At 71.7% G+C, this 56,689-nt stretch carries 52 protein-coding genes and 1 tRNA gene (1 of these 53 only partly in view); 34 read left to right on the forward strand and 19 right to left on the reverse strand.

Annotated elements, in window-relative coordinates; genetic code table 11:
• Positions 1–225: 225 nt before the first annotated feature.
• Both ACFZAX_RS27050 and ACFZAX_RS27055 read right to left on the reverse strand, forming a co-directional pair.
• Positions 226–1,623, reverse strand: a complete 1,398-nt coding sequence (locus ACFZAX_RS27050) for a gluconate:H+ symporter (protein ID WP_390964880.1) — start codon at positions 1,621–1,623, stop codon at positions 226–228.
• A gap of 12 nt (positions 1,624–1,635) precedes the next feature.
• Complete coding sequence (locus ACFZAX_RS27055) at positions 1,636–2,145, reverse strand: gluconokinase, GntK/IdnK-type (RefSeq protein WP_390964881.1); 510 nt, start codon at positions 2,143–2,145, stop codon at positions 1,636–1,638.
• A gap of 271 nt (positions 2,146–2,416) precedes the next feature.
• On the opposite strand from ACFZAX_RS27055, the gene ACFZAX_RS27060 reads away from it, so the two are divergent.
• The 3 genes from ACFZAX_RS27060 (at position 2,417) to ACFZAX_RS27070 (ending at position 5,003) form a co-directional block, all read left to right on the forward strand.
• Complete coding sequence (locus ACFZAX_RS27060) at positions 2,417–3,118, forward strand: FCD domain-containing protein (protein ID WP_390964882.1); 702 nt, start codon at positions 2,417–2,419, stop codon at positions 3,116–3,118.
• A 170-nt stretch (positions 3,119–3,288) separates the two neighbouring features.
• A complete protein-coding gene (locus tag ACFZAX_RS27065; protein WP_390964883.1) occupies positions 3,289–4,374 on the forward strand; it encodes an S-(hydroxymethyl)mycothiol dehydrogenase in 1,086 nt (361 codons plus the stop codon).
• A complete protein-coding gene (locus ACFZAX_RS27070) occupies positions 4,374–5,003 on the forward strand; it encodes an MBL fold metallo-hydrolase (protein ID WP_390964884.1) in 630 nt (209 codons plus the stop codon). Before ACFZAX_RS27065 ends, ACFZAX_RS27070 begins: the two co-directional genes overlap by 1 nt.
• Positions 5,004–5,022: 19 nt before the next feature.
• Here ACFZAX_RS27070 and ACFZAX_RS27075 read toward each other — a convergent pair whose 3' ends face one another.
• Together ACFZAX_RS27075 and ACFZAX_RS27080 are read right to left on the reverse strand one after the other, a co-directional pair.
• Positions 5,023–5,961 carry a pseudouridine synthase gene (locus ACFZAX_RS27075; RefSeq protein ID WP_390964885.1) on the reverse strand — a complete coding sequence of 313 codons (939 nt, stop codon included), beginning with the start codon at positions 5,959–5,961 and terminating at the stop codon, positions 5,023–5,025.
• A gap of 644 nt (positions 5,962–6,605) precedes the next feature.
• Positions 6,606–6,693 (reverse strand) — tRNA-Leu (locus ACFZAX_RS27080).
• A gap of 256 nt (positions 6,694–6,949) precedes the next feature.
• Between ACFZAX_RS27080 and ACFZAX_RS27085 the strand changes: the two genes are divergently transcribed.
• The 3 genes from ACFZAX_RS27085 (at position 6,950) to ACFZAX_RS27095 (ending at position 9,606) form a co-directional block, all read left to right on the forward strand.
• Complete coding sequence (locus tag ACFZAX_RS27085; protein ID WP_390964886.1) at positions 6,950–8,293, forward strand: M20/M25/M40 family metallo-hydrolase; 1,344 nt, start codon at positions 6,950–6,952, stop codon at positions 8,291–8,293.
• Between the two features lie 166 nt (positions 8,294–8,459).
• A complete protein-coding gene (locus ACFZAX_RS27090; protein WP_358762009.1) occupies positions 8,460–8,693 on the forward strand; it encodes a chaplin in 234 nt (77 codons plus the stop codon).
• A gap of 139 nt (positions 8,694–8,832) precedes the next feature.
• Positions 8,833–9,606 carry a chaplin family protein gene (locus ACFZAX_RS27095; RefSeq protein ID WP_390964887.1) on the forward strand — a complete coding sequence of 258 codons (774 nt, stop codon included), beginning with the start codon at positions 8,833–8,835 and terminating at the stop codon, positions 9,604–9,606.
• Between the two features lie 155 nt (positions 9,607–9,761).
• On the opposite strand, the gene ACFZAX_RS27100 is transcribed toward ACFZAX_RS27095, so the two are convergent.
• Entirely contained in the window at positions 9,762–9,950 is a 189-nt protein-coding gene (locus ACFZAX_RS27100; protein ID WP_266702672.1) for a DUF5703 family protein, read from the reverse strand.
• 47 nt (positions 9,951–9,997) lie between these two features.
• Here ACFZAX_RS27100 and ACFZAX_RS27105 point away from each other — a divergent pair, with 47 nt between their 5' ends.
• Positions 9,998–10,666, forward strand: a complete 669-nt coding sequence (locus tag ACFZAX_RS27105; protein ID WP_390964888.1) for a hypothetical protein — start codon at positions 9,998–10,000, stop codon at positions 10,664–10,666.
• Between the two features lie 108 nt (positions 10,667–10,774).
• On the opposite strand, the gene ACFZAX_RS27110 is transcribed toward ACFZAX_RS27105, so the two are convergent.
• Positions 10,775–13,093 (reverse strand): helix-hairpin-helix domain-containing protein, encoded by a 2,319-nt coding sequence (locus ACFZAX_RS27110; RefSeq protein WP_390964889.1) that lies wholly within the window; start codon positions 13,091–13,093, stop codon positions 10,775–10,777.
• On the reverse strand, positions 13,090–14,073 hold the full coding sequence (locus ACFZAX_RS27115) for an aldo/keto reductase (protein ID WP_390964890.1): 984 nt from the start codon (positions 14,071–14,073) through the stop codon (positions 13,090–13,092). The genes ACFZAX_RS27110 and ACFZAX_RS27115 overlap by 4 nt, the downstream gene beginning before the upstream one ends.
• A 141-nt stretch (positions 14,074–14,214) precedes the next feature.
• Here ACFZAX_RS27115 and ACFZAX_RS27120 point away from each other — a divergent pair, with 141 nt between their 5' ends.
• Both ACFZAX_RS27120 and ACFZAX_RS27125 read left to right on the forward strand, forming a co-directional pair.
• Positions 14,215–15,267: an LLM class F420-dependent oxidoreductase gene (locus tag ACFZAX_RS27120; protein ID WP_327174869.1), complete on the forward strand. Its 1,053-nt coding sequence runs from the start codon at positions 14,215–14,217 to the stop codon at positions 15,265–15,267.
• Positions 15,268–15,394: 127 nt separating this feature from the next.
• Positions 15,395–16,183 carry a ferritin-like domain-containing protein gene (locus tag ACFZAX_RS27125; RefSeq protein WP_390964891.1) on the forward strand — a complete coding sequence of 263 codons (789 nt, stop codon included), beginning with the start codon at positions 15,395–15,397 and terminating at the stop codon, positions 16,181–16,183.
• Positions 16,184–16,225: 42 nt separating this feature from the next.
• On the opposite strand, the gene ACFZAX_RS27130 is transcribed toward ACFZAX_RS27125, so the two are convergent.
• Complete coding sequence (locus tag ACFZAX_RS27130; RefSeq protein WP_390964892.1) at positions 16,226–17,221, reverse strand: CorA family divalent cation transporter; 996 nt, start codon at positions 17,219–17,221, stop codon at positions 16,226–16,228.
• A 75-nt stretch (positions 17,222–17,296) separates the two neighbouring features.
• On the opposite strand from ACFZAX_RS27130, the gene ACFZAX_RS27135 reads away from it, so the two are divergent.
• The 4 genes from ACFZAX_RS27135 (at position 17,297) to mshC (ending at position 21,023) form a co-directional block, all read left to right on the forward strand.
• Positions 17,297–18,019, forward strand: coding sequence for an MSMEG_4193 family putative phosphomutase (locus ACFZAX_RS27135; protein ID WP_390964893.1), 723 nt, complete (start codon positions 17,297–17,299; stop codon positions 18,017–18,019).
• 122 nt (positions 18,020–18,141) lie between these two features.
• Positions 18,142–18,732, forward strand: a complete 591-nt coding sequence (locus tag ACFZAX_RS27140; RefSeq protein WP_390964894.1) for a DUF3090 family protein — start codon at positions 18,142–18,144, stop codon at positions 18,730–18,732.
• On the forward strand, positions 18,696–19,529 hold the full coding sequence (locus ACFZAX_RS27145; protein WP_390964895.1) for an SCO1664 family protein: 834 nt from the start codon (positions 18,696–18,698) through the stop codon (positions 19,527–19,529). The genes ACFZAX_RS27140 and ACFZAX_RS27145 overlap by 37 nt, the downstream gene beginning before the upstream one ends.
• Positions 19,530–19,793: 264 nt before the next feature.
• Positions 19,794–21,023 carry a cysteine--1-D-myo-inosityl 2-amino-2-deoxy-alpha-D-glucopyranoside ligase gene (gene mshC / locus ACFZAX_RS27150; protein ID WP_390964896.1) on the forward strand — a complete coding sequence of 410 codons (1,230 nt, stop codon included), beginning with the start codon at positions 19,794–19,796 and terminating at the stop codon, positions 21,021–21,023.
• A gap of 138 nt (positions 21,024–21,161) precedes the next feature.
• Here the strand turns inward: mshC and ACFZAX_RS27155 are convergent, their stop codons facing one another.
• Entirely contained in the window at positions 21,162–22,265 is a 1,104-nt protein-coding gene (locus ACFZAX_RS27155; RefSeq protein WP_390964897.1) for a PAC2 family protein, read from the reverse strand.
• 261 nt (positions 22,266–22,526) lie between these two features.
• On the opposite strand from ACFZAX_RS27155, the gene ACFZAX_RS27160 reads away from it, so the two are divergent.
• A complete protein-coding gene (locus tag ACFZAX_RS27160; protein ID WP_390964898.1) occupies positions 22,527–23,861 on the forward strand; it encodes an enolase C-terminal domain-like protein in 1,335 nt (444 codons plus the stop codon).
• Entirely contained in the window at positions 23,858–24,637 is a 780-nt protein-coding gene (locus ACFZAX_RS27165) for an SDR family oxidoreductase (RefSeq protein ID WP_390964899.1), read from the forward strand. The genes ACFZAX_RS27160 and ACFZAX_RS27165 overlap by 4 nt, the downstream gene beginning before the upstream one ends.
• A 55-nt stretch (positions 24,638–24,692) precedes the next feature.
• On the opposite strand, the gene ACFZAX_RS27170 is transcribed toward ACFZAX_RS27165, so the two are convergent.
• The 6 genes from ACFZAX_RS27170 to ACFZAX_RS27195 all read right to left on the reverse strand — a co-directional run bounded on the left by ACFZAX_RS27170 (position 24,693) and on the right by ACFZAX_RS27195 (position 31,845).
• On the reverse strand, positions 24,693–25,364 hold the full coding sequence (locus ACFZAX_RS27170; RefSeq protein ID WP_390964900.1) for an FCD domain-containing protein: 672 nt from the start codon (positions 25,362–25,364) through the stop codon (positions 24,693–24,695).
• Positions 25,365–25,459: 95 nt separating this feature from the next.
• Entirely contained in the window at positions 25,460–26,518 is a 1,059-nt protein-coding gene (locus tag ACFZAX_RS27175) for an LLM class flavin-dependent oxidoreductase (RefSeq protein ID WP_390964901.1), read from the reverse strand.
• Positions 26,519–26,605: 87 nt separating this feature from the next.
• Complete coding sequence (locus tag ACFZAX_RS27180; RefSeq protein ID WP_390964902.1) at positions 26,606–28,216, reverse strand: FAD-dependent oxidoreductase; 1,611 nt, start codon at positions 28,214–28,216, stop codon at positions 26,606–26,608.
• A gap of 5 nt (positions 28,217–28,221) precedes the next feature.
• Positions 28,222–29,751 carry a glycerol kinase GlpK gene (glpK, locus tag ACFZAX_RS27185; RefSeq protein ID WP_390964903.1) on the reverse strand — a complete coding sequence of 510 codons (1,530 nt, stop codon included), beginning with the start codon at positions 29,749–29,751 and terminating at the stop codon, positions 28,222–28,224.
• Positions 29,752–29,810: 59 nt separating this feature from the next.
• Positions 29,811–30,602, reverse strand: a complete 792-nt coding sequence (locus tag ACFZAX_RS27190) for an MIP family channel protein (RefSeq protein ID WP_390964904.1) — start codon at positions 30,600–30,602, stop codon at positions 29,811–29,813.
• Positions 30,603–31,080: 478 nt separating this feature from the next.
• The gene (locus ACFZAX_RS27195) at positions 31,081–31,845 is read right to left on the reverse strand and encodes an IclR family transcriptional regulator C-terminal domain-containing protein (RefSeq protein ID WP_390964905.1); all 765 of its coding nucleotides are present in this window, start codon (positions 31,843–31,845) and stop codon (positions 31,081–31,083) included.
• A 247-nt stretch (positions 31,846–32,092) separates the two neighbouring features.
• Between ACFZAX_RS27195 and metH the strand changes: the two genes are divergently transcribed.
• Positions 32,093–35,605, forward strand: coding sequence for a methionine synthase (gene metH / locus ACFZAX_RS27200; protein ID WP_390964906.1), 3,513 nt, complete (start codon positions 32,093–32,095; stop codon positions 35,603–35,605).
• 173 nt (positions 35,606–35,778) lie between these two features.
• Complete coding sequence (locus ACFZAX_RS27205; RefSeq protein ID WP_390964907.1) at positions 35,779–36,498, forward strand: HAD-IA family hydrolase; 720 nt, start codon at positions 35,779–35,781, stop codon at positions 36,496–36,498.
• Positions 36,499–36,788: 290 nt separating this feature from the next.
• On the opposite strand, the gene ACFZAX_RS27210 is transcribed toward ACFZAX_RS27205, so the two are convergent.
• Both ACFZAX_RS27210 and ACFZAX_RS27215 read right to left on the reverse strand, forming a co-directional pair.
• Entirely contained in the window at positions 36,789–37,460 is a 672-nt protein-coding gene (locus ACFZAX_RS27210; protein ID WP_390964908.1) for a response regulator, read from the reverse strand.
• 10 nt (positions 37,461–37,470) lie between these two features.
• Positions 37,471–38,382, reverse strand: coding sequence for a PD-(D/E)XK nuclease family protein (locus ACFZAX_RS27215; RefSeq protein WP_390964909.1), 912 nt, complete (start codon positions 38,380–38,382; stop codon positions 37,471–37,473).
• Positions 38,383–38,486: 104 nt separating this feature from the next.
• Between ACFZAX_RS27215 and ACFZAX_RS27220 the strand changes: the two genes are divergently transcribed.
• The 3 genes from ACFZAX_RS27220 (at position 38,487) to ACFZAX_RS27230 (ending at position 41,720) form a co-directional block, all read left to right on the forward strand.
• The gene (locus ACFZAX_RS27220; protein WP_390964910.1) at positions 38,487–39,731 is read left to right on the forward strand and encodes a site-2 protease family protein; all 1,245 of its coding nucleotides are present in this window, start codon (positions 38,487–38,489) and stop codon (positions 39,729–39,731) included.
• 70 nt (positions 39,732–39,801) lie between these two features.
• Positions 39,802–40,764: a tRNA (adenine-N1)-methyltransferase gene (locus ACFZAX_RS27225; protein ID WP_390964911.1), complete on the forward strand. Its 963-nt coding sequence runs from the start codon at positions 39,802–39,804 to the stop codon at positions 40,762–40,764.
• A gap of 374 nt (positions 40,765–41,138) precedes the next feature.
• Complete coding sequence (locus tag ACFZAX_RS27230; protein WP_390964912.1) at positions 41,139–41,720, forward strand: hypothetical protein; 582 nt, start codon at positions 41,139–41,141, stop codon at positions 41,718–41,720.
• Between the two features lie 28 nt (positions 41,721–41,748).
• Here ACFZAX_RS27230 and ACFZAX_RS27235 read toward each other — a convergent pair whose 3' ends face one another.
• A complete protein-coding gene (locus ACFZAX_RS27235; RefSeq protein WP_390964913.1) occupies positions 41,749–42,060 on the reverse strand; it encodes a ferredoxin in 312 nt (103 codons plus the stop codon).
• A gap of 241 nt (positions 42,061–42,301) precedes the next feature.
• On the opposite strand from ACFZAX_RS27235, the gene arc reads away from it, so the two are divergent.
• From arc to prcA, 5 genes are all read left to right on the forward strand, one after another.
• Positions 42,302–44,068, forward strand: a complete 1,767-nt coding sequence (arc, locus tag ACFZAX_RS27240; protein ID WP_390964914.1) for a proteasome ATPase — start codon at positions 42,302–42,304, stop codon at positions 44,066–44,068.
• Between the two features lie 247 nt (positions 44,069–44,315).
• Positions 44,316–45,827: a depupylase/deamidase Dop gene (gene dop / locus ACFZAX_RS27245; RefSeq protein WP_390964915.1), complete on the forward strand. Its 1,512-nt coding sequence runs from the start codon at positions 44,316–44,318 to the stop codon at positions 45,825–45,827.
• Positions 45,828–45,955: 128 nt separating this feature from the next.
• Entirely contained in the window at positions 45,956–46,174 is a 219-nt protein-coding gene (locus tag ACFZAX_RS27250; protein WP_266702617.1) for a ubiquitin-like protein Pup, read from the forward strand.
• A 314-nt stretch (positions 46,175–46,488) separates the two neighbouring features.
• Positions 46,489–47,337: a proteasome subunit beta gene (gene prcB, locus ACFZAX_RS27255; protein ID WP_390964916.1), complete on the forward strand. Its 849-nt coding sequence runs from the start codon at positions 46,489–46,491 to the stop codon at positions 47,335–47,337.
• Positions 47,338–47,401: 64 nt separating this feature from the next.
• Positions 47,402–48,181: a proteasome subunit alpha gene (prcA, locus tag ACFZAX_RS27260; protein ID WP_390964917.1), complete on the forward strand. Its 780-nt coding sequence runs from the start codon at positions 47,402–47,404 to the stop codon at positions 48,179–48,181.
• Between the two features lie 72 nt (positions 48,182–48,253).
• Here the strand turns inward: prcA and ACFZAX_RS27265 are convergent, their stop codons facing one another.
• Entirely contained in the window at positions 48,254–49,282 is a 1,029-nt protein-coding gene (locus ACFZAX_RS27265) for a substrate-binding domain-containing protein (RefSeq protein WP_390964918.1), read from the reverse strand.
• 164 nt (positions 49,283–49,446) lie between these two features.
• Here ACFZAX_RS27265 and ACFZAX_RS27270 point away from each other — a divergent pair, with 164 nt between their 5' ends.
• From ACFZAX_RS27270 to tatA, 9 genes are all read left to right on the forward strand, one after another.
• The gene (locus ACFZAX_RS27270; protein WP_390964919.1) at positions 49,447–50,709 is read left to right on the forward strand and encodes an MFS transporter; all 1,263 of its coding nucleotides are present in this window, start codon (positions 49,447–49,449) and stop codon (positions 50,707–50,709) included.
• Positions 50,710–50,718: 9 nt separating this feature from the next.
• A complete protein-coding gene (gene pafA, locus ACFZAX_RS27275; RefSeq protein WP_266702607.1) occupies positions 50,719–52,080 on the forward strand; it encodes a Pup--protein ligase in 1,362 nt (453 codons plus the stop codon).
• Between the two features lie 257 nt (positions 52,081–52,337).
• Complete coding sequence (locus tag ACFZAX_RS27280) at positions 52,338–53,273, forward strand: FKBP-type peptidyl-prolyl cis-trans isomerase (protein ID WP_390964920.1); 936 nt, start codon at positions 52,338–52,340, stop codon at positions 53,271–53,273.
• 45 nt (positions 53,274–53,318) lie between these two features.
• Positions 53,319–53,690 carry an FKBP-type peptidyl-prolyl cis-trans isomerase gene (locus ACFZAX_RS27285; RefSeq protein WP_390964921.1) on the forward strand — a complete coding sequence of 124 codons (372 nt, stop codon included), beginning with the start codon at positions 53,319–53,321 and terminating at the stop codon, positions 53,688–53,690.
• A 190-nt stretch (positions 53,691–53,880) separates the two neighbouring features.
• The gene (locus tag ACFZAX_RS27290) at positions 53,881–54,834 is read left to right on the forward strand and encodes a WYL domain-containing protein (protein WP_390964922.1); all 954 of its coding nucleotides are present in this window, start codon (positions 53,881–53,883) and stop codon (positions 54,832–54,834) included.
• 29 nt (positions 54,835–54,863) lie between these two features.
• The gene (locus tag ACFZAX_RS27295) at positions 54,864–55,820 is read left to right on the forward strand and encodes a WYL domain-containing protein (RefSeq protein ID WP_390964923.1); all 957 of its coding nucleotides are present in this window, start codon (positions 54,864–54,866) and stop codon (positions 55,818–55,820) included.
• 35 nt (positions 55,821–55,855) lie between these two features.
• On the forward strand, positions 55,856–56,119 hold the full coding sequence (locus tag ACFZAX_RS27300) for a hypothetical protein (RefSeq protein ID WP_390964980.1): 264 nt from the start codon (positions 55,856–55,858) through the stop codon (positions 56,117–56,119).
• Positions 56,120–56,154: 35 nt separating this feature from the next.
• On the forward strand, positions 56,155–56,349 hold the full coding sequence (locus tag ACFZAX_RS27305; RefSeq protein WP_390964924.1) for a hypothetical protein: 195 nt from the start codon (positions 56,155–56,157) through the stop codon (positions 56,347–56,349).
• Positions 56,350–56,568: 219 nt separating this feature from the next.
• A protein-coding gene (gene tatA / locus ACFZAX_RS27310) for a Sec-independent protein translocase subunit TatA (protein ID WP_327174832.1) crosses the window boundary here: on the forward strand, positions 56,569–56,689 show its 5' portion. The gene runs 173 nt beyond the window's last position; 121 of the gene's 294 nt are visible here — the first part of the coding sequence; the start codon lies at positions 56,569–56,571; its stop codon lies beyond the right edge, outside the window.

The raw sequence follows: 56,689 nt of genomic DNA on the forward strand, positions 1-56,689 counted from the left end.
GCGCCCGGCCCCGGCCGCCGGCGGCGCCGGCGGTGGGGGTGGGGGGGGGGCCCCCCGCGGCCGCCCCGCCCCCCGCCCCCCCCCCCGCCCCCGACCGGTCCGGGAAGCATGTATGGGCATGCGTTCCGGACCGGTCGGGCGCCTGTGGTCGCGCCGGGGGCGTCGGCTCCCGGCGCGACCCACCCGGTGAAGCGGGGCGGGGCCGTCAGGGACCCGCGTGGGGTCCTACAACACCAGGGAGAGAAGCAGGATGAAGACCAGCGAGCAGACGGAGATGATGCTCTCCATCACCGACCAGGTCTTGACCGTCTGACCGACGTCCATCCCGAAGTACTCCTTCACCAGCCAGAAACCCGCGTCGTTGACGTGGCTGAAGAAGAGCGAGCCCGCGCCGACCGCGAGGACCAGCAGGGCGGCGTGCGCGGTCGACATGTCGGCCGCCAGGGGGGCGACCAGACCGGCCGCCGAGATGGTGGCCACCGTCGCCGAACCGGTAGCGAGCCGGATGCCGACCGCGATCAGCCAGCCGAGCAGCAGCGCGGGGATCGACCAGTTCTCGGAGAACTCCAGGATCATCCGGCCCACGCCGGCGTCGATCAGCGTCTGCTTGAAGCCACCGCCCGCGCCGACGATGAGCAGCACGCCCGCGATCGGGGCGAGCGACTTCTCGACGGTGCCGGCCAGCCGGTCCTTGGTGAACCCGGCGGCCCGGCCCAGCGTGAACATGCCGACGATCACGGCGGCGAGCAGGGCGATCAGGGGGGAGCCGATGACGTCCGTGACCTTCTGGACGCCGTTCTCGGGGTCGTCCACGACGATGTCGACCAGGGCCTTCGCCAGCATCAGCACGACCGGCAGCAGCACGGTGGCCAGTGTCGCGCCGAAGCTCGGCCGGTGCTCCAGCTCCTCCGAGGCACGCTCGGGGACCATGCGCTCGGGCGCCTTGATGTCCACCCAGCGGGCGGCGACGCGGGAGAAGACCGGACCGGCGAGGATCACGGTCGGAATGGCGACGACCACACCGAGGGCCAGCGTGACACCGAGGTTGGCGTCGAGTGCGTCGATCGCGACGAGCGGGCCGGGGTGCGGGGGGATCAGCCCGTGCATCACGGAGAGGCCGGCGAGCGCCGGGATGCCGATCCGCATCAGGGAGTAGTTGCCGCGCTTGGCGACGAGCAGCACCACCGGGATCAGCAGCACGATGCCGACCTCGAAGAAGAGCGGCAGACCGATGATCGAGGCGATCAGCACCATCGCCCAGGGCATCGCCCGGCCGCTCGCCCTGGCGAGGATGGTGTCCACGATCTGGTCGGCGCCGCCGGAGTCGGCGAGCAGCTTGCCGAGGATCGCGCCCAGGGCGATGAGGACCCCGACGCCCGCGACGGTGGAGCCGAGCCCTGCCGTGAAGCTGGCGATCGTCTTCTCCAGCGGTGCCCCGGCGAAGGAGCCGAGCGCCAGCGAGCCGATGGTGAGCGCCAGGAAGGCGTGCAGCTTGAACTTGGTGATGAGCAGGACGATGACGGCGATGCCCAGGACGACGGCGATGCCCAACTGCGCGTTGCCCGCGGAGGTGATGGGATCGACGGCGTCCGCTGCCAACGTCTCGACGCTGAGACTGGTCACGGTGAGGGGTCCTTAGTTTCCGAGCCGGCGCAGTGCGGCGACGGCCCGTTCGGTTATTTCTTCGGGGGTGCCGGTCACGTCGACCTCGACGCCGGCCTCGTCCGCCTGCAGCGGCTGGAGGGTGGCGAACTGCGAGTCGAGCAGCGCGGTCGGCATGAAATGCCCCTTGCGCGCGGACATCCGCCCCTCGATGAGGGCGCGGTCCCCGGTCAGGTGCAGAAAGACGGCGTCCGGCGCCTCGGCGCGCAGCCGGTCGCGGTAGACGCGCTTGAGCGCCGAGCTGGAGACGACACCGCCGAGCCCGGCCCGGCCGTGCGCCCACTGCCCGATGGCGTCCAGCCAGGGCCAGCGGTCCGAGTCGTCCAGCGGGGTACCGGCGGACATCTTGGCGATGTTCGACTCGGGGTGGAAGTCGTCGCCCTCGGCGTACGGGACGCCCAGCGCGGTGGCGAGCAGGGGGCCGATCGTGGTCTTGCCGGTCCCTGCCACGCCCATCACCACGACGACGTGGGGGGTGCTCATTGGTGCCTCGCTGTCTTCTTCGACATCGGTCCGTCGGGATTACTGAAACTCATAAGGTCGTACTTATTCAAGTGAGTGTGACCTAAACGTCGTACTTAATGACCCGGAGGTTGTCCCAGCCCGCCCGGGACGACCCGTCGGCGTGCTTCCGGCCCCCGAGCGGCACCCGCATCCGGCGCCTGCCCCGGCCCCGTGCCCGTCACACCGGACGCGGGCGTCCCCCGCCGAAGGCCGCCCGGGGTGTCCCGGAATCGCCCCGTACCCTTGCCCCATGACCACGACGAGCCAGGGGCTCCATACGCATGTGCTGGACGCCCTGGGTCTGGAGATCACCTCGGGGAAGCGCAGTCCCGGCGACGTACTGCGCACCGACGAGATCGCCCAGCGGTTCGAGGTCTCCCGCACGGTCGTCCGCGAGGTGGTCCGGGTCCTGGAGTCGATGCACCTCGTCGAGTCCCGGCGCCGGGTCGGCGTGACCGTACGCCCCACCGAGGCGTGGAACGTCTACGACCCCAGGGTCATCCGCTGGCGGCTCGCCGGCGCCGACCGCCCGCGCCAGCTCCGCTCGCTGACCGTGCTCCGGTCCGCGATCGAGCCCGTCGCCGCCTCGCTCGCCGCCCGGTACGCCTCCCCCGCGCAGTGCGCGGCCCTCACCGAGTGCGCCCTCGGCATGGTCGAGACCTCGCGCGGCCAGCGGCTGGAGGAGTACCTCCGCCACGACATCGCCTTCCACCGGGTGGTGCTGAACGCCTCGGGCAACGAGATGTTCGCCCGGCTCGGGGACGTCGTCGCCGAGGTCCTGGCCGGCCGTACCCATCACCAGGTGATGTTCGAGGACCCCGACCCGGCCGCGGTGACCCTGCACGTCAAGCTCGCCGAGGCGGTACGCGAGGGGGACGCGGAGGCCGCCGGGCGACTCACCCGCGAGATCGCGTTCGGCGCCCTGGACGAACTGGACGTACTCGCGCCCTGAACGCCCGCCCGTGTCCGCGCACGCCCACCCCGCAGCGCGTACCTTTGTCCGAGTTCGATCTTCGGACAGCGGTCGGACGTCGCAGGGGCCCGGGCCGTGCGGACCATCCCGCCCGGCGGGAACGGGTCCGGCACGGCCCGGGGCCGCCACTTCAGAAGGAGACCAGGGTTATGCCGCAGCAGGTGCAAGGTGTCATCGCGCCGGGCAAGAACGAGCCGGTGCGGGTCGAGACGATCGTGATCCCCGATCCCGGACCCGGCGAGGCCGTGGTGAAGATCCAGGCGTGCGGGGTCTGCCACACCGACCTGCACTACAAGCAGGGCGGCATCAACGACGAGTTCCCCTTCCTCCTCGGCCACGAGGCGGCGGGCGTCGTGGAGTCGGTCGGCGAGGGTGTCACCGACGTCGCGCCCGGCGACTTCGTCATCCTCAACTGGCGGGCCGTCTGCGGCCAGTGTCGCGCCTGTCTGCGCGGACGTCCCTGGTACTGCTTCAACACCCACAACGCCAAGCAGAAGATGACGCTGCTCGACGGCACCGAACTCTCCCCGGCGCTCGGCATCGGCGCGTTCGCGGAAAAGACCCTGGTTGCCTCCGGGCAGTGCACCAAGGTCGACCCCGAGGTGTCCCCGGCCGTCGCCGGTCTGCTCGGCTGCGGCGTCATGGCGGGCATCGGCGCCGCCATCAACACCGGTGAGGTCGGCCGGGGCGACTCCGTCGCGGTCATCGGCTGCGGCGGCGTCGGCGACGCCGCCGTCATGGGCGCACGGCTCGCGGGCGCGGCGAAGATCATCGCCGTGGACATCGACGACCGCAAGCTGGAGACGGCGAAGAAGATGGGTGCCACGCACACCGTCAACTCCCGCACCGGCGACCCGGTCGAGGCGATCCGCGCCCTCACCGACGGCAACGGCGCCGACGTCGTCATCGAGGCGGTCGGCCGCCCCGAGACGTACGAGCAGGCGTTCTACGCCCGCGACCTGGCCGGCACCGTCGTCCTGGTCGGCGTCCCCACGCCCGAGATGCGCCTCGAACTCCCGCTCCTCGACGTGTTCGGCCGCGGCGGCTCGCTGAAGTCCTCCTGGTACGGCGACTGCCTCCCGTCCCGCGACTTCCCGATGCTCGTCGACCTGCACCAGCAGGGCCGGATCGACCTCGGCGCGTTCGTCACCGAGACCATCGGCATCGGCGACGTCGAGCGCGCCTTCGAGCGGATGCACGACGGCGACGTGCTGCGTTCGGTGGTGGTCTTCTGATGGCCGCCCGCATCGACCACCTGGTGACCTCCGGCACCTTCGCCCTCGACGGCGGCGAGTGGGACGTCGACAACAACGTCTGGATCGTCGGCGACGACCACGAGGCGATCGTCATCGACGCCGCCCACGACGCCGACGCCATTCTGACCGCCCTCGGCGGACGCACGCTGCGCGCCATCGTCTCCACCCACGCGCACAACGACCACATCGACGCCGCCCCGGCCCTCGCCGAGGCCACCGGCGCCCCGGTGCTGCTCCACCCGGACGACCTGCCGCTGTGGAAGCAGACGCACCCCGACCGCACGCCCGACGGCGAACTGGCTGACGGCCAGGAGATCGAGGTCGCCGGCGTCCGGCTGACCGTCCTGCACACCCCGGGCCACGCCCCGGGAGCCGTCTGCCTGTACGCCCCCGAGCTGGCCACGGTCTTCACCGGGGACACCCTCTTCCAGGGCGGCCCCGGCGCCACCGGCCGGTCGTTCTCGCACTTCCCCACGATCGTCGACTCGATCCGGGACCGGCTGCTCGCCCTCCCGGCGGACACCACCGTCCGCACCGGACACGGCGACTCCACCACCATCGGCGCGGAGGCCCCGCACCTGGAGGAGTGGATCGCACGCGGTCACTGACCGCCGCGAGCCGTCCCGGTCACCGGTCCGGCCACGCGGAGAGCCGCAGCCCGCTCCTGAAGCGGCGCGGCCCGCCGGTGACCGGATCGGTGAACTCCAGCGCCCGCGCCAGGAGTTGCAACGGACGCGACCAGTCGTCCGGCGCGCCCTCCGGCTCCACCACCGGGTAGAGCGGGTCGTTGACCAGCGGCAGACCCAACGTATTCATGTGCAGGCGCAGTTGATGGGTGCGCCCGGTGGCCGGCAGCAGCCGGTAGCGGCCGAGGCCGCCCCGGTGCTCCAGCAGCTCGACCCGGCTCTCGCTGTTCGGCTCGCCCGGTTCCTCACGCGCGGCCACCACCCCGTGCTCCTTCACGATCCGGCTCCGCACGGTCCGGGGGAGCACCAGCCCCGGGTCGTACCCGGCGACCGCCTCGTACTCCTTGCGTACCAGCCGGTCCCGGAACAACGTCTGGTACGCGCCCCGGTCCTCGGGGCGTACGACGAAGAGCACCAGGCCCGCCGTCAGCCGGTCCAGCCGGTGCGCGGGCTGGAGGTGCGGCAGCCCCAGCTCGTGCCTCAGGCGCGCCACCGCCGTCTGCGTCACGTGCCGGCCGCGCGGCGTGGTGGCGAGGAAGTGCGGCTTGTCGGCGATCACGACGTGCTCGTCGCGGTACACCACCCCGACCGGGAACGGCACCGGCTCCTCGGGCGCGAACTCCCGGTGGAACCAGAGCCCGAGCCCGCTCTCGTACGGCCGTGACCCCGGCACCGGCCGCCCGTCCGCTCCGACGAAGAGCCCCTCCGCCAGCATGGCCTCCACCCGCGCCGGCCCGACCGCGGCACCGAACCGCTCCCGAAGATGGTCGCCCACGGTCGCCCACGCCCCCTCGGGGTCCACGGGCAGCCGCACCCGCACGGGATCGACGCCGTGCCGCTGCGGCAGCGGCGAGGCGGTGGACTTCCGGCGGCCCCTCACCGGGCCCCCTCCCGGAGCCGCGGCGGCAGGGGAGGGCCGCCCCCGGTCACCGGTACGGGCGACGGGCGGGCGGACGCGGGGCGGGGCATCGAGGGGCCTTTCCGGTGACGGATGACGGGTGAGGGCACCGCTCGGCCGCGACGGACGAAGGCCGGGCGCTGTGCCCGTGGGCGGCGGGGAGGGCGGTGCCCGGCGGCGGCCCGCCGGCCCGTGGAGAACCGTCCCGGAGCCGCTGTCGTTCGGCGGTCCGGGCACCCACAAGGTACGCCACCGGGCCGGACGGCCGCGAAAGCCCGAGCGCGACGCCCACGACGCGGGGCACGCGCCGGCGCGCACGGTCCGAACAGACCGCCGCCCACGGTGTCCGTCCAGTGCCGGGACCGCCCCGTCCCGTGCCGGGAGGGGGCGTGGAACCCGGGACCTGTCGATTCCATGTACCTGGCGTGACGCACGCCTGTCGTTCGTGCACGGCCCATTCATCGTGCAGGGCGGCGAAGACGTCTTTGTCGCGGACCTGATCCTCCGGCCGCGCACCCCGTGAGACGCGACGGCACCGCCCGCCGGTGCGCCGGGACCGACGGGTTTGCCGGACGACGGCACTCCCACAAACGCAGAGAGACCCCAGATCAACTGGGGTCTCTCACTGGTGTCCGAGGGGGGACTTGAACCCCCACGCCCGATAAAGGGCACTAGCACCTCAAGCTAGCGCGTCTGCCATTCCGCCACCCGGACAAGGTGTCTGCCGTTCTCGGGGCCGTTGTTCCTGTCCCGTTCCGACGTGGAAAACAATACCAAACATTCGGGGGCGCTCGATCACCCCCGGGGCCACCCCGTCGGCACCCCCGCGCCGACCTCGTTCCCGCCCGGGTTCCGCCCGCGGGGCGGCCTGTGTGACGGGCACATGTCGTCGGGGGGACGGCCTTGGGCTGCGCGGGGCCGGCGCGCGAGGATGAGGGGGAGCACCACCGTGACAGTGGAAGGAATCAGTGTGAGCGAGAGCAGCGCCTCCCAGGCAGGTCCGTCCGGGAAGACCGGCAACGCCGAGAACGAGGTCGTGGACCTCTGTCGTGAGCTGATCCGGATCGACACCAGCAACTACGGGGACCATTCCGGCCCCGGCGAGCGGCTCGCCGCGGAGTACGTCGCGGAGAAGCTCGCCGAGGTCGGGCTGGAACCGCAGATCTTCGAATCGCACAAGGGCCGCGCGTCGACCGTGGCCCGGATCGAGGGCGAGGACCCCTCCCGGCCCGCGCTCCTCATCCACGGACACACGGACGTCGTCCCGGCCAATGCGGCCGACTGGACCCACGACCCCTTCTCCGGCGAGATCGCGGACGGCTGCGTCTGGGGACGCGGCGCGGTGGACATGAAGGACATGGACGCCATGACGCTCGCGGTCGTCCGCGAGCGGATGCGCAGTGGCCGCAAGCCCCCGCGCGACATCGTGCTGGCGTTCCTCGCGGACGAGGAGGCCGGCGGCACGTACGGCGCCCGCTACCTCGTCGACAACCACCCGGGGCTCTTCGAGGGCGTCACCGAGGCCATCAGCGAGGTCGGAGGCTTCTCGCTGACGGTCAACGAGCAGCTGCGCCTCTACCTCGTGGAGACGGCCCAGAAGGGCATGCACTGGATGAAGCTGACCGTGGACGGCACCGCCGGGCACGGTTCGATGATCCACAAGGACAACGCCATCACCGAGCTGTCCGAGGCGGTCGGCCGGCTCGGGCGCCATCAGTTCCCGGTCCGGGTCACCAAGACCCTGCGCCACTTCCTGGACGAGCTCTCGGACGCCCTGGGCATCGAGCTCGACCCGGAGAACATGGAGGAGACCCTCGCCAGGCTGGGCAGCGTCGCCAAGCTGATCGGTGCCTCCCTGCGCAACACCGCCAACCCGACACAGCTCGGCGCGGGCTACAAGGTCAACGTCATCCCGGGCCAGGCGACCGCCCACGTGGACGCCCGCTTCCTGCCGGGTTACGAGGAGGAGTTCCTCGCCGACATCGACCGGATCCTCGGCCCGAACGTGCGGCGCGAGGACGTGCACGCGGACAAGGCGCTGGAGACGACCTTCGACGGCGCCCTCGTGGACGCCATGCAGAAGGCCCTGGTGGCCGAGGACCCGATCGCGCGGGCCGTGCCGTACATGCTGTCGGCCGGCACGGACGCCAAGTCCTTCGACGACCTGGGCATCCGGGGATTCGGTTTCGCGCCGCTCAAGCTGCCGCCGGAGCTCGACTTCGCCGGCATGTTCCACGGGGTGGACGAGCGTGTACCGGTGGACGGCCTGCAGTTCGGCGTACGGGTGCTGGACCGCTTCATCGACCACAGCTGAGGCGGTACTCCCCGCTTCCGACCCGCCCCGGTGACGTGATTCGCCCGCCTGTCCGTGCCTCACCGGAAAGAGTGAAAGGGGGGTTGGGCTCGTAGCCCTCTGAATTTCTCCTCGTTACAGGTGATGCGGTCCGCGGCTGGGACCGCATTTCCAACGAGGAGGAACAATGATCAAGAAGATTGCCGCCGCTGCGGCTGTCACCGGTGGTCTCGTGCTCGCGGGTGCCGGCATGGCCGTTGCCGACGCGGGTGCCCAGGGTGCCGCCATCGGCAGCCCCGGCGTCATCTCGGGCAACGTCATTCAGGTCCCCGTCCACGTTCCGGTGAACGTGTGCGGCAACACCATCGACGTGATCGGGCTCCTGAACCCGGCCTTCGGCAACACCTGCGTCAACGCCTGACGTTGAGCGTCAACCCGTAAGGGTTTGAGCCCGGTCGGCCCCGGAGCGCGCGCCATGCGCTCCGGGGCCGACCGGCATTCGGCCCTCGCACGGTCGTGTCCGGGGGTAATTCGGAAGTGCAGAAGGCAGGAAAACACCTATGCGACAGGTCACTCGTAAAGGCCTGATCACCATGGCGGCAGCGGGCGGAGTGCTCGCACTCGGTGGGGGCTACGCGCACGCCGACTCCGGAGCGGCTGCCGCCGCGACGAACTCCCCGGGAGTGGCGTCCGGGAACAGCATCCAGATTCCGATCGAGGTTCCGGTCAACGTCTGCGGGAATTCCGTCGACGTCGTCGGTCTGCTCAACCCGGCATTCGGAAACAGCTGCACGAATACGTCGCAGGGCGGCTCCGTGGCCGGCGGCGGCACCGGCCGGACGTCCGGCTCCCCGCACGCGGGCGCCGGAGACACCTCGGCGCACCAGGGCCAGAACGCCCCGGGAACCGGCAAGCACCGCGCCACCGACTCCACCAAGGCGCTCGGCGGCGGCGGAGCCACGGCGGAGGGGGTCGCGCAGGGCTCTCCCGGCATCCTCTCCGGCAACAGCGTCCAGGCACCGGTCGACATCCCCGTCAACGTCTGCGGCAACTCCGTCGACGTCGTGGGTCTGCTCAACCCGGTCTTCGGCAACGACTGCGCGAACGACGCCACGTACGTTCCGCCGCCCGTCGTACCGGAGGTCCCGGTCACGCCGCCCGAGGAGCCCGTCGCTCCGCCGGCCCACGAGCCGCCCGCCCCCGAGGTGCACACTCCTCCGCAGCTCGCGGAGACCGGTGCCGGTGACCTCAGCATGCTGATCCCGGCCGGCGCGGGCATGCTGCTCGCCGGCGCCGGCGCGGTGTTCTACCGCCGCTCGCGCAGCGCCGCCTAGGCGGACCGCCCGGGACCGGAACCGGGAGGGGCCACACCGTTCGGACCGGGCCGGGGCGCGCGAGCCCGCCGCGGTCCGGACTCAGGCGCCCCGCGCCCGGTGCCGGGCATGAGGGAGGGGAGCGGGTCCCGCGGTCGCGGGGCCCGCTCCTGGCGTCACCAAGTGGCCCTGAGCTGGCGGATGATCCTCCGTCGCAGCCGCACCCTGCGACTGCCGTCGTGGCGGAGCGTCAGGCGGTCCAACTCCCAGTGCCCGTACTCGGCGTGGTCGGTCAAAAGTCGGGCCGCATCCTTGCGGGAGACCCCGCGCGGCACGTACACGTCGACAAATTCGTATTCCGGCATCGCATCTATTGTGCGGGCAGAGCCCCGGTACGGATAGCGTCTGCCTCATGTCTGATGCTGCGCAGCCCACCGCTGCCGAGGTACGTGCCGCCGCCGAAGCGGTCAAAGCCGCGATCGACCGTCACCTCGACGCGGTCGAACGCCGTAGCGGGGACGAGGACCCCGCCGTCTACGAAGCGTTCAACGCTCTCGCCGCCGCCGCCGAGGTCTACGACGAACTCCTCTACGAACGGCACGACGAAGTCACTCCCTTCGAGATCCCGGGCGCGGACGACTCCCTGCCCCCGTACGCCGGACCGGCCGAGCCGAGCGCGCTCAGCGTGCTGATCCGGCGCGACTACGCGGTGGAGGACCCGCAGCGGCTGCTCGCCCAGGCGCAACGCCTCGCGGACGCCGATCCGGACGATCTCGACACCGGCCACGCCGCGGTCGTCGGTACCAGCGTCCACGCCGCGCTCGGCGTGCTGTTCGGCGAGTACGAACCCGACGAGATCGCTTCCCGCCACAAGGAGTTCGGCCTCGCCGAGGGGGACTCCACGCTCTGGATCGCCGCGGCCGAGGAAACGGCGGAACCGGGCGAGTGGCTCGGGACCCCCTTCGACGACGTGGACCCGGAACTGGTGGTGTGCCGGTTCGACGTCAGCTCGGTCTTCGACGACGACCTGGACGACGATCCCGACGACGACGAACTGGACGACCTCCCGTCCGGGGCCTGACCACACTCGACTGAGCCCGACGGCTCACGGAAGGCCGGTGGCCCGGTGCGCGACGCACCGGGCCACCGGCCTGTCCGAGGCACCGCGGGGCTTCCTCCGGGACAACCCTCAGGACGAGGCTTCGGGTGTCGGCAGCGCCTCCAGGAGGGCGCGCAGCCGTGTGGTGCGCTCCTGTGCCGGGATCTCGGCCACGGCCCTGGGCAGCGCCCGGTCCACGCCGTGCACCACGGACAGATGACGCTCGCCCCGGCCGAACGCGGTGTACACCCATGGCCTGCTGAGTCCCTGCGCCGCGTCCCCGGGGAGCACGACGACCGCGGCCGGCCAGCGCGTCCCCGCCGCCTGGTGGGCGCTGAGCGCCCAGCCGTGCCGGACCGCGGAGGCCACCCGGCCCTGCGGTACGACGACCTCGGTGCCCTCGCAGTCCAGTCGCAGCCCCTCGGCGTCGGCCGACACCACGACTGCGGGTACGGTCCGGCCGGGCGAGGGCACGTGGACCACCCGGTCGCCCGGGTCGAAGCCGCCGAACCGGCCGGGCCCGGGGTTGAGACGCTCCTTGAGCGCCGCGTTCAGCGCCCGGGTACCTGCCGGGCCGCCGTGGCCCACGGTGATCACCCGGGTGTCCGCGGCGTCGATGCCGAACGCGCGCGGTACGGAGTCGGCGACCAGCTGCACGGTGCGGTGGACGGCTTCGCCCGCGTCCCGCACCGGCACGATCACCACTTCCTTGCCCGGCGCCTCGACCTGGTTCAGCTCACCGATGCCGATGCCGGAGACCAGCTCGCCGATGGGCCCGGGATCGGGTGTGCGGGAGATCACCTGCGGGCAGGCCCGGGCGGCGAGCACGTCCGCGAAGACGCGGCCCGCCCCGGCCGAACCCAGCACCCCCGGGTCGCCGCTCAGTACCAGCCGCGTTCCGTCCGCGAGAGCCTCCACCAGCGCCGCGGCGGTCTCCACGTCCAGTTGCGGGGCGTCCAGCACCACCAGCAGGTCGAGCGCGAGCGCTCCCTCCTCGTCCCGGCCGGGGCCCTCGGTGCCGGAGAGCAGTCCGGCGAGCGTGACGGCCGCTCCGGGGTCCCCGGCCCCGGCGGCCAGCCGGCGGCGGCCGTCCGTGCTGTGGGTGGCGCCCAGCGCGCGCAGGCCGAGCCCGTGGGCCGCCACCAGCAGGGCGGCGGGCTCCGCGCGGGCCGCCTCACCCCCGGCGTGGACGACCAGGCCCGCGCCCGCGACCGCACGGATCAGCTCCGCGGCCGAGGGCGAGGGGGCCGCCGAGGCCGCGTCCGTCCAGTCGGCGCCCTTCCCGCACGCGTTGGCCAGGCGGGCCAGACCGTCCGCGAGGCTCTCCTCGGCCAGGGCATACCGGTCGAGCCCCAGCAGAGCGGGGCCCGATGCCCGCCCACCGGCGTTCTCGTCGTCGGCCTCACCGCTGGTGCCGGCGCTTTCGTCGTCGGCGTTCCCGGCTGCGGACTCCTCGACGGGCTCCTCGGCCCCGGCCGGGTCCACCCCCTCCTCGAAGAGCAGCGCGACCCCCTCGGCCACCGCGTCGTCCACGGCCGTCTCCGGGTCCGTCACTCCGTGTCCGGCCAGCGCGGCCCGTACCGTGACGAGGTCCAGGGCCGTGTGGCCACGCACGGCGGCCTGCTCCAGCAGCCATCCCACCAGCGCGCCGGTCCGGCGCTCGTCGTCGGGACCGCACTCCGGCCCCAGCAGGGCGCGGGCGAACCCGTCCGCCTGCTCGGGGCGCACGCCGGGGACGGCCAGCAGCTGCCAGGGGTCCTGCCGCAGCACCTCGGCCGCCTGCTCGCCCAGCGTCCGGGCGGCTGCCGGAGCCAGCGCCGCCGGGCCGCCCGCCCCGGACAGCACGGCGCGTACCGCATCCACGGCCTCCTGCGGTACCTCCTGAGGCACCGGTGCGGCGGAGGCGGACCGGAGGAGGGGAGCGCGGGGGCGGTCCGCCACCTGAGCGGCAGGGCGCGCGGCGGGGGCGGGGGCGGGAGGAGCCTCGTAGAACGCGGAGGCGGTCTTCTGGCCGCTCTCCACCGCCCGGACGGCGGCCAGCAGCTCGGCGGCCGTGCCGCTCAGCCGCGTCCCCGCCGCGATGGGACCGGCCTTCTCGGTCTTCCGCTGCTCGATGCGCCGGCGCAGCTCGCGCTGGGCGGCGAGTTCGGCCTGCGCCTCGGACACCGCCGGGGGGTCACCCGCCTCGCCCGCGGTGGTGGCCTCGGGGGTCTCGCCCGACGCGGAACCGCCGGCCGGATCGTCGGCGGAACCGTCCGCGACGTCGACGGGCAGCCCCGAGGACTCCTCCGAGCCGCCCTCGGGCAGCCCCGGGCGGTCCCCGGTGCTCCCGGTGCTCCCGGTGTCCTCGGTGTCCTCGGTGTCCTCGGCCGAGTGGCCCGGGGTCTCCCCCCGGGGAAGCGCAGTCACAGCGTGCTCCAGTCCTGGTCCGGATAGCGGTGCACGGGCGCCGACACGTCGTCGAGCGCCTGGCAGATCTCGTCAGGAAGCGTAAGCGTCTCCACTGACAAAGCCTCGGTGAGCTGCTGCGCGTTGCGCGCGCCGATCACCGGTGCGGCCACGCCCGGCCGGTCGCGCACCCAGGCGAGCGCGACCTGCAGCGGGGTGGTGGCCAGTCCGTCGGCCGCCGTCGCGACCGCCTCGACGATGCGGCTCGCCGCGTCGTCGAGGTACGGCTCCACGAAGGGCGCCAGCTGCTCGGAGGCTCCGCGCGAACCGGACGGGGTACCCGTGCGGTACTTGCCGGTCAGCACGCCGCGCCCCAGTGGGGACGAGGGCAGCAGCCCCACCCCGAGGTCGAGGGCGGCGGGCAGCACCTCGCGCTCCACACCGCGCTGCAGCAGGGAGTACTCCATCTGCGTGCTCGCCAGCCGGGTCCGTGCCCCGGGCGCCGCGAGCTGCCAGGTCGCCGCCTTGGCCAGCTGCCAGCCGCAGAAGTTGGACACCCCCGCGTACCGCACCCGGCCGGAGGTGACTGCCAGGTCCAGTGCCTGGAGCGTCTCCTCCAGCGGGGTCACCGGATCGAAGGCGTGCACCTGCCACAGATCGACGTAGTCCGTGCCGAGCCGCTCCAGGGACGCGTCCAGCGCGGCCAGCAGATACCCGCGCGAGCCGTTGTACCTGCGGTACGGATCGCGCACGCTGCCCGCCTTCGTGGCCACCACGAGGTCCTCCCGCGGCACCAGCCCGGCCAGGAGCCGTCCGAGGAGGTACTCCGCCTCCCCGCCCCCGTAGGCGTCCGCCGTGTCGACCAGAGTGCCGCCTGCGTCCCAGAAGACCTTCAACTGGTCGGCGGCGTCGTGCTCGTCCGTGTCCCGGCCCCAGGTGAGCGTGCCGAGCCCGATCCGGGACACACGAAGGCCGGTACGGCCGAGATGCCTCTGCTCCATGGGCGCAGAGATTACTGTCCGGGCCCCCGGAGCGGGGAAGCCTGTGGACAACCATGGCACGGCCCTGCCCCTGCCGGACGGCGTCCCGCCGCGCTAGAGTCCGGCGCACAGAGACGTTACTGATCAGTAAGGGGAGTGGATATGCGGCTCGGCATCAATCTCGGTTACTGGGGCGCCGGCATGGACGCCGACAACCTCGCCGTCGCACAGGAGGCGGACCGCCTCGGCTACGACGTCTGCTGGGCGGCGGAGGCGTACGGCTCCGACGCGCCGACCGTGCTCACCTGGGTCGCGGCACAGACCGAGTCCATCGACGTGGGGTCCGCGATCATGCAGATCCCGGCCCGGCAGCCCGCCATGACCGCCATGACCGCGGCCACCCTCGACTCCCTCTCCGGCGGACGCTTCCGCCTGGGCCTCGGCGTCTCGGGGCCGCAGGTCTCCGAGGGCTGGTACGGCGTGAAGTTCGACAAGCCGCTGGCCCGCACCCGCGAGTACGTCGACATCGTCCGCAAGGCGATGGCCCGCGAGCGCCTGACGTACGAGGGACAGCACTGGACGCTCCCGCTGCCCGGCGGCCCCGGCAAGCCGATCAAGCTGACCGTCCACCCGCAGCGCGAGCACATCCCGCTCTACATCGCCGCCATCGGCCCGAAGAACCTGGAGCAGACCGGCGAGATCGCCGACGGCGCCCTGCTGATCTTCCCGTCCGCCGAACACCTTGAGGAGACCGCGCTGCGGCACCTGCGGGCGGGCCGCGAGAAGGCCGGGCTGCCACTGGCGGGCTTCGACGTCTGCCCGACCGTCCCACTGGCGGTCGGCGACGACGTGCAGGGCCTGGCGGACATGTTCCGGCCGTACACCGCGCTCTACGTCGGCGGCATGGGCAGCCGGAAGCAGAACTTCTACAACCAGCTCGCCCAGCGCATGGGGTACGAGAAGGAGGCCGCCGAAATCCAGGACAAGTACCTCGCCGGCGACAAGAACGGTGCCGCCGCCGCCGTCCCGCACCGGCTGATCGACCAGACCACTCTGCTCGGCCCGGTCGACCGGATCGCCGACGGGATGCGCGCCTACGCCGAGGCCGGTGTCACCACCCTCACCCTCGCTCCGGCCGGATTCACGCTGGAGGAGCGGATCGCCGCCCTGCGCGCCGGTACGGAGGCCCTGGAGCGCTCCGGCGCCGCCGAGTAACCGTCACCGGCCGGAGCGGGCCTGGGCGGGCCCCGACCCGCTCCGGTTGCCCGGAGCGCCGTTGAGCCGTTGACTTCTTACTCACGGGCCAGCCTTGTCTGCGGACACCGGTACGGAGGTGGCAGTCATGCTCTCGGCAAAGAGTCTCTTCCAGGAGATCCTCGACGACGACGAGTCGTTCCGGCTCTTCTGTTCCATCGCCGCCAGCGGTGAGTCGCAGGGGGGCTGGGAGAACGCCCGCATCGCCGCACTCGTCCCCAGGAGCCAGCGCTCCCTGGCCCCGAAGATCGTCCGGCACGGTGCCGACGAGGACAAGCACGGCCGGATCTTCAACGCGCTGCTGAAGAAGCGCGGGCTGCCCGCCGCCGAGGTCCCGGCCGACACCGACTACACGATGCTGCTGGAGCGCCACGGGATCGGCCTCGCCCACGAAAAGCTCAAGGGCGAGGAACCGCTCACGGAGCGCGACATCGTCACCTATCTGGCCCACAGCCGGGTCACCGAGCAGCGGGCCTCCGAGCAGATGCGCCTGCTGCTCACGTACTTCGCCGACGACCCCCTCATCGGCCGCGCCGTGCGGATGATTTCGCACGACGAGGACAACCACCTCGCCTACTGCCACGAGGAACTCCTCCGCCTCGCGCGCGCCGGCCATGGCCGTACGATCCAGCGCGTCCTGCGCGAGTGCGCCCTCGCCGAGATCGGGGTCTACCGCGACGTCAGCCTCGCCGTCATGGCCCACATGGGCCGCATTCTCGGCTGGCCCCGGCCGAAGGCGGCGGCCCTGGCGGCGGGGATCCACGCGATGTACGCGTACGAGCGGCTGGCCGGCTGGCGCCGGATGGTGAGCCTGGCCGAGCCCGAGCGCCGCGACGCCCTCGGCTCACCTGCCGTCGCGGGCGCCGAGTTCGCCTGAGAGCCGGGCCCGGTCCGCGTCGATCGCGCCGGACCGGTGCGGTCAGAGCCAGCCGCGCCGCTTGAACAGCCGGTACAGGCCGAGCACCGCCCCGCCCATCAGCACGATCACCGCCGGATAGGACCACCCCCAGTGGAGTTCGGGCATGTGGTCGAAGTTCATGCCGTAGATGCCCGCGACCATCGTCGGCACGGCGGCCATCGCCGCCCAGGCCGAGATCTTGCGCATGTCGTCGTTCTGCCGGACCCCCATCTGCGCCAGATGCGCCGAGAGGATGTCGGACAGCAGCCGGTCCAGCCCCTCCACCTGCTCGTTGGCGCGGGTGAGGTGGTCGCCGACGTCCCGGAAGAAGGGCTGCGACTCCGCGTGCACGAACGGCACCCCGGTTCCGGCGAGCCGGGTCACCGGCCCGGCCAGCGGCCCGGCGGCCCGGCGGAACTCCATCACCTGGCGCTTGAAGGTGTAGATGCGGCTCGCGGTGTGCTGGGACTCGGCGTTGCCGCTCGGCGCGAACACCTGGGTCTCCAGCTCTTCCAGGTCGATCTGCAGCTCGCCCGCCACGTCGATGTAGTGGTCCACGACCGAGTCGCTGACGGCGTACAGGACGGCGGTCGGACCCTGCCGCAGCACCCCGGGCTGGGCCTCCAGCCGGCGCCGCACGTCCGCCAGCGGGGCGCTCTCGCCGTGGCGGACCGTCACCACGAACGAGTCGCCCACAAAGACCATCAGCTCGTCCGCACTGACCGTGTCGCCGTCCGGCTCGTAGGCGATCGGCTTGAGCACCATGAGCAACGAGTCGTCGTAGATCTCCAGCTTGGGCCGCTGGTGCGCCTTGAGCGCGTCCTCCACGGCGAGGGGGTGCAACCCGAACTCCTTGGTCACCAGGGAGAACTCCTCCTCGGTGGGCTCGTGCAGCCCGATCCAGAGAAAGGCGTCCCCCACGGCCCGCGCCTCGTCCAGCGCGTCGGAGAAGTCCCCGGAGTTGTCCGTCCGGCGCCCGTCCCGGTAGATGGCACAGTCGACAATCACGGCGCGCATTCTTCCCTGCCCCGGCCGAAAGCACACCTTCGCCCCACCCCGGGGCCTGCGCGAGGGGTCGTTAGGCTGGCCGGTATGCCCACCCTGATCCTCGTACGCCACGGACGCTCCACCGCCAACACCTCCGGGGTGCTCGCGGGCCGTACCCCCGGTGTCCAGCTGGACGAGCGCGGCGCCGTCCAGGCCGCCGGGCTGCCCGGCCGCCTCGCCGGACTGCCGCTCGTGGCCGCTGTCAGCAGCCCCCTCCAGCGCTGCCGGCAGACCCTCCAGCCGCTGCTGGACGCGCGCCCCGGTCTCCCCCTGCACGTCGAGGACGATCTCTCGGAATGCGACTACGGGGACTGGTCCGGGCGCAAGCTCGCCGAGCTGTCCGACGAGCCGCTGATGTCGGTCGTGCAGCAGCACCCCTCCGCCGCCGCCTTCCCGGGCGGCGAGTCGATGCGCGCGATGCAGAACCGCGCGGTCGACGCGGTGCGGGCCTGGAACGCGCGCATCGAGGCCGAGTACGGCGAGGACGCCGTCTACGTGATGTGCTCGCACGGCGACATCATCAAGGCCGTCGTCGCCGACGCCCTCGGCATGCACCTGGACCTCTTCCAGCGCATCCACGTGGACCCCTGCTCGGTCACCGCCGTCCGCTACACGCGGCTGCGACCCTTCCTGCTGCGCCTCGGCGACACCGGCGACCTGGCAGGACTCGCCCCGCGCGAGCAGGGACTCGGAGCCGACGCCACCCCCGCCGACGACGCGGACCACGGATCGCACGCCCAGGTGGGGGGCGGCGCTGGGGCGCCGTGATCGCTCCTGGCGATAGGGTGGACGGGCCGTAGGCGGCCCGTCCGAGGGCTTCCCGGCACCCGTCCCCCGGGCGGCGGGGGTCAGACCCCGTCCGCCGCCGATTCCCCAAGGGAGAACTGGACGTGTCCCGTCAGGTGTTCCTCTACGACCCGCCGGAACGATTCGTGGCCGGCACGGTCGGGCTGCCTGGACGCCGTACGTTTTTCCTTCAGGCGTCCGCCGGCGGCCGGGTCACCAGCGTGGCCCTGGAGAAGACCCAGGTCGCCGCGCTCGCGGAGCGGATCGACGAACTGCTGGACGAGGTCGTCCGCCGCACCGGCGGCAACTCGCCGGTCCCCGCGGTCGCCCCGATGACCGTCGCCGACACCGCGCCGCTCGTCTCCCCCGTGGAGGAGGAGTTCCGGGTCGGCACGATGGCGCTGGCCTGGGACGGCGACGAGCAGTGCATGATCGTCGAAGCCCAGGCCCTCGTCGAGATCGAGGTCGAGACCGAGGACGACCTCGCGGCGGCGGAGGAAAGGCTTCTCCAGGACGAGGAGAACGGCCCGCCGATGCTCCGGGTGCGCCTCAGCGGCGCCCAGGCCCGGGCCTTCGCCAAGCGCGCCCTGGACGTCGTCTCCGCGGGCCGCCCGCCGTGCCCCCTGTGCAGCCTGCCGCTCGACCCGGAAGGACACGTGTGCCCGCGTCAGAACGGATACCGGCGCGGGGCATGACCACCGCAGCCGAACTGGTCACCCTGCTCACCGAGGGGCGGCTCACCGTCCTCGGCCGCGTACCCGGCGCCTCCAACGCGGTCCTGCGCTGCACCGTCGCCCATGAGGGCGTGGAGCTGCCGTGCGTGTACAAGCCCGTCGCCGGGGAGCAGCCGCTCTGGGACTTCCCCGACGGCACGCTCGCCCAGCGCGAGGTGGCCGCCTGGGAGGTCTCGGAGGCCACCGGCTGGGGGCTCGTCCCCCCCACCGTGCTGCGCGAGGGCCCGTACGGCGAGGGCATGTGCCAGTTGTGGATCGACGCCGAGCCGGACGCCGGCCCGATGCTCGCCCTCGTCGAGGGGGCGGAGCCGGAGGACGGCTGGAAGGCCGTGGGCCTCGCCGACGTGGGCGGGGGGAAGACCGCTCTGCTGGTGCACGCGGACGACGGCCGGCTGCGGCGGCTCGCGGTGCTCGACGCGGTGATCAACAACAGCGACCGCAAGGGCGGCCACCTCCTGCCCGCACCGGGCGGGCAGCTCTACGGCATCGACCACGGCGTCACCTTCCACTCCGACGACAAGCTGCGCACCCTGCTGTGGGGCTGGGCGGGCGAGCCGCTGACCGCCGAGGCGGTGGAGGTGCTGGACCGGCTCGCCGACGAGCTGGCACCCGGGGCGCCGCTGTCCGGACGGCTGGGCGGGCTCATCACCCCGGCGGAGCTGGACGCCGTACGCGAACGGGTCGCCGCGCTCCGGGCGGCCGGGCTGCACCCGGTGCCGAGCGGGCAGTGGCCCGCCATCCCGTGGCCGCCGGTCTGACGGACGCCTGGGACGGACCCGCGGGACGCTCCCGGGCGGCGGACCGGGGGCGGGTGGGCGGACTCGGGTGTGCCGTCGAACCGACGGCGTCCGCCGACCGCCGCCCGGCACGCGCGCCCGCCGCGTTCCCGGGTCCGGAAAGCCGGCCGGGAAGCCGCGCCCGGCCCGGATAACCGGGCCGGACGATTCCGTCAAGAATGCGTCTTCGGACACGATTCGCCATCCGGTTCGTATCCGGAACCTCCGTCCGGTTACGCTCATGACATGCATGCCTGGCCCGCTTCTGAGGTCCCCGCCCTGCCTGGCAAGGGCCGCGACCTTCGGATCCACGACACCGCGACCGGCGGACGGATCACCCTTGACCCCGGTCCCGTCGCCCGCATCTACGTCTGCGGCATCACGCCGTACGACGCGACCCACATGGGTCATGCGGCGACCTACAACGCGTTCGATCTCGTACAGCGCGTGTGGCTCGACACCAAGCGGCAGGTTCACTACGTCCAGAACGTGACCGACGTGGACGACCCGCTGCTGGAGCGGGCCGTGCGCGACGGAGAGGACTGGACCGCGCTCGCGGAGCGCGAGACCGCCCTGTTCCGCGAGGACATGACCGCTCTGCGGATGCTCCCGCCGAAGCACTACATCGGCGCGGTCGAAGCCATACCGGGCATCGTGCCCCTCGTCGAGCGCCTGCGTGACGCGGGTGCGGCGTACGAGCTGGAGGGCGACGTCTACTTCTCGGTCGAGGCCGACCCGCACTTCGGCGAGGTCTCCGGTCTCGACGCGGAGGCCATGCGGCTGCTCTCCGCCGAGCGCGGCGGCGACCCCGAGCGCCCCGGCAAGAAGAACCCCCTCGACCCGATGCTGTGGATGGCCGCCCGCGAGGGCGAGCCCAGCTGGGACGGCGGCAGCCTCGGAGCCGGACGGCCCGGCTGGCACATCGAGTGCGTCGCCATCGCCCTGGACCACCTCGGCATGGGCTTCGACGTGCAGGGCGGCGGCTCCGACCTCGCGTTCCCGCACCACGAGATGGGTGCCTCGCACGCGCAGGCCCTGACCGGCGAGCACCCGTTCGCCCGGGCGTACGTCCACGCCGGCATGGTCGGCCTGGACGGCGAGAAGATGTCCAAGTCGCGCGGCAACCTGGTCTTCGTCTCCACCCTCCGCCGTGAGGGCGTGGACCCGGCGGCCATCCGCCTCGCCCTGCTCTCGCACCACTACCGGAGCGACTGGGAGTGGACCGACCAGGTCCTCGCCGACGCCGTCGCCCGGCTCGGACGGTGGCGCGCCGCGGTCTCCCGCCCGGACGGCCCGTCAGCCGACGCCCTGGTCGAAGAGGTCCGCGATGCCCTCGCCGACGACCTGGACGCGGCGACCGCGCTGGCCGCCGTGGACCGCTGGGCCGAGCGCCAGCACTCCGAGGGCGGTACGGACGAGGGCGCACCCGGCCTCGTCTCCCGTACCGTCGACGCGCTTCTGGGCGTCGCCCTGTAGAACGTCGTCCTGCGGAACGCCGCCCTGTGCGGACGGGCGCCGTTCTGCGGAACCCGGACGCATCCGCGTACGGATACGGCCCCGGCCCTCTCCGAGAAGAGAGGGCCGGGGCCGTATCCGTACGCGGATGGGCGGAGGTCAGTTCTCCGGCGTGTCCCCGTCGGGGGAGCCGGAGCCCGAGTCCGAGCCGGAGCCGGAGTCTGAGCCGGAGTCCGTACCCGGGCCGGCGTCGTCGTCCGACGGCTTCTTCTCCGCGGATCCTCCGCCGCCCGTGTCCGGACCGGGCTCCGCCGGCCGCTGCGGCTTGGGCGGGCGGGTGCGGCCGCTCGACGGGTCGCGCAGGTACGGCACGTCCCCGCTCTCCGTGGCGTGCCCGCCGGGCGCCTGGCCCGGACCCGAGCCGGGGTCGCGGCGCCGCAGATAGCGCTCGAACTCGCGGGCGATGGCCTCTCCGGACGCCTCGGGGAGTTCGGCGGTGTCCCGGGCCTCCTCCAGCGTCTGGACGTACTCGGCGACCTCGCTGTCCTCCGCGGCCAGCTGGTCCACGCCGATCTGCCACGCGCGCGCGTCCTCGGGCAGCTCGCCCAGCGGGATGCGCAGCCCGAGCAGGTCCTCCAGCCGGTTCAGCAGAGCCAGCGTCGCCTTCGGGTTGGGCGGCTGCGAGACGTAGTGCGGCACGGCGGCCCACAGGCTCACCGCCGGAACGCCCGCGTGGGTGCACGCCTCCTGGAGGATGCCGACGATGCCGGTCGGGCCCTCGTACCGGGTCTCCTCCAGGTCCATGGTCGCGGCCAGGTCCGGGTCCGAGGTGACCCCGCTGACCGGCACCGGGCGGGTGTGCGGGGTGTCGCCGAGCAGCGCGCCGAGGATGACCACCATCTCGACGCCCAGCTCGTGGGCGAAGCCCAGCAGCTCGTTGCAGAACGAGCGCCAGCGCATGGACGGTTCGATACCCCGGACCAGCACCAGGTCACGGGGCTTGTCGCCACCGACGCGGACCACCGAAAGTCGCGTCGTCGGCCAAGTGATCTTGCGGACACCGCCGTCCAGCCACACCGTGGGGCGGTTGACCTGGAAGTCGTAGTAGTCCTCGGCGTCCAGCGCCGCGAACACCTCGCCCTTCCATTCCCGGTCCAGATGTCCGACCGCGGTGGAGGCGGCGTCACCGGCGTCGTTCCAGCCCTCGAACGCGGCCACCATGACCGGGTCGATCAGCTCGGGTACACCCTCGAGCTCGATCACCCAGGCCTCCTTCCGAAGTTCCCTCGCGTATCCGTACGCACCAACCTTACGGGTTGGAGCATTCCCATCCGAAGCCCCTTTGCACGGGCGGGTGAACCTCGGTCGCCGATGTGCAGCAGTGATCGAATCGGGGCATCTGCCTCCAGATTCATCCGAGCTGTGAGCCCCCAAATTCTCCCGGAGCTGGACGAAGGGGCTCGCTTGGCGCTATACATCGGATGTTCGCTGTAGAGATCCGATGTTATTGCCCTGGGGGCGCGCATGAGTCAGACCGTCACGGACGTCGAGGTCCACGACATCCGCTTCCCGACGTCCCGAGAACTGGACGGCTCGGACGCGATGAACCCCGACCCCGACTACTCCGCCGCCTACGTGGTGCTCCGCACCGACGCCCCCGGTGACGACGGTCCCCTCGAAGGCCACGGGTTCTGCTTCACCATCGGGCGCGGCAACGATGTCATGGCCGCCGCGATCGGGACCCTCAAGCCGTACCTGCTGGGCCGGCCCGTGCCGCGCACGGCGGCGGACCTCGGGGACCTGTACCGCGAGCTGACGCACGACTCGCAACTGCGCTGGCTGGGCCCGGAGAAGGGGGTCGCCCACATGGCGGCCGGGGCCGTCGTCAACGCGGCCTGGGACCTCGCGGCGAAGGCGGCCGGGCTGCCCGTCTGGCAGCTCCTGGCGACGATGACCCCCGAAGAGCTCGTCTCCCTGGTGGACTTCCGCTACCTCACCGACGCCCTCACCCCCGAGGACGCGCTGCAGATCCTGCGCGCCGCCGAACCGGGCCGCGCCGAGCGGACCGCGCGGCTGCTGGCCCACGGCTACCCCGCGTACACCACCTCGCCCGGCTGGCTCGGGTACGACGACGACAAGCTCGTCCGCCTCGCCCAGGAGGCCGTCGCCGACGGCTTCACCCAGATCAAGCTGAAGGTCGGCGGGGACCGCGACGACGACGTACGGCGCCTGAAGCTCGCCCGCGAGGCGGTCGGCCCCGACGTCCGGATCGCCGTGGACGCCAACCAGCGCTGGGACGTGGCCGAGGCGGTCGAGTGGATGAGCGCACTCGCCCCGTACGACCCGCACTGGATCGAGGAGCCCACCAGCCCCGACGACATCCTCGCGCACGCCGCCATCCGCGCCGGACAGCCGGTCAAGGTCGCCACCGGCGAACACGGCGCCAACCGGGTCGTGTTCAAGCAGCTGCTCCAGGCCGGGGCTGTGGACTTCGTGCAGATCGACGCGGCCCGGGTCGCCGGAGTCAACGAGAACCTCGCGATCCTCCTGCTCGCGGCGAAGTTCCAGGTGCCCGTCTGCCCGCACGCCGGCGGCGTCGGACTCTGCGAACTGGTCCAGCACCTCGCCATGTTCGACTTCGTGGCCGTCTCCGGCACCTGGGAGGACCGGGTCATCGAGTACGTCGACCACCTGCACGAGCACTTCACCGAGCCCGCCGTCGTGACCGGCGGACGGTACGTCACCCCGCGCACCCCCGGCTTCTCGGCCCGGATGTTCCCCGCGTCGATCGCCGAACACCGCTACCCGGAGGGCCCCGTCTGGGCGGCCCTCCCCGACCACGAGGAGGCCGGCCGATGACCGGTACGAACGACTTCGACGGACTGTCCGCCCTGGTGACCGGAGGCGCGTCCGGCATCGGCGCCGCCGTTGCCACGCTGCTGCTGGAGCGCGGCGCCCGGGTCGCGGTGCTCGACCGGGACACCGCGGGCGCGCCCGGGGGGACGTTCGCCGTCCGGGCCGACGTGACCGACGACGCCCAGGTCCGCGCGGCCGTCGACCGCGCCGCCGACGAGTTCGGCGGGCTGCACACCCTGGTCTCCAACGCCGGCATCGGCTCCATCGGCACCGTCGAGGACAACGCCGACGAGGAGTGGACGCGGGTCCTGGACATCAACGTCCTCGGCATGGTCCGCACGGCCCGGCACGCCCTGCCGCACCTGCGGGCCGCGGCCCTGGAGCGGCCCGGCGCGGTCTCGATCACCCAGACCTGCTCCATCGCGGCCACCGCCGGACTGCCGCAGCGGGCCCTCTACAGCGCGAGCAAGGGCGCGGTCCTCTCCCTCACCCTCGCCATGGCCGCCGACCACGTCCGCGAGGGCGTCCGCGTCAACTGCGTCAACCCCGGTACCGCCGACACCCCGTGGATCGGACGGCTGCTCGGCCAGGCCGGCGACCCCGAGGCCGAACGGGCCGCGCTCAACGCCCGCCAGCCGCTCGGCCGTCTGGTCTCGGCCGACGAGGTCGCCGCCGCGATCGTCTACCTGGCGAGCCCCGCCGCGGCCTCCGTCACCGGCACCGCCCTCGCCGTCGACGGCGGGATGCAGGGCCTGCGGCTGCGCCCCGCCGAGGACTGACCGGCCACCGGCTGCCGGCCACCGTACCGGCAGCCGGCCCGTGCCGCCTCCGCCCTCACAAGGTCGAGCGCAGCCACTGCTCCACGCTCGCCACGTGCACCGTCGCCCACGACCGCGCCGCCTCCGGGTCCCGGTCGCGCAGCGCGGCCAGGATGGCACGGTGTTCCTGGAGGGTGCGGCTGAGCGCGTCCTCCTGGGTCAGTCCGCGCCAGACCCGCGCCCGGGTGGTCGGCCCCGACAGGCCGTCCAGCAGCGAGCAGAGCACCGTGTTGCCCGAGGCCTGGACGATCCCCCGGTGGAAGCGCAGGTCGGCGGCGACGAGTTCCTCCACCGAGGGCTCCTCGCCCAGCGCGTCGAGCTCCGCCGCGAGCGCGTCGAGCTCCTCGTCCCCGATCCGTGAGGCGGCCATGGCCGTGGCGGCCGGCTCCAGGATGCGGCGGACCGCGAGGAACTCCAGCACCGTGTCGTCGCGGTGGAAGTCCACCACGAAACTCAGTGCCTCCAGCAGGAGCTGGGGGTCGAGGCTGGTGACGTAGGTGCCGTCGCCCTGCCGCACGTCGAGGATGCGGATCAGCGACAGGGCGCGCACCGCCTCGCGCAGGGAGTTGCGGGACAGCCCGAGGTCGGCGGCGAGTTCGCTCTCCTTGGGCAGCCGGTCGCCGGGGCGGAGCGCACCCGAGACGATCATGCCCTTGATCTTTTCGATCGCCTCGTCGGTGACAGCCATGACGGTCCTCCTGGGTACGGACGGGTTCAGACATCGGATGTCTGAACCCCATTATGAGGGCCCGCCCGGCCCGTCCCCTTCGCCCGGAGCCGGGATCACTCCCACAGGCTCGTCGGGGCCTCCCGGCGGACCACCGGAGCGATCTCCTCCGCGAACCGCTGCAGGGTCTCCAACTGCTCGGGACGGCTCAGACCGAGGCCGTCCACGGTGATCGACTGGAGATCGTGGTGGTACTCCTCGTGATAGCCGAGGATCTTGTCGATGATCTGCTGAGGGCTGCCGATCAGCTGCGGGCCGTCCGCGATGGCGTCCTCGATGGTCCGGAACGGGGTGTTGTACCCGGCCTTCCCCTCCAGGTGCGGCCGGAAGGACTGCCGCACCCGCGCCTCGTACAGATCCTTGTACCGCTCCACCGCCCGCTGCGAGCTGTCCGCGATCAGCAGCCCGCCGGAACCGGCCGCCACCCGGGCGTCGGCCGGATCGTGCCCGTACGCCTCGAACCGCTCGCGGTAGTGCGCGATCAGCTTCGCGTACGCGGCCTTCGGCTGGACGGCGTTGGCGGTGAAGAGCGGGTCGCCGTGCTTGGCGGCCAGCTCGGTGGAGTGCAGGCTGGTCGCCGAGCCGTGCCAGACGCGCGGAGCGCCGTCGTACGGACGCGGCACGGTGGTGGTGTTCTTCAGCGGCGGGCGGAACTCGCCCTCCCAGTCGACCCCCTCCTCGGTCCACAGCCGGCGCAGCAGCTCGTACTTCTCCTGCTGGAGGTCCCACTGCCGCTCCTCGTCGAGCCCGAAGAGTGCGAAGTGCCCGGCCTCGGCCCCCTTCCCGACGACCAGTTCCAGCCGCCCGCGCGCTATCTGGTCGAGGGTGGCGTACTCCTCGGCGACCCGCACCGGATCGAGGATCGCCACGACGGTGACCCCCGTCAGCAGCCGGATGGAGGTCGTCCGCGCGGCCACGGCGCCCAGCACCACGGCCGGGCTCGACGAGAGGAAGGCGCCCGCGTGCCGTTCGCCGACGGCGTACGCGTCGAAGCCGAGCCGCTCGGCGTCCGAGGCGGTCCCGATCACCTCGGCGAAACGGTCGGCGGGGGAGAGGAGTTCGCCGGTCAGCGGGTGCGGGGCATGCCCGATCAGGGAGAGCACGGAGAATTTCATGCCCTCCACTGTCGCCGCGTTCCATTGCGGGGGTGTGGCGGCGGCATGGCGGGGTCGCCGCCGCGCAGGCGTCTTGCCGACGTGCCCTCAGCCGCGCTCCGCCAGCACCGACTCGACCCCCGCCCGCACCTCGTCGGTGGCCAGCCCGCGGATCGTCAGCGTCGTCCGCCGCCGCAGCACGTCGTCGGCGGTCTCGGCCCACTCGTGGTCCCGCGCGTACGCCACCTGCGCCCATATCTCCGGGGCGTCCGGGTGGATGCGGCGGGCGAGGGCCGGGTCCTCCTCCGCGAGCCGGGTGATGTCGAAGGCGAGCGAACCGTAGTGCGTGGCCAGATGCCGCGCGGTGTCCGCCGCCAGCCGGGGACCGGAGCCGGCACCGTCCGCCAGCAGCCGGTGCGTCACCGCTCCGGGACTGGCGATCCCGGGCAGCGGCAGCCGCTTCGGCAGCCGGTCCATCGGCTCCATCGCCTCGCCCAGCGGATGCCCCGGCAGCGCGGCCAGCTTGGCCATCACGGTGCGGCCGATGTGACGGAACGTCGTCCACTTGCCGCCCGCCACCGACAGCATCCCGCCGCTCCCCTCCGTCACGACCGTCTCCCGCTTGGCCGTCGAGGTGTCGCCCGGGCCTCCCGGAAGCACCCGCAGCCCCGCGAAGGAGTACGTGATCAGGTCGCGCGAGAGCTGCTGGTCCCGGACGGAGAAGGCCGCCTCGTCCAAAATCTGCGCGGTGTCCTTCTCCGTCACCGCCAGGTCCTCGGGCTCGCCCTCGTACACCTCGTCCGTGGTGCCGAGCAGCAGCATGTCCTCCCACGGCAGGGCGAAGGTGATCCGGTACTTGTCGATCGGCGTCGCCAGCGCGGCCCGCCAGGGGGCGGTGCGCCGCAGCACCAGGTGCGCGCCCTTCGAGAGCCGTACGGAGGGGGCGGCGCCCGGGTCCTCCATCCTCCGCAGCCGGTCCACCCAAGGACCGGTGGCGTTCAGCACCAGGCGGGCGTCCACTCCGAACTCCGTACCGTCGACCCGGTCGGCCAGCTCCGCTCCGGTGACCCGGCCCCGGGTGAACCGGAGCCCGGTCACCGCCGCGTGGTTGAGCACGTCCGCACCGGCCGCGACAGCCGCGCGCACGGTCATCAGGGCCATCCGCGCGTCGTTCATCTGGTCGTCGCCGTAGACCGCGACCGCCTTCAGCCCGTCCGTACGCAGTTCGGGGACCTCCCGGCGGGCCCGTTGCGGGCTGATCACATGGCCGACGCCGTCGCCGAAGGCGGAGAGCGCCGAGTAGGCGAAGACGCCGGCGCCGAGCTTGGCCGCCCCGTGCGGGCCGCCCTTGTAGACCGGCAGGTAGAAGGTGAGCGGATTGGCGAGGTGCGGGGCGACCTGCCGGGAGACCGCCCGCCGCTCGAAGTGGTTCTCCGCCACCAGCTTCACCGCACCGGTCTGGAGGTAGCGCAGCCCCCCGTGGAGCAGCTTGGAGGAGGCGGAGGAGGTGGCGCCGGCGAAGTCGCCGGCGTCCACCAGGGCCACCCGCAGTCCGGACTGCGCGGCGTGCCAGGCGGTGGAGATGCCCAGGATGCCGCCGCCGATCACCAGGAGGTCGTACGTCGTGCGGGAGAGCCGCTCCCTGGTTTCGGCGCGGCTCGGGAGGGAGCCGGTGGCCGGGCGCGTCCCGGGGGCGGGGACGCTCTGCGGGATGGTCATGTCTGCTACTCCTCGGTGTCGTCGAGCCAGCCCATGGAGCGCTGCACGGCCTTGAGCCAGCTCTTGTACTCGCGGTCACGGGTGGCCGCGTCCATACGGGGTGTCCACTCGGCGGCCCGGCGCCAGTTGGCGCGCAGCGCGTCGGTGTCGGGCCAGAAGCCGACGGCGAGACCGGCCGCGTAGGCCGCGCCGAGACAGGTGGTCTCGGCGACCATCGGGCGCACCACGGGCGCGTCCAGGCAGTCGGAGAGCATCTGCATCAGCAGGTTGTTGGAGGTCATGCCGCCGTCGACCTTGAGCGCGGTCAGCTCGACGCCGGAGTCCTTCGTCATGGCGTCACTGATCTCGCGGGTCTGCCAGGCGGTGGCTTCGAGCACGGCCCGGGCGATGTGCGCCTTGGTGACGTAACGGGTGAGCCCGGCGATGACGCCCCGGGCGTCGGGGCGCCAGTACGGGGCGAACAGGCCGGAGAAGGCGGGCACGAAGTACGCGCCGCCGTTGTCGTCCACCGAGGAGGCCAGGGTCTCGATCTCGGCGGCCGAGTTGATGAGCCCCATCTGGTCGCGCATCCACTGCACCAGCGAACCGGTGACGGCGATCGACCCCTCCAGCGCGTACACGGCCGGCTGGTCGCCGATCCGGTAGCCGACGGTGGTCAGCAACCCGTTGTAGGAGTTGACCGGGGTGGAGCCGGTGTTGATGAGCATGAAGGTGCCGGTGCCGTACGTGGACTTGGCCTCGCCCTCCGAGAAGCAGGTCTGGCCGAAGAGCGCCGCCTGCTGGTCGCCGAGCGCGGAGGCCACCGGTACCCCGGCGAGCACCCCGTCGGAGGCGAGCCCGTACACCTCTGCCGAGGAGCGGATCTCCGGGAGGACGGCGGCAGGGATGTCCATGGACCGCAGGATGCGCTCGTCCCACGTCAGGTTGTGCAGGTTCATCAGCAGGGTGCGCGAGGCGTTGGTGACGTCGGTGACGTGGACGCCGCCGTCGGTGCCGCCGGTGAGGTTCCAGATGACCCAGGAGTCCATCGTGCCGAAGAGGATGTCCCCGCGTTCGGCCCGCTCGCGCAGCCCCTCGACGTTGTCGAGCAGCCAGCGGATCTTGGGCCCGGCGAAGTAGGAGGCGAGCGGCAGGCCGGTCTCGCGGCGGAAGCGGTCCTGGCCGACGTTGCGGCCGAGCTCCTTGCAGAGCGCGTCGGTACGGGTGTCCTGCCAGACGAGGGCGTTGTGGACGGGCTCTCCGGTGTGCCGGTCCCACATCAGCGTGGTCTCGCGCTGGTTGGTGATGCCGATGGCCTTCACGTCGTCGGCCGTGACACCCGCCTTGACGACGGCTCCGGCCACCACCTCCTGGACGTTCTCCCAGATCTCGGTGGCGTCGTGCTCGACCCAGCCGGGCTTCGGAAAGATCTGCTCGTGCTCCTTCTGCTCGACCGAGACGATCCGGCCGTCCTTGTCGAAGACGATGCAGCGGGTCGAGGTGGTGCCCTGGTCGATGGCCGCGATGAACGGGCCGGCGGTGTGTGCGTCGTTCACGGTGTGCTCCCCGGGGTCTGTGGTGGTGTGGGTGGTGGCGTCTGCCGGGCTCTCGCGCATCAGGCGAAGGCGACGTTGTAGAGGAGGCCGGCCAGGGCGCCACCGACGAGCGGTCCCACGACGGGTACCCACGCGTAGCCCCAGTCCGAGCCGCCCTTGTTCGGCAGCGGCAGCAGTGCGTGCACGATACGCGGGCCGAGGTCGCGGACCGGGTTGATCGCGTAGCCGGTCGGGCCGCCGAGGGAGAACCCGATACTGACCACGACCAGGGCGGTGACGAGCGCGCCCAGCGTGCCGAGCCCGTTGCCGTCGTCGTTGAGTCCCTGGGTCAGGATGGCCAGTACCAGCACGAGAGTGGCGATGATCTCGGTGACCAGGTTCTGCACGGCGTTACGGATCTCGGGGCTGGTGCAGAAGACGCCGAGCACCGGTCCCGCGTGGGGAGCGGTGGTCTGGTCGACCATCCCCTCGGCGGGGTTCTCGGTGCCGGTGATCTCCGGGTCGGTCAGGTGGGCCCGGAACTGCCCGTAGTACACGGCCCACACCAGTACCGCTCCGATGGCCGCGCCGAGCAGCTGCGATCCGATGTAGAGGGGCACCTGGCTCCACGGCGTGCCGCCCTGGATCGCGAGGCCGATGGTGACGGCCGGGTTGAGGTGGGCCCCGGACACACCGCCCGCCAGGTACGCGCCGGTGAGCACCGCGAAGCCCCAGCCGAAGGCGATGGCGACCCAGCCCGCGTCCTTCGCCTTGGAGCGCTTGAGCGTGACGGCGGCACAGACACCACCGCCCAGCAGGATGAGTACGGCGGTACCGATGGTCTCGCCGATGAAGATGTCGGAGCTGGACACCGTGACTCCTTTGTCCTTCGTCCAGGGGTATGCGCACCACCGGGTCCCTCCGGGGGTACACGCCCCAGATGACGCCCCCTGTGAAGGGGATGCGCCGCCTGCAGGGGCTTGACCGGCCCTCGGCATTGCCACACCTTAACGCCTATGGCCGAGAAGTGTTCGACAATGCCGACCGGTGAACGGCAGTGTTTCGCTCGGTCGAGGCGGGAGTCAAGGGGGTGTGGCATACGACTCGGACCGGGTGGCGCGCTCCGGCGGAAAGCGACCGGCCGACGGGGTGCCGGCGGGGATGCGACCGGCCGGCGGGGAAGGGATCGGCGCGGACGTCCGGCCGACCCGCCGACCGACCCGCCGTCCGGCGCGGCGGCCGCGCATGCGAGAGCCCGCCCGGTCGGCGGGACGGGCGGGCGGGCTCGGGGATACCGGGTACGGGCCGTGCGTGGGCCGTGCGCGGATCGGGTACGGGTGGGCCCCGGGCTCAGAAGCGGCCGGCCCCCAGGTCGCGGGAGACGGCCCGGGCACAGTCGCGTACCGCGGCGATCAGTTCGGGGCGCAGCTCGCCGCCCGGGCGCAGCCGCTCCACCGCGCCGGTCACCGCGACCGCTCCGACCGGCATCCGGCGGCCGTCGTGGACGGGCGCCGCCACGGCCGCCACCCCCTCCCAGGTCTCCTCCGCGTCGTCCGCCCAGCCGCGTGCCCGGGTCAGCGCGAGCGTCTCCTCGAACGCGTCCTGCGCGGTGACCGTGCGGGCGGTGAAGGAGCGCCGCTCGCCCTCCAGCGCCTCGCTGTGCGCCACCGGGTCGAACGCCGCGAGCACCTTGCCCAGCGCGGTGGAGTGCAGCGGCTGCATCGCGCCGACCTCCAGTACCTGGCGGCTGTCGTCCGGCCGGAAGACGTGGTGCACGATCAGCACCCCGTGCTGGTGCAGCACGCCGAGATGGACGCTCTCGCCGCTCGACCGGGCCAGGTCGTCGGTCCAGACGAGGGCGCGGGCGCGCAGCTCGTGGACGTCCAGGTAGCTGTTGCCCAGGCGCAAGAGCTCCGCGCCCAGCTGGTAGCGGCCGGACGCCGGGTCCTGCTCGACGAAGCCCTCCAGCTGGAGGGTGCGCAGGATGCCGTGGGCCGTCCCCTTGGCGAGGCCCAGGGACGAGGCGATGTCGGAGAGGCCGAGCCGGCGCTCGCCGCCCGCCAGCAGGCGCAGCATCGCCGCCGCCCGCTCCAGCGACTGGATGTTCTTGGCCATCGCGCCGTACTCCTCCACTCGTCCGCTCGGTTCGACAATGCTGAACACTATCGGCCGATGCCGACCTCCGCGCGGGGCAAGGGGCGGTGTTCCGTCGCATCCCCGCCGCACCTTTTCCGCCACAGCATGCAGTCCGGTCGGTGGGACACCCGCACAGGGGTCACCGGTAGCGGGCTACGCTGGCCGGGTGCGCCTTCTGCCGGAAGTGCGCAAAGCCGACAGCCGTCGCATCCCTGGGAGATCATCCATGGCCTCGTTGCCGACCCCTTCCGCCGCCAGCCCGAGCAGGGTTGACGCACTCCGCGAAGCACTCGCCACCCGTGTGGTCGTGGCCGACGGCGCCATGGGCACCATGCTCCAGGCCCAGGACCCCACGCTCGAAGACTTCCAGGACCTCGAAGGCTGCAACGAGATCCTCAACATCACCCGCCCCGACATCGTGCGCTCCGTGCACGAGGAGTACTTCGCGGTCGGTGTGGACTGTGTCGAGACCAATACCTTCGGCGCGAACTCCTCCGCCCTGGGCGAGTACGACATTCCCGAGCGCATCCACGAGCTCTCCGAGGCCGGCGCGCGCATCGCCCGCGAGGTCGCCGACGCGTTCACCGCCTCCACGGGACAGCAGCGCTGGGTGCTCGGCTCCATGGGGCCCGGCACCAAACTGCCGACCCTGGGCCACGCCCCGTACACCCAGCTCCGCGAAGGCTTCCAGCAGAACGCCGAAGGCCTGGTCTCCGGGGGCGCCGACGCGCTCATCGTCGAGACCACCCAGGACCTCCTCCAGACCAAGGCCGCCATCCTGGGTGCGCGCCGGGCGCTGGAGGCGCTCGGCAGCGACCTTCCGCTGCTGGTCTCGCTGGCTTTCGAGACGACCGGCACCATGCTCCTCGGCTCCGAGATCGGCGCCGCGCTGACCGCGCTCGAACCGCTCGGCGTCGACATGATCGGCCTGAACTGCTCCACCGGCCCCGCGGAGATGAGCGAGCACCTGCGCTACCTCACCCGCCACTCCCGCATCCCGCTCCTCTGCATGCCCAACGCCGGCCTCCCCGTCCTCACCAAGGACGGCGCGCACTTCCCGCTCGGCCCCGAGGGTCTCGCCGACGCGCAGGAGACCTTCGTCCAGGAGTACGGCCTCTCGCTGGTCGGCGGCTGCTGCGGTACGACCCCCGAGCACCTGCGCCAGGTCGTCGAACGCGTCCGCGGCACCGTCCCCACCACCCGCGACCCGCACCCCGAGCCCGGCGCCGCCTCGCTCTACCAGACGGTGCCGTTCCGTCAGGACACCTCGTACCTCGCCATCGGGGAGCGTACGAACGCCAACGGGTCCAGGAAGTTCCGCGAGGCCATGCTGGAGGCCCGCTGGGACGACTGCGTCGAGATGGCCCGCGACCAGATCCGCGAGGGCGCGCACATGCTCGACCTCTGCGTCGACTACGTCGGCCGCGACGGAGTCGCCGACATGGCGGAGCTGGCCGGGCGCTTCGCCACCGCGTCCACCCTGCCGATCGTGCTGGACTCCACCGAGGTGCCCGTCCTCCGGGCCGGTCTGGAGAAGCTCGGCGGCCGTGCCGTCCTGAACTCCGTCAACTACGAGGACGGCGACGGACCCGAGTCCCGCTTCGCCAAGGTCACCAAGCTCGCGTCCGAGCACGGCGCAGCGCTGATCGCCCTCACCATCGACGAGGAGGGCCAGGCCCGCACCGTCGAGCACAAGGTCGCCATCGCCGAACGGCTCATCGCGGACCTCACCGGCAACTGGGGCATCCACGAGTCGGACATCCTCATCGACACCCTCACCTTCACCATCTGCACCGGCCAGGAGGAGTCCCGCAAGGACGGCATCGCCACCATCGGCGCCATCCGCGAGCTGAAGAAGCGGCACCCCGACGTCCAGACCACGCTGGGCCTCTCCAACATCTCCTTCGGCCTCAACCCGGCCGCCCGGGTCGTGCTCAACTCGGTCTTCCTCGACGAGTGCGTGAAGGCCGGACTCGACTCCGCCATCGTGCACGCCTCGAAGATCCTGCCGATCGCCCGTTTGGAGGAGGAGCAGGTCAAGGTCGCCCTCGACCTGATCCACGACCGCCGCGCCGAAGGCTACGACCCGCTGCAGCGGCTCATGGAGCTGTTCGAGGGCGTCAACATGAAGTCGATGAAGGCCGGCAAGGCCGAGGAGCTCCTCGCCCTGCCGCTCGACGAGCGCCTCCAGCGCCGCATCATCGACGGCGAGAAGAACGGCCTGGAAGCCGACCTCGACGCGGCCCTGGAGACCCGCCCGGCCCTCGACATCGTCAACGACACCTTGCTCGAAGGCATGAAGGTGGTCGGCGAACTGTTCGGCTCCGGCCAGATGCAGCTGCCGTTCGTGCTCCAGTCCGCCGAGGTCATGAAGACCGCGGTCGCCTACCTGGAACCGCACATGGAGAAGACGGACGCGGAGGGCAAGGGCACCATCGTGCTGGCCACCGTTCGCGGCGACGTCCACGACATCGGCAAGAACCTCGTCGACATCATCCTCTCCAACAACGGCTTCAACGTCGTCAACATCGGCATCAAGCAGCCGGTCTCCGCGATCCTGGAAGCCGCCGAGGAGCACAACGCCGACGTCATCGGCATGTCCGGCCTCCTCGTGAAGTCCACCGTGATCATGAAGGAGAACCTGGAGGAGCTGAACCAGCGCAAGCTGGCCGCCCGGTTCCCGGTGATCCTCGGCGGCGCGGCGCTCACCCGCGCCTACGTCGAGCAGGACCTGCACGAGATCTACGAGGGTGAGGTCCGCTACGCCCGCGACGCGTTCGAGGGCCTGCGCCTGATGGACGCCCTCATCGGGGTCAAGCGCGGCGTCCCCGGAGCCGTACTCCCCGAGCTCAAGCAGCGCCGGGTACCCAAGCGTGACACCGCCGTCCTGGAGGTCACCGAGCCGGAGACCGGCGTCCGCTCCGACGTCGCCACCGACAACCCGGTACCCGCCCCGCCGTTCTGGGGCACCCGCGTCGTCAAGGGCATCCAGCTCAAGGAGTACGCCTCCTGGCTCGACGAGGGCGCCCTCTTCAAGGGCCAGTGGGGCCTCAAGCAGGCCCGCGCCGGCGACGGACCGACGTACGAGGAGCTCGTGGAGACCGAGGGCCGCCCGCACCTGCGCGGCTGGCTCGACAAGCTCCAGAGCGAGAACCTGCTGGAAGCCGCCGTGGTCTACGGCTACTTCCCCTGCGTCTCCAAGGGCGACGACCTCGTCCTGCTGAACGAGGACGGCTCCGAGCGCACCCGCTTCACCTTTCCCCGCCAGCGCAGGGGCCGCCGCCTCTGCCTCGCCGACTTCTTCCGCCCGGAGGAGTCCGGCGAGAAGGACGTCGTCGGCCTCCAGGTCGTCACCGTCGGCTCCAGGATCGGCGCCGAGACCGCCAAGCTCTTCGAGGCCAACGCCTACCGCGACTACCTGGAGCTGCACGGCCTCTCCGTCCAGCTCGCCGAGGCCCTCGCCGAGTACTGGCACGCCCGGGTCCGCTCCGAGCTCGGCTACTCCGGCGAGGACCCGGCCCAGGTCGAGGACATGTTCGCGCTCAAGTACCGGGGCGCCCGCTTCTCCCTCGGCTACGGCGCCTGCCCCGACCTGGAGGACCGCGCCAAGATCGCCGACCTGCTCCAGCCCGAGCGGATCGGCGTCCACCTCTCCGAGGAGTTCCAGCTCCACCCGGAGCAGTCCACGGACGCGATCGTCATCCACCACCCGGAGGCGAAGTACTTCAACGCGCGCTGACGCGCCGAGCGCGGTCGCAGGGGGCACCTTCCCGACATGCTCGCGTCGGGAAACACCCGAAAGCGTTCACGCGCGAACGCCGGACGAGTCGTAGACTGGTCGGTCCAGTGAGGCCGGTCGCCCTTCCCCGGAAGGGTGGCCGGCCTTCTCGTCCCTCACGGAAGGTGTGCCGCATGACCAGTACGGTCCCCGCGTCCCTGACCCGCACGGCCGACGGCGCGACCCTGCAGGCCGTCCTTCTCGACATGGACGGCACCCTGGTGGACACCGAGGGCTTCTGGTGGGACACCGAGGTGGAGGTGTTCGCCGACCTCGGGCACCGCCTCGACGAGTCCTGGCGCGAGGTGGTCGTCGGCGGGCCGATGACCCGCAGCGCCGGCTACCTCATCGACGTGACGGGCGCGGACATCGCGGTGGAGGAGCTCACCGTCCTGCTGAACGACCGCTTCGAGAAGCGCATCGGGCGGGGTGTCTCCCTCATGCCCGGCGCCGCCCGACTGCTCGCCGAGCTCTCCGCCCACTCCGTACCGGCCGCCCTCGTCTCCGCCTCGCACCGCCGCATCATCGACCGGGTCCTCGACTCGGTCGGCCACCACCACTTCGCGCTGACCGTCGCCGGGGACGAGGTCGCCCGCACCAAGCCGCACCCCGACCCCTACCTCGCCGCCGCAGCCGGATTCGGCGCCGACCCCGCCCGCTGCGCCGTCATCGAGGACACCGCCACCGGCGTCGCCTCCGCGGAAGCCGCGGGATGCCGCGTCGTGGCCGTACCCTCCGTGGCGCCCATCGCGCCGGCCGCCGGACGCGTGGTCGTCCGCTCGCTGGAAGACGTCGACCTGACCTTCCTGCAGAAGCTGGTCCTGGACCCGGCCTTCCACGGAAACCAGAACTGAACGGCCCGGCCGATTCCGGCCGGAGCGCGGAGCCCGGTCTGCCCGGTGCACCTGGCGGTGCCGCCAGGGCCCGAGGACGGCGACCCGGTCGCCCGGCGCCTGCGCGAGGACGTGACCCCGGACCCCGCACGCTTCCGTGTGCGGACCGAGGCCTTCCGCGGGGCAGCCGGCCCCCGCGCCGTCGTGGACGAAAAGGGGGCCCGCCCTCGCGTTCCGGGCGACGGGGCGCTTGAGAGCGCGGGCCGGAACGGAGTGGGCGATCCCCGGTGAGACACCGGCACCACCCGCCACTACTGCGCGCCCGGCCGCACCAGCCCGCTCTCGTACGCGTACACCGCCGCCTGCACCCGGTCGCGCAGCTGGAGCTTGGTCAGCACGTGCCCGACATGCGTCTTCACCGTCGTCTCGCTGACGAAGAGGTCCGCCGCGATCTCCGCGTTCGACAGGCCGCGCGCCACCAGCTTCAGCACCTCGACCTCACGGTCGGTCAGGCGGTGCAGGGCGTCCGGGACCGGCTCCTCGCCGGACGGGAGGTGGTCGGCGTACTTGTCGAGCAGCCGCCGGGTGACGCTCGGGGCTAGCATCGCCTCGCCCGCGGCCACCACCCGGATCGCCTGGACCAGCTCGTTGGCCGGGGCGTCCTTGAGCAGGAAGCCGCTGGCGCCCGCGCGCAGCGCCTCCACGACGTACTCGTCCAGATCGAAGGTCGTCAGCACCAGCACCTTCGCCGGGCCGTTCCGGTCCGGGCCGGTGATCTGGCGGGTCGCCTCCACACCGTCCATCCTCGGCATCCGGATGTCCATCAGCACCACGTCCGGCTGGAGCGCCCGGACCTGGTCGATGGCCTGGAGTCCGTCGCCGGCCTCGCCGACCACCGCGAGATCGCCCTCGGCCTCCAGAATCATCCGGAAGCCGGTGCGCAGCAGTGGCTGGTCGTCGACCAGCAGGACGCGGATTGCCACGAAGAACTCCTCAGGGACCGTCTGGGGACGTGGGCCGACCGGCGTCGGCCCCGACCGGCCCCATTCTGCCCGCCCCATCCTCACAGGACTCCGGCAGCACCACGGGGAGTGGATAGACCGGGGGAGTCCCGCCGAATTCCGGACAGACCGCCTGGTGGTCGCACCAGCCGCAGAGCTTGGTCGGCCTCGGCCGCCACTCGCCGGTCTCCGTCGCCAGCCGGATCGCCTCCCAGAGCGCGTGCAGCTTCCGCTCCACCCGCTCCAGGTCCGCGACCACCGGGTCGTACGTCATGACGTCGCCGCTGCCGAGGTAGACCAGCTGGAGCCTGCGTGGCACCACGCCCTTGAGGCGCCAGACCACCAGCGCGTAGAACTTCATCTGGAAGAGCGCGCCCTCCGCGTACTCCGGACGCGGCGCCTTCCCCGTCTTGTAGTCGACGATCCGGACTTCGCCCGTCGGCGCGATGTCGACGCGGTCGATGACCCCGCGCAGCCGAAGCCCCGACTCCAGCTCCGTCTCCACGAACATCTCGCGCTCGACCGGCTCAAGGCGCGTCGGGTCCTCCAGCGAGAACCACCGCTCCACCAGCCGCTCCGCCTCGCCCAGCCACCCCGCGAGCCGCTCACCCCCGGTGTCCTCGGCGAACAGCTCCGTCAGCTCCGGCTTCGACTCCAGGAGACGGTCCCACTGCCCGGGCACCAGCGCTCGCGCCCTCGGCGCCGTACGCTCCGCGGCGGGCGCGTCGAAGAGCCGTTCCAGCACCGCGTGCACCAGGGTTCCCCGGGTGGCCGCCTCGCTCGGCTTCTCCGGCAGTTTGTCGATGACCCGGAAGCGGTAGAGCAAAGGGCACTGCATGAAGTCGTTCGCCCGCGACGGCGACAGGGAGGACGGCGGCGCGGGGGGCCGGGGTGCGGAACTCATGCCCCAGACCCTACGACCCGCCACTGACAGCGGGCGGCATACCATCGACGGCAGAGCCTCGGGCACTGCATGATCGACTCAGACGCCCCGGACGGAAGGACCCAGTGGACGAGAGCGACCAGAGCGGCGACAGCGGGCGTCGGCAGCCCGGCGCAGGGGGAACCGACCCCGGACCGGGCAAGGACCGCCCCCGCCGCCCCGCCGGACCCGGCGGCGGCCTGCTGATGGGCCGCCCGTTCGGGGTGCCCGTGTACGTGGCCCCCAGCTGGTTCGTCGTCGCGGCGCTCATCACGTGGGTCTTCGGAGGACAGCTCGACCGCGTCCTGCCCGAGCTCGGCGTCGCCCGCTACCTCGTCGCCCTCTTCTTCGCCGTCGCCTTCTACGCCTCCGTGCTGGTCCACGAACTCGCGCACACCGTCGCGGCCCTCCGGTACAAGCTGCCCGTGCGCCGCATCCAGCTCCAGTTCTTCGGCGGTGTCTCCGAGATCGAGAAGGAGACCGAGACCCCGGGGCGCGAGTTCGTGCTCGCCTTCGTGGGGCCGCTCCTCTCCCTCGTCCTGGCCGGAGTGTTCTATCTCTCCATGCAGTTCGTGGAGCCCGGCACCGTCCCCGGCGTGCTGCTCGCCGGACTGATGATCTCCAACCTCATCGTCGCCGTCTTCAACCTGCTGCCCGGGCTCCCGCTCGACGGCGGACGCATGCTGCGCGCGGTCGTCTGGAAGATCACCGGCAAGCCCATGAGCGGCACCGTCGTCGCCGCCTGGGTCGGCCGGGGCCTCGCCGTCGCCGTACTCATCGGCCTGCCGCTGCTCACGCACACCGGCGGCTCGGCCGACGAGATCGGCGGCATGGAGACGGTCACCGACGCCCTGCTCGCCGCCATCCTCGCCGGGATCATCTGGACCGGCGCGGGCAACAGCCTGCGCATGGCGCGGCTGCGCGAACACCTCCCCGAGCTCCGGGCCCGCACCCTCACCCGCCGCGCGGTCCCCGTCGAGTCCGCGACCCCGCTCTCCGAAGCGCTGCGCCGGGCCAACGAGGCGGGGGCCCGTGCCCTCGTCGTCGTCGACCCGGAAGGCACCCCGAAGGGCGTCGTCCGGGAGTCCGCCATCGGCGGGGTCCCCGAGCACCGCCGGCCCTGGGTCGCCGTCGGCGGCCTCGCCCAGGACCTCAACGAGGGCATGCGCGTCCCCGCCGAGCTCGCCGGCGAGGAACTGCTGGACCGGCTGCGCGCCACCCCCGCCACCGAGTACCTCGTCGTGGAGGAGTCCGGCGCGGTCTACGGCGTCCTGTCCACGACCGACGTGGAACGCGCCTTCCTCGCCGCCATGACGCGCCCCGGGGCCTGAGAGCGGCCCCGGCGAGCGCCCGCCGTCCACCGGCGGAAGGAGGCCCCGGAAACACCGGTACGCTGGTCACATGTCTGAACCGACCGGTGCCGCCCGCCGCCGTGGGCCCTTCAAGGTCGGGGACCAAGTACAGCTCACCGACCCCAAGGGACGCCACCACACCTTCACGCTCGAAGCCGGAAAGAACTTCCACACCCACAAGGGTTCTTTCCCGCACGACGAGCTGATCGGTGCTCCCGAAGGCAGTGTTGTCCGTACCACGGGAAACGTCGCCTATCTCGCGCTGCGCCCCCTGCTCCCCGACTACGTCCTCTCCATGCCCCGCGGCGCCGCCGTGGTCTACCCCAAGGACGCGGGCCAGATCCTGGCCTTCGCCGACATCTTCCCCGGCGCCCGCGTCGTGGAGGCGGGCGTCGGATCGGGCGCGCTCTCCACCTTCCTGCTGCGCGCCATCGGTGAGCAGGGCATGCTGCACTCCTACGAGCGCCGCGAGGACTTCGCCGAGATCGCCCAGCAGAACGTGGAGCGCTACTTCGGCAGCCCCCACCCGGCCTGGCAGCTCACCATCGGTGACCTCCAGGACAACCTCTCGGACACCGAGGTGGACCGGGTCGTCCTGGACATGCTCGCCCCGTGGGAGTGCCTGGAGGCCGTCTCCAAGGCGCTCGTGCCCGGCGGCATCGTCTGCGCGTACGTCGCCACCACCACCCAGCTGTCGCGGACGGTCGAGTCCATCCGTGAGATCGGCTGCTTCGCCGAGCCGCAGCCCTGGGAATCCATGATCCGCAACTGGCACGTCGAGGGCCTCGCCGTCCGCCCGGACCACCGGATGATCGGCCACACCGGCTTCCTGGTGACCGCCCGCCGCCTGGCCGACGGTGTCGAGCCCCCGATGCGCCGCCGCCGCCCCTCCAAGGGCGCCTACGGCGAGGACTACGACGGCCCCGGCGGCCGGAGCACCTCCGCCGACCGGAGCACCTCCGCCGACCGCAGCACCCCCGCCGACCGGAGCGGTTCCGCCGACCGCGACTGACGGACGTGATCTCCCGGCCACCGGCCGGCCGCGTGACCCACGAAGGTCGCACGGCACCGACGACCGCGACCCGACCGTGGTGACCGACCACCACGACCGGCTCGCGGTGCAGCGATGGGCGCCGTCGCCCCGCCCTCCCGGACCGACCCGGGCAGGCGGGGCGACGGCGCCCTTCGCATACCCTCCGCCCGGGCCCGAGCCCGAGCCGGGACCCGTGCTCCTCCTGCTCCGCCCTCCGGTTCCCGGCGGAAGCCGTCGCACACCCCGCTGTTCCCCGCCCGTGTGAGGTGTGGCACGATGCTGGCCACCCCCTGCCGCCGATGCCCGGCAGGGACGTTCCACATGCTCCCCGGAAACATCAGGAGACAGACCGCGTGCAGCCTTCCGTACTCCCGGATCTCGCGCACAACGACTCCAGGGCGATGCACTGGCTCGCCACCGCAGCGGCGGTGTTCGCGACCGTCGCGGTGGCCGGCCTGCTGCAGCCCGGCGACGGCGCGGCGTCCGCGTCCGCCGCTCCGGCCGGTACCGCGGCTCCCCACGTCAGTACCGCCGAAGCCCCCGACCCCACCGGCGTGGTCTTCCCGCTCGTGTGCGGGAGCGTGGGCCAGTCCGTCGGACGCCAGGCCCGGGGCGACCTGGACGGCGACGGGAAGCCCGAGACCGTGGTGGCCGTCCACTGCGCCGCCGGCTCGGGCACCCCGCCGGACGCCGTCTACGTCCTGACGCACGGAAGCGGGGCCGCACCCCGGGTCGTGGCGACCCTGGTGGACCCCGCTCTGCGGCTGACGGTCGGTGAACTCGCCGTCGAGAACGCGGTGGTCTCCGCGACCACGCTCGGCTACTCCTCGGACCAGGTGCCCAGCTGCTGCCCCGACCAGCGCGAGGAGACCACCTGGCGCTGGTCGGGCGGAGCCTTCGTCCGGTCCGTCGCGCGAGCCGACGCCGGCGTCTGACCGGCCCCGGACACCTGCCGGACGCCGCCTACGCCGCGTCCGGCCCGTACACCTCGACGCTGTCCGAAACTCGACGTACGTGGATGCAGTCGCCGGGGCACTCCTTGGCCGAATCCACCACGTCCGTCAGCAACGGCAGCGGGACCCGCGTGGTGGCGCCCGGCTCCTGGAGCAGCTCGTCGTCGGCGCTCTTCACGTACGCCAGCCCGTCGATGTCCAGCTCGAACACTTCGGGGGCGTACTGGACGCAGATCCCGTCGCCCGTGCAGAGGTCCTGGTCGATCCAGACCTCCAGATCCTGGGTGTCGCTCGCGCCGGGCGAGTCCTGCTGCGCGGTCATATGTCCTGCCGATCCCTGCGTATCTCAACCAATTGAAGCCAGCCCTGACGGGTGTTGAACGGTTCGACGATACAACTGGCTGCTTTCGCGTGCCCAAGGGTGGGTATTCCCTTGGCACGAGGGGGAGAGCAAGGGTGAAGATCGGACACACCCCGCAGTCTTTGTGATCTAGGGGTTTCAATCACCACCCACGCAGGTAGGGTCAGGAAGCGTCCAGCTCCCCTTGGAGGAGGTGAGGACCGTGGCAGCCCACGACGACGACATCAACCGCGGCATCCGGCCCGGGCGGGGGTCAGAAGACCCGTCGGGCCAGGTCGCCTATCTTGAGCAGGAAATCGCCGTCCTGCGACGTAAGCTCGCCGACTCTCCGCGTCATTCGAGAATTCTCGAAGAGCGGGTCGTCGAGTTGCAGACCAGTCTGTCCGGTGTGACCGCACAGAACGAACGGCTCGCCCATACGCTCCGCGAGGCCCGCGACCAGATCGTGGCTCTCAAGGAGGAGGTCGACAGGCTCGCGCAGCCGCCCGCCGGTTTCGGCGTGTTCCTGCAGGCCAATGAGGACGGTACTTGCGACATCTTCACCGGGGGCCGCAAGCTCCGGGTGAACGTCAGCCCCAGCGTCGAGCTCGAAGGCCTCCGGCGAGGCCAGGAAGTCATGCTCAACGAAGCGCTCAACGTGGTCGAGGCCATGGAATTCGAGCGGGCCGGGGACATCGTCACTCTCAAGGAGATCCTTGAGGACGGCGAGCGCGCCCTGGTGATCGGGCACACCGACGAGGAACGGGTGGTGCGGCTCGCCGAGCCGCTGCTCGACATCACCATCCGCCCCGGCGACGCGCTCCTGCTGGAACCCAGGTCCGGTTACGTCTACGAAGTGGTGCCCAAGAGCGAGGTCGAGGAACTCGTCCTCGAAGAGGTCCCGGACATCGACTACGACAAGATCGGCGGTCTGGGCGACCAGATCGAGCTGATCCGCGACGCGGTCGAGCTCCCGTACCTCCACCCCGACCTCTTCAAGGAACACGAACTCCGTCCGCCGAAGGGCATCCTGCTCTACGGTCCGCCCGGCTGCGGCAAGACGCTCATCGCCAAGGCAGTCGCCAACTCGCTCGCCAAGAAGGTCGCCGAGGTGACCGGCCAGCCCGCGGGGAAGAGCTACTTCCTCAATATCAAGGGCCCCGAGCTCCTCAACAAGTACGTCGGTGAGACCGAGCGGCACATCCGTCTCGTCTTCCAGCGTGCCCGGGAGAAGGCGAGCGAGGGCACCCCCGTCATCGTCTTCTTCGACGAGATGGAATCCCTTTTCCGTACCCGCGGCAGCGGCGTCAGCTCGGACGTGGAGAACACCATCGTCCCGCAGCTGCTCGCCGAGATCGACGGTGTGGAAGGGCTGGAGAACGTCATCGTCATCGGCGCCTCCAACCGCGAGGACATGATCGACCCGGCCATCCTCCGGCCCGGCCGCCTCGATGTGAAGATCAAGATCGAGCGTCCGGACGCGGAGGCCGCGAAGGACATCTTCGCGAAGTACCTGACCTCCTCGCTCCCGCTGCACTCGGACGATCTGTCCGAGCACGCCGGCTCCAAGCCGGCCGCCACGCACGCGATGATCCAGTCCGTGGTGGAGCGGATGTACACGGAATCCGAGGAGAACCGGTTCCTCGAAGTCACCTACGCCAACGGTGACAAGGAAGTCCTCTATTTCAAGGACTTCAACTCCGGCGCGATGATCCAGAACATCGTCGACCGGGCCAAGAAGATGGCCATCAAGGCTTTCCTCGAAGAGGGCCAGAAGGGCATTCGCGTCTCCCATCTCCTCCAGGCGTGCGTGGACGAGTTCAAGGAGAACGAGGACCTGCCCAACACCACCAACCCGGACGACTGGGCCAGGATCTCCGGAAAGAAGGGCGAGCGGATCGTCTTCATCCGCACGCTCGTCACCGGAAAGCAGGGCGCGGACACCGGCCGGTCCATCGACACGGTCGCGAACACCGGTCAGTACCTGTAGCGAGCGGACCGGCTGCGGCTGCCCCACCGGGCAACCGCAGCCGGCTGTTTTCCCCGGAGTCGCCGCCGCATTCGCGCCGCATCCGAACAATGACGTAATGGATCTCCCCACCGGGGCAGTGGCGCTCTAGGCTCTGACGTACCGCCGACCGCGCAGTGCGGGGCCGGACGACCGCGCACGCAATCGGACAAGCAGCGGTACTTGAGCGCCGTTCCCCGAGGGGACGACGCCGGGCAAGGAGGGCCGCATGACCGTACGGCGAGTAATGGGCATCGAGACGGAGTACGGGATCTCCGTCCCCGGCCACCCCAACGCCAATGCCATGCTCACCTCGTCCCAGATCGTCAACGCCTACGCGGCTGCGATGCACCGGGCGCGCCGCGCCCGCTGGGACTTCGAGGAGGAGAATCCGCTGCGGGACGCGCGAGGCTTCGACCTCGCCCGCGAGACCGCCGACTCCAGCCAGCTCACCGACGAGGACATCGGTCTGGCCAACGTCATCCTGACCAACGGTGCCCGCCTCTACGTCGACCACGCGCACCCCGAGTACAGCTCCCCCGAGATCACCAATCCGCGGGACGCGGTCCTCTGGGACAAGGCCGGCGAGCGCATCATGGCCGAGGCCGCCGAACTGGCCGCCGCCATCCCCGGCGCCCAGCCGATCCACCTCTACAAGAACAACACCGACAACAAGGGCGCCTCCTACGGCACGCACGAGAACTACCTGATGAGACGGGACACCCCCTTCTCCGACATCGTGCGCCACCTGACCCCGTTCTTCGTCAGCCGCCAGGTCGTCACCGGGGCGGGCCGGGTCGGGATCGGGCAGGACGGCCGCGACCACGGCTTCCAGCTCAGCCAGCGCGCCGACTACTTCGAGGTGGAGGTGGGGCTGGAGACGACGCTCAAGCGCCCCCTCATCAACACCCGGGACGAGCCGCACTCCGACGCGGAGAAGTACCGCAGGCTGCACGTCATCATCGGCGACGCCAATCTCTCCGAGATCTCGACCTATCTGAAGCTCGGCACCACCGCCCTGGTCCTCTCGATGATCGAGGACGGGTTCATCAACGTGGACCTCGCCGTCGACCAGCCCGTACGGACCCTCCACCAGGTCTCGCACGACCCGTCCCTCCAGCACCTGATCACACTCCGCAGCGGCCGCACACTCACCGCCGTGCAGCTCCAGATGGAGTACTTCGAGCTGGCCCGCAAGTACGTCGAGGAGCGGTACGGCGCCGACGCCGACGAGCAGACCCGGGACGTCCTGCTGCGCTGGGAGGACACCCTCAACCGCCTGGAGAACGACCCGATGAGCCTGTCGGGGGAGCTGGACTGGGTGGCCAAGCGTGCCCTCATGGACGGCTACCGGCGGCGGGACGGCCTGGAGTGGGACGCCCCGCGCCTGCACCTGGTGGACCTCCAGTACGCGGACGTACGGGCCGACAAGGGGCTCTACAACCGCCTCGTGGCCGGCGGGCGGATGAAACGCCTGCTGGCGGAGGACGAGGTGGCCAGGGCGCGCACGAAGCCCCCGGAGGACACCCGGGCCTATTTCCGGGGCCGCTGCCTCGACCAGTACGCCGACGACGTGGCCGCCGCCTCCTGGGACTCGGTCATCTTCGACCTGCCGGGCCATGACTCTCTGCAACGGGTGCCCACCATGGAGCCGCTGCGCGGGACGCGGGAGCACGTCAAGAACCTCCTGGACCGCTGCCGCACGGCGGAAGAGCTGGTCCGGGTGCTGTCCGGGGGCTGAACGGGCCGCCGGAGGGGAATGATCGGACCAGGGCCCGGACGTTGGAAAAGTACCGGGCCGATGTCGGACCCCGTGGGTAGGGTCTGATCAAGAGCTTCGAATGCTTCGAACCGAGCGGGGTGAGCTAGATGGCGACCAAGGACACCGGCGGCGGACAGCAGAAGGCGACGCGCTCCACCGAGGAGACCGAGGAGCAGGCGCAGGAAGCGCAGGCTTCGGAGGACCTCAAGGAGCGCCAGGAGAAGCTGAGCGACGACGTCGACTCGGTCCTGGACGAGATCGACGACGTCCTGGAGGAGAACGCCGAGGACTTCGTGCGGAGCTTCGTGCAGAAGGGCGGGGAGTAGTCCGCGCGGACACCTGTTCCGCGCGCCGGTCACCGGCGGTGAACGGGCGCCCCGCGCCCTGACCCGCCGGGCCGGCTCCTCGGACGCGCGCCGCCGCCGACCGGGAGGCCGGCGGCGGCCGCGGGGCCGCCGCGGGGGAGGCGGCCGGGGCGGCGAACAGCTCCGCCGGCCGCTTCCCCCGTACAGGTGGATCACCGCCACCGGGCGGGTAGGGTCCGTGACGTACGGTGCTTCAACCGCACACCGGCCGTCGGCGCGTCGGGCGTCCGTCCCGACCCCGGCGGGCCGTCCCATGCATACCTGGAGGGAAACGCGTGGAAGCCAACACTCGTCACACCGGGCGTCTACCAGCTGCGTTCCTGACGCCGGGTTCGTCCTCGTTCATGGACTTCCTGTCCGACCACGCACCCGCGATGCTCCCGGGCAACCGGAACCTCCCGCCGCTCAAGGGGGCCGTGGAGGCGCCGCACGGGACGACGATCGTCGCGGCCTCGTTCCCCGGCGGCGTGGTGCTCGCCGGTGACCGGCGCGCGACCATGGGCAACATGATCGCCCAGCGCGACATCGAGAAGGTGTTCCCCGCCGACGAGTACTCCGCCGTCGGCATCGCGGGCACCGCGGGACTCGCGGTGGAGATGGTCAAGCTCTTCCAGCTGGAGCTGGAGCACTTCGAGAAGGTCGAGGGCGCACAGCTCTCCCTGGAGGGCAAGGCCAACCGCCTCTCCACGATGATCCGCGGCAACCTGGCGATGGCCATGCAGGGCCTCGCGGTCGTCCCCCTCTTCGCCGGCTACGACGTCGACAAGGGCCGGGGCAGGATCTTCTCCTACGACGTCACCGGCGGTCGCTCCGAGGAGCACGCCGGATACGCCTCCACCGGCTCCGGCTCGCTCTTCGCCCGGGGCTCCATGAAGAAGCTCTACCGCGAGGACCTCACGGAGTCACAGGCGCTCACCCTGGTCGTTCAGGCCCTGTACGACGCCGCGGACGACGACTCCGCGACCGGCGGCCCCGACGTGGCGCGCCGCATCTACCCGATCGTCACCGTCATCACCGATGAGGGCTTCCGCCGGCTGTCGGACGGGGAGTCCTCCGAGATCGCACGCGAGATCCTGGAGCGCCGCCTCGAACACCCCGACGGCCCGCGCGCGGCTCTGCTCTGATCCGGCCCGGAGCTCCGGGGACTTCGAGATGCACTCGTCACTGACAGAAAGGGACGGATAGCCGGTGTCGACGCCGTTCTATGTCTCACCCCAGCAGGCCATGGCCGACCGGGCGGAATACGCCCGCAAAGGCATCGCCCGCGGTCGCAGCCTGGTTGTGCTGCAGTACGCCGACGGCATTGTGTTCGTCGGCGAGAACCCGTCCCGCGCGCTGCACAAGTTCAGCGAGATCTACGACCGGATCGGCTTCGCCGCCGCCGGCAAGTACAACGAGTACGAGAACCTCCGCATCGGCGGGGTGCGCTACGCCGATCTGCGCGGATACACCTACGACCGCGACGACGTGACGGCCCGTGGGCTGGCCAACGTGTACGCCCAGACGCTCGGGACCATCTTCTCCAGCGCGGCCGAGAAGCCGTACGAGGTGGAGCTGGTCGTCGCCGAGGTCGGTGCCGAGCCCGAGGGCGACCAGATCTACCGGCTGCCGCACGACGGCTCGATCGTGGACGAACACGGGTCGGTCGCGGTCGGCGGGAACGCCGAGCAGATCAGCACCTTCCTCGACCAGCGGCACCGCGACGGCATGACGCTCGCCGAGGCGCTCAAGCTCGCCGTGCAGGCGCTCTCCCGCGACCCCAACGGCAGCGAGCGGGAGATCCCCGCGGACCGGCTGGAGGTCGCGGTGCTGGACCGGACCCGGCCCCAGCAGCGCAAGTTCAAGCGGATCGTCGGACGGCAGCTCGCGCGGCTGCTGGAGGCCGACGGCGCCGCGGCCACCACGCCCACGGACGCGCCGTCCGACACGGAGGAGTCCGAGGGGACGGGCGGCTCCACCGAGGAGTAGTCCGCGGCAGGCTGATGTCATGACGGTGCCCGGGTCTCGTCCGCCGGACGAGACCCGGGCACCGTCATGACATCAGCCTGCCAGCGGCGGGGCGGTGGAGCCGCGCACCACCAGCTCCACCGGCAGGCTGCCGGTGCGGACGGGGCGGCCCTCCAGCACCGCGAGCAGAGCCGCCATGCCCCGCTCGCCGACCTGCTCCGCGGGGAGCGCCACCGTGGTCAGCTCGGGCTCCACCGCGGTGGCGAGCGCCAGGTCGTCGAAGCCCGACACGGACAGGTCGTCGGGTACCCGCAGGCCCAGCCGCCGTGCCGCCTTGCAGGCGCCCGCCGCCAGTACGTCGCCGTCACAGACCAGCGCGGTCGGCCGGGGCCCCGGCGCGGTCAGCGCCGCCTCGGCCGCCCGCAGCCCGCCGGAGACCTCCAGCGGCGAGGCGACCGTACGCAGCGAGGTGCCGGGCACGGCCGCGAGCGCCTCGTGCAGGGCGCGGGCGCGCACCGCGAAGGTCCACGAGTCGACGGCGGCGGCCACGTGCGTGAAGCGGCGGTGGCCGAGGGCGAGCAGGTGCTCCGCGACCTGGCGCATCCCGTCCGCGATGTCGAGGTTCACCTGGGCCGCCGCTCCCGCCCCGGACGGGTCGCTGTCCAGCATCACCAGCGGCAGCTCCGTGCCGCCCAGCGCCCCGAGGGCCTCGGTCGCCATGGACGAGGCGATCACTCCGTCGAGCGCCGCGCGGGCGCTGGCGAAGGGGTCCTTCGCAGGTCCGGTGCCGTCGGGCGACGGGTAGAGCACCACGCCGAAGTCGTGGTCCGCGGCGACCGAGGCGGCACCCGTGTAGACCCGGGCGAAGAACTCGTGGGTGAGTGCGGGCACCACCAGCAGCGCGGTCCTGGTCCGGCCCAGGCGCAGGCTGCGGGCGGCGAGGTTCGGCCGGTAGCCGAGTGCGCGTGCGCCGGCCCGGACCCGCTCGGCGGTGGCTTCCGACACCCGGCCGGACCACTTGCCGCCCAGCACCAGGGAGACCGTCGCCTGCGACACCCCCGCGACCCGCGCCACGTCCCGGCTGGTGGGGCGGGCCGGGGCCGGCTGGGACGGGCTGCTCACTGGGGCCTCCGTGCGGGTGGTGGTGGGGCCGGTCGATCGGTTCCGGCCAGGCGGCCGGTGCCGCCCGGTGGACCGGCGGACTGCGCACATGGTACGTATGAACCTCGACGTTATACGTAAAACCCCGGGCGGGCGCGGGCCCGGACCGGGGGAGAGGGGCGGGAATGGCCGCGGGATATCTGGACATCCTCCGGGAGCGGCACGCGGCCCGGCTGCTCACCGGAACCCTGGTGGGGCGGCTGCCGAACGGCATCGCCCCGATCGCGATCGTGCTCTTCACCCGGGCCGAGGGCGGCAGCTACTCGCTGGCCGGCGGCCTCGCCGCCGCGTACGGCCTCGCCACGGCGGCGGGGCAGCCGCTTCTCGGCCGGGCGGTGGACCTGTACGGCCAGCCGCGCGTGCAGTTGCCGGCTTCGGTCGTCTCCGCCTTCGGCATGGTGCTGCTGGCCCTGGTGGGACTGGACCCGCTGCCGCTGGCCTACGCGGCGGTCGTCGTCGCCGGGGTCGCGACCCCGCCCCTGGAGGGCGGACTGCGCGCTCTCTGGCCCTCCGTCCTCGGGCAGCGCGAGGAGCGGGTGCACCGCGCCTACGCGCTGGACGCGGTCGCCCAGGAGGTCATGTTCACCGCGGGGCCGCTGCTGGTGACCCTGCTGGTGTCGCTCTGGTCGCCCGCCGTGGCACTCCTCGTCGTCAACGCCGCCGGGGTCCTCGGGGCGCTCTCGGTGGTCCTGTCCGAGCCCTCCCGCGCCTGGCGGTCCGCACCCCGCGAGGCCCACTGGCTCGGCGCCCTGCGCTCGCCCGGACTCCTCGCCCTCCTCGGCGCGCTCTTCTTCGTCGGGATCGCGCTCGGCTCGATCACCGTGGCGGGCGTCGCCTACGCCGACGACCAGGGCCGCGAGTCGGTGTACGGCTGGCTGATGGCGGCGCTCGGCCTCGGCGCGCTGGTCGGCGGCGCGGTGTACGGGGCCCGGCAGTGGGCCGGTGCGCCCGAGCGGCGGCTCCGCTCCATCGTCGCCCTGCTCGCCCTCGGCTACCTGCCGCTGATGCTGACGCCCGGCGTGGCCGCGATGACGGCCCTCGCCGCCCTCGCCGGGGTGTTCCTCGCCCCGGCCATCGCCTGCTCGTTCATCGTGGTCGACCGCCACGCACCCCGGGGCACCGTGACCGAGGCGTTCTCCTGGCTGGTGACGACCATCGGCGTGGGCGCGGCGGCCGGTACGGCCGTGGCGGGCCCCGCCGTCGAGCTGGGCGGAACGGCCTGGAGTTTCGCCGTCGCGGCAGCGGGCGGAGTCGCCGCGCTCGTCGTTCTGCTGGCCACCGGAAAGGTCCTCGCAGTTCCCGCACGCACGCGCACCGTTGTGGCCGGATCGGAAAATGATCGAAACGGAGCTGTCGAACCCGGTTTCAGCTCACGCCGTAAGGCGTAATGTTCAGTCATGGACCGCCGCATTTTCGGGCTGGAGAACGAGTACGGCGTCACGTGCACGTTCAGGGGACAGCGCCGACTGTCACCTGACGAAGTGGCGCGCTACCTCTTCCGCCGTGTCGTGTCATGGGGCCGCAGCAGCAATGTCTTTCTGCGGAACGGCGCCCGCCTCTACCTCGACGTGGGTTCGCATCCGGAATACGCAACTCCCGAATGTGACAACCTCACCGAGCTCGTCACCCACGACAAGGCAGGCGAACGCATTCTGGAAGGTCTGCTCGTCGACGCCGAACGCCGCCTGCACGAGGAAGGAATCGCGGGCGACGTCTATCTCTTCAAGAACAACACCGACTCAGCGGGCAACTCCTACGGCTGCCACGAGAACTACCTCGTGGCCCGGCACGGGGAATTCTCCCGGCTCGCGGACATCCTCATTCCGTTCCTCGTCACGAGGCAGCTGATCTGCGGCGCGGGCAAGGTCTTGCAGACCCCGCGCGGCGCGGTCTACTGCGTGAGCCAGCGTGCCGAACACATCTGGGAGGGCGTCAGCTCCGCCACCACGCGCTCCCGGCCGATCATCAACACCCGCGACGAACCGCACGCGGACGCCGAACGCTACCGCCGCCTGCACGTCATCGTCGGCGACTCGAACATGTCCGAGACGACCATGCTGCTCAAGGTCGGCGCCACCGACCTCGTGCTCCGCATGATCGAGGCGGGCACGGTGATGCGCGACCTGACGCTGGAGAACCCGATCCGGGCCATCCGCGAGGTCAGCCACGACACGACCGGCCGGCGCAAGGTGCGTCTGGCCAGCGGCCGTGAGGCCTCGGCCATCGAGATCCAGCGCGAGTACTACGACAAGGCGGTCGACTTCGTCGAACGCCGGGGCATCCGCACCGGCACCGTCGACCAGGTCCTCGAACTCTGGGGCCGCACCCTCGACGCGATCGAGGCGGAGGACCTCGACAAGATCGCCACCGAGATCGACTGGGTCATGAAGTACAAGCTCATCGAGCGGTACCGGGCCAAGCACAACATGACCATGTCGCACCCGAGGGTCGCTCAGATAGACCTCGCCTACCACGACATCCACCGGCGCCGGGGTCTGTACTACCTCCTGGAGCGCAAGGGCCAGGCCACCCGCATCTGCAACGACCTGAAGATCTTCGAGGGCAAGTCCGTGCCCCCGCAGACCACCCGGGCACGGCTGCGCGGGGACTTCATCAAGCGGGCCCAGGAGCAGCGGCGGGACTTCACCGTCGACTGGGTCCACCTCAAGCTCAACGACCAGGCGCAGCGCACGGTGTTGTGCAAGGACCCGTTCCGGTCCGTCGACGACCGGGTGGAGAAGCTGATCGCGGGCATGTGAGGTCCCGCGCGTCACCGCGCCCCCGGGCGCGCACGGACAGGCCCCGGAACACCCGTTCCGGGGCCTGTCCGTGCGTCCGTGCCCATGAGGGCCGGTGCGTTCGAACACCACGCCGTACGGAGCGCCCGACGGCCGCACGCACGGGGGAGACGACCAGCCGGGCCGCGGCGCGGGGCGTCACGAACCGGGTCCGCGCCGCACGAAGGCCGTAAGGTGTCCGGGACCCATGACTGTGTCGTCTGAGATCTGAGGAACCAGTGCGCCGACTTGCCGGCCTTCTCGTCGTCCCCCTCCTGCTGCTCTCCGCAGCCTGCGGCAGCGACGACAAGGCCTCCGACTCCGCTTCGTCCGAGACCGGCGTGCCCGCGATCACCGCGGGCGCCAAGTTCGGTGAGAAACCCACCCTCGCCAAGGGCGAGGGCGACCCGCCCAAGGAGCTGAAGACCACGGTCATCAGCGAGGGCGACGGCGCCGCACTGAAGAACGGCGACGCGGTCCAGGTCAACTACCTCGGCCAGGCCTGGGACTCCACGAAGCCCTTCGACAACAGCTTCGACCGCAAGAGCCCGTTCGACCTGACCCTGGGCGCCGGCATGGTCATCCAGGGCTGGGACAAGGGGCTCGTCGGTCAGAAGGTCGGCAGCCGCGTCCAGCTCGTCATCCCGCCGGACCTCGGCTACGGCGCGCAGGGGCAGGGCGACATCAAGCCCAACGCGACCCTCGTCTTCGTCATCGACGTCGTCAAGGCCACCCAGATCCCGACGTCCGCCGAGGGAACCAAGGTCGCCCAGAACGACGCCGCGCTGCCGAAGGTCGGGACCAACACCGACGGCAAGGCGCCCAGCGTCACCATCCCGAAGAGCGACCCGCCCACCAAGCTCTCCTCCACCTACGTGCTGGAGTCCGACGGTGAGGTCATCAAGGACACCGACAGCGTCGTGGTGAACTACGTGGGGCTGCTGTGGAAGGACGGAAAGACGTTCGACAGCACCTACGAACAGGGGAAGACGCAGACCTTCCCGCTGGAGCAGGTGACCCTCAAGGGCCTCAAGAACGGTCTGGTCGGCAAGAAGATCGGCAGCCGGGTCCTCCTGGTCATCCCGCCGGACCAGGCCTTCGGCGACACCGCGCAGCAGTCGATTCCCGCCAAGTCGACCCTGGTGTTCGCGGTGGACCTCCTGACGAAGATGTAAGACTGTCCCGGTTGCGCAGTTCATCTTTTCTGAGGAGCAGTTTCAGTGAGCATCGAGAAGCCCGAGGTCGACTTCCCGGGTGGCGAGGCGCCGAAGGACCTTGAGATCAAGGAGATCTGGGAGGGTGACGGCGCCGTCGCCGGGGATGGCGACAACGTCTCCGTCCACTACGTGGGCGTGGCCTTCTCCACCGGTGAAGAGTTCGACTCCTCGTGGAACCGCGGTACGCCGCTCCGGTTCAAGCTCGGCTCCGGCATGGTCATCAAGGGCTGGGACCAGGGTGTCAAGGGCATGAAGGTCGGTGGCCGCCGCCAGCTGATCATCCCGGCGCACCTCGCCTACGGCGATCGTGGGGCAGGCCAGGCCATCGCTCCGGGTGAGACGCTGATCTTCGTCTGCGACCTCGTCTCCGTCTGATCATCCGATCGTCGGTCGGTCCGGCCATCTGGCCGTCCGCCGGGATCACCCCTCCCCCGCGGAGGTCCGGGAGGGCCCGTGCCGTACGGCACGGGCCCTCCCGCCGTCCGTCCGGGGCACGCGTGTTTTTGCCGGGACCCCCGGGGGCGGTACGGTCGAGCGTCGTAGCGCATGGAGAGAAAGGGCGTCGATGGCGATTGCCAAGGCCGAGCGGCTGATGAACCTCGCGCTGTGCCTGCTGGGCACACGGCGTCCGCTCAGCAAGCGCGAGCTGCGGGGCTCCATCGAGGCGTACCTCGAAGCCGGAACGGACGACTCCTTCAACCGCATGTTCGAGCGCGACAAGGACGATCTGCGCGAACTCGGCCTCGTCATCGAGACCGTCGAGGGACTCGACGGCGACATCGGCTACCTCGCCCGCCGGGACAGCAACCGGCTCCCGCCGATCACCCTCAGCGCGGAGGAGGCGGCGGCCCTGGAGATCGCCGCCAAGGTGTGGCAGCAGGCCCGCCTCGCCGGAGCGGCCAGCGGCGCGCTGCAGAAGCTCCGCGCCGCCGGAATGCCCGAGGCCGAGGACACGTACGAAATGCCGAGTGCCCTCGAGCCGCGCATCCCCGTGCACGAGGCCGCCTTCGAACCGCTGATGCTCGCCTGCCGCGACCGGCGCCCGGTCACCTTCGACTACCGCAAGGGCAACTCCGCCCACGCCGAGCAGCGTCTGGTGGAGCCCTGGGGACTGGAGTGCTGGCGGGGCCACTGGTACCTGGCCGGCTGGGACCGCGAGCGGGGCGCCGAGCGCGTGTTCCGCCTGTCGCGCATCACGGGCAGGGTCCGCTCCCGCGCCGGAGTCTTCACCGCCGCCATCCCCGACGTGGTCACCGTCCGGGAGACCGTGGAGAGCTGGGCCGGCGAGACCGCCACCCGTACCGCCCGGATCAGACTCCGCACCGGCGCCGGCTTCCCGCTGCGTTCCCGCGCGGTCTCGACGCGGGACCTCGGCGACGGCTGGGACGAACTGGAGATCCCGTACGGGCACGGTCTCGACGCCTGGCTCGTCGAGTTCGGACCGGACGTCGTCGTGCTCGAACCGGCCGATCTGCGGGCCGACGTGGTCGACCGGCTGCGCGCCGTGGCCAAGGACTGAAGGACTCCAGGAACGAGGGCGACGACACCATGGCCACGAACGCGATCGACCAGACCCGGCGGATGCTCTCCCTGGTGACCTATCTGCGGGAGCGCCCCGGCGCCCATGTGCAGGACGTCGCCCGGGCCTTCGGCATCACCGAGGACGAGCTCATCTCCGACCTCGACGTGCTGCCCATGTGCGGGACCAGCTTCCGCGGCGGCGACCTGCTCGACATCGACACCGACGGCGACCGGATCTGGTGGCACAACCCGGACGACGTCGCGGAGCCGCTGCGGCTCGCCGCCGACGAGGCCACCGCGCTGCTGGTCGCCGCGCGTGCCGTCGCCACCCTGCCCGGGCTGCGCGAGAGCGACCGGCTCGCGCTCGTCCGGGCCACCGCCAAGCTGGAGACCGCCGCCGGGGAGACCGGTGCGGCCAGCTCCCGCCTCTCGGTCACCTTCGAGTCCGAGGGCGGCGTCTTCGCCGAGGTCGACCGGGCCATCTCCGAGCGCAGACGGCTCTGGCTCCGCTACTACTCGCCCGCCCGCGACCAGCTCACCGAGCGGGAGGTGGACCCGATCCGGCTCTTCGCCGTGGGCCACACCTACCTGGAGGGCTGGTGCCGGCTCTCCGAGGACCGGCGCACCTTCCGCCTCGACCGGGTCGCGGAGATCAAGCTGCTCGACGCCCCGGCGGCGCCCCCGGAGCTGGAACTGCGGGACCTCTCGGAGGGACTCGTGCAGCCGGCCGCCGAGGACCCGGAAGTGGTGATCGAGGTCGGCGCGGGCGGCCGCTGGGTCGCCGAGTACTACCCGCACGACCGTGCCGAGGAGCGCCCCGACGGCGGTCTGCGGATCACCCTGCGCACCCCGGACCCGGCCTCCCTGCGGAGGCTGGCGCTCCGCCTCGGCGGGGAGGGCCGCATCGTCTCGCCCCCCGAGCTCGCCGACAGCGCCCGCCGGGCCGCCGCCGAAGCGCTCGCCGCCTACGACGGCGCGGTCTGACGATGACCGGTACCCAGGACGGCACGATGACCCGGATGTCCCGTGCGACGGGCGACGCGGCCCGGCTCGCTGCGGCCCGCGCCGTACGGTTCAGGGCCGGCTGCCCCGACTGCCGTACGCGGTTCGAACTCGGTGCCGAGGCGTTGCGCCTGGCGATCGGGGCGGGTCCCCGCACCACCTTCTACTCCTTCACCTGCCCCGAGTGCGGCTCGGCCGTGCGCAAGCCCGCCGGGGAGCGCATCGTCGAGCTCCTCACCGGCGGCGGCGTACGCACCCTGCGGCTGCACACCGCTCCCTGAAGGCTGTCCCGTTTCCCCGAAAGAGGATCCGCCGCATGTTCTGGCCCATGCTCGCCATCGCCCTGGGATTTCTGGGGATCGCCGTCCTCGGCGTTCTCGCCGTCCGGGTCTTCCTGGAGGTCCGGCGGCTGGGCCGTCAGGTGGCGACCACCTCGGAGCGGATCAACCGGGCCGCCCAGGACCTGGAACGGGCCGCGACCCGTCTCGCCTCCACGGCCGACGTCCTTTAGGCGGAACCGCGCCCTCTGGAAATCCCGGACAGCGCGGTACCCTGCTGAAGTCGGTCCAGGCAGGAGGCGTGGTCCGGAACCGCGCGTATACGCGGGCATTGCCTCGCGTTTACTCCTGCGGGTTACGATCGCTGCCAGCTGACGGGTCGGACGCCTGTCCGACTGATCGGGTAGTGAGCCCGCTCCTCCAGTCGCCCCAGTGAGAAGGAAGTCGCACACATGATCGGCAATCTGAAGCCTCTAGAGATCGTTCTGATCATCGCCGTCATCCTGCTGCTCTTCGGTGCCAAGAAGCTTCCGGACATGGCGCGTTCGCTCGGCAAGTCCGCCCGCATCCTCA

Origin of the sequence: Streptomyces sp. NPDC008125, assembly GCF_042957125.1 — a bacterium.
Lineage (GTDB): Bacteria > Actinomycetota > Actinomycetes > Streptomycetales > Streptomycetaceae > Streptomyces.

Bases quoted from the DNA above. Each gene is read 5' to 3' on its own strand.
- ACFZAX_RS27300 (WP_390964980.1), top strand. From the start codon at position 55,856: ATGTCCCGTGCGACGGGCGACGCGGCCCGGCTCGCTGCGGCCCGCGCC.
- ACFZAX_RS27170 (WP_390964900.1), bottom strand. From the start codon at position 25,364: ATGGCTGTCACCGACGAGGCGATCGAAAAGATCAAGGGCATGATCGTC.
- ACFZAX_RS27120 (WP_327174869.1), top strand. From the start codon at position 14,215: ATGCGGCTCGGCATCAATCTCGGTTACTGGGGCGCCGGCATGGACGCC.
- ACFZAX_RS27290 (WP_390964922.1), top strand. From the start codon at position 53,881: ATGGCGATTGCCAAGGCCGAGCGGCTGATGAACCTCGCGCTGTGCCTG.
- ACFZAX_RS27215 (WP_390964909.1), bottom strand. From the start codon at position 38,382: ATGAGTTCCGCACCCCGGCCCCCCGCGCCGCCGTCCTCCCTGTCGCCG.
- metH (WP_390964906.1), top strand. From the start codon at position 32,093: ATGGCCTCGTTGCCGACCCCTTCCGCCGCCAGCCCGAGCAGGGTTGAC.
- ACFZAX_RS27135 (WP_390964893.1), top strand. From the start codon at position 17,297: ATGCCCACCCTGATCCTCGTACGCCACGGACGCTCCACCGCCAACACC.
- ACFZAX_RS27065 (WP_390964883.1), top strand. From the start codon at position 3,289: ATGCCGCAGCAGGTGCAAGGTGTCATCGCGCCGGGCAAGAACGAGCCG.
- ACFZAX_RS27225 (WP_390964911.1), top strand. From the start codon at position 39,802: ATGTCTGAACCGACCGGTGCCGCCCGCCGCCGTGGGCCCTTCAAGGTC.
- ACFZAX_RS27195 (WP_390964905.1), bottom strand. From the start codon at position 31,845: ATGGCCAAGAACATCCAGTCGCTGGAGCGGGCGGCGGCGATGCTGCGC.
- ACFZAX_RS27055 (WP_390964881.1), bottom strand. From the start codon at position 2,145: ATGAGCACCCCCCACGTCGTCGTGGTGATGGGCGTGGCAGGGACCGGC.
- dop (WP_390964915.1), top strand. From the start codon at position 44,316: ATGACCGTACGGCGAGTAATGGGCATCGAGACGGAGTACGGGATCTCC.
- ACFZAX_RS27235 (WP_390964913.1), bottom strand. From the start codon at position 42,060: ATGACCGCGCAGCAGGACTCGCCCGGCGCGAGCGACACCCAGGATCTG.
- ACFZAX_RS27160 (WP_390964898.1), top strand. From the start codon at position 22,527: ATGAGTCAGACCGTCACGGACGTCGAGGTCCACGACATCCGCTTCCCG.
- ACFZAX_RS27060 (WP_390964882.1), top strand. From the start codon at position 2,417: ATGACCACGACGAGCCAGGGGCTCCATACGCATGTGCTGGACGCCCTG.
- ACFZAX_RS27305 (WP_390964924.1), top strand. From the start codon at position 56,155: ATGTTCTGGCCCATGCTCGCCATCGCCCTGGGATTTCTGGGGATCGCC.
- ACFZAX_RS27250 (WP_266702617.1), top strand. From the start codon at position 45,956: ATGGCGACCAAGGACACCGGCGGCGGACAGCAGAAGGCGACGCGCTCC.
- ACFZAX_RS27180 (WP_390964902.1), bottom strand. From the start codon at position 28,216: ATGACCATCCCGCAGAGCGTCCCCGCCCCCGGGACGCGCCCGGCCACC.
- pafA (WP_266702607.1), top strand. From the start codon at position 50,719: ATGGACCGCCGCATTTTCGGGCTGGAGAACGAGTACGGCGTCACGTGC.
- ACFZAX_RS27130 (WP_390964892.1), bottom strand. From the start codon at position 17,221: ATGCGCGCCGTGATTGTCGACTGTGCCATCTACCGGGACGGGCGCCGG.
- ACFZAX_RS27175 (WP_390964901.1), bottom strand. From the start codon at position 26,518: ATGAAATTCTCCGTGCTCTCCCTGATCGGGCATGCCCCGCACCCGCTG.
- ACFZAX_RS27105 (WP_390964888.1), top strand. From the start codon at position 9,998: ATGTCTGATGCTGCGCAGCCCACCGCTGCCGAGGTACGTGCCGCCGCC.
- ACFZAX_RS27125 (WP_390964891.1), top strand. From the start codon at position 15,395: ATGCTCTCGGCAAAGAGTCTCTTCCAGGAGATCCTCGACGACGACGAG.
- mshC (WP_390964896.1), top strand. From the start codon at position 19,794: ATGCATGCCTGGCCCGCTTCTGAGGTCCCCGCCCTGCCTGGCAAGGGC.
- ACFZAX_RS27095 (WP_390964887.1), top strand. From the start codon at position 8,833: ATGCGACAGGTCACTCGTAAAGGCCTGATCACCATGGCGGCAGCGGGC.
- ACFZAX_RS27090 (WP_358762009.1), top strand. From the start codon at position 8,460: ATGATCAAGAAGATTGCCGCCGCTGCGGCTGTCACCGGTGGTCTCGTG.
- ACFZAX_RS27295 (WP_390964923.1), top strand. From the start codon at position 54,864: ATGGCCACGAACGCGATCGACCAGACCCGGCGGATGCTCTCCCTGGTG.
- ACFZAX_RS27205 (WP_390964907.1), top strand. From the start codon at position 35,779: ATGACCAGTACGGTCCCCGCGTCCCTGACCCGCACGGCCGACGGCGCG.
- ACFZAX_RS27165 (WP_390964899.1), top strand. From the start codon at position 23,858: ATGACCGGTACGAACGACTTCGACGGACTGTCCGCCCTGGTGACCGGA.
- ACFZAX_RS27270 (WP_390964919.1), top strand. From the start codon at position 49,447: ATGGCCGCGGGATATCTGGACATCCTCCGGGAGCGGCACGCGGCCCGG.
- ACFZAX_RS27070 (WP_390964884.1), top strand. From the start codon at position 4,374: ATGGCCGCCCGCATCGACCACCTGGTGACCTCCGGCACCTTCGCCCTC.
- ACFZAX_RS27100 (WP_266702672.1), bottom strand. From the start codon at position 9,950: ATGCCGGAATACGAATTTGTCGACGTGTACGTGCCGCGCGGGGTCTCC.
- ACFZAX_RS27115 (WP_390964890.1), bottom strand. From the start codon at position 14,073: ATGGAGCAGAGGCATCTCGGCCGTACCGGCCTTCGTGTGTCCCGGATC.